Annotated in this window: 43 protein-coding genes; 20 read left to right on the top strand and 23 right to left on the bottom strand. The window is 66.4% G+C overall.

Translation table 11 applies throughout. The features are described 5' to 3' along the window. Positions 1 to 44: 44 nt before the first annotated feature. The 5 genes from CWS39_RS22485 to CWS39_RS29280 are packed head-to-tail and all read right to left on the bottom strand — an operon-like array spanning position 45 to position 3,157. Positions 45 to 701 carry an enoyl-CoA hydratase gene (locus CWS39_RS22485; RefSeq protein ID WP_102145118.1) on the bottom strand — a complete coding sequence of 219 codons (657 nt, stop codon included), beginning with the start codon at positions 699 to 701 and terminating at the stop codon, positions 45 to 47. Beyond that, positions 698 to 1,495, bottom strand: coding sequence for an NUDIX hydrolase (locus CWS39_RS22490; protein WP_102145119.1), 798 nt, complete (start codon positions 1,493 to 1,495; stop codon positions 698 to 700). Before CWS39_RS22490 ends, CWS39_RS22485 begins: the two co-directional genes overlap by 4 nt. Then, a complete protein-coding gene (locus CWS39_RS22495; RefSeq protein ID WP_102145120.1) occupies positions 1,492 to 2,334 on the bottom strand; it encodes an ABC transporter ATP-binding protein in 843 nt (280 codons plus the stop codon). Before CWS39_RS22495 ends, CWS39_RS22490 begins: the two co-directional genes overlap by 4 nt. Next, the gene (gene yczE / locus CWS39_RS22500) at positions 2,292 to 3,005 is read right to left on the bottom strand and encodes a membrane protein YczE (protein WP_102145121.1); all 714 of its coding nucleotides are present in this window, start codon (positions 3,003 to 3,005) and stop codon (positions 2,292 to 2,294) included. The genes CWS39_RS22495 and yczE overlap by 43 nt, the downstream gene beginning before the upstream one ends. Continuing rightward, on the bottom strand, positions 3,002 to 3,157 hold the full coding sequence (locus CWS39_RS29280) for a hypothetical protein (protein ID WP_199178259.1): 156 nt from the start codon (positions 3,155 to 3,157) through the stop codon (positions 3,002 to 3,004). Before CWS39_RS29280 ends, yczE begins: the two co-directional genes overlap by 4 nt. A 64-nt stretch (positions 3,158 to 3,221) precedes the next feature. Here CWS39_RS29280 and yczR point away from each other — a divergent pair, with 64 nt between their 5' ends. Beyond that, positions 3,222 to 4,667 (top strand): MocR-like transcription factor YczR, encoded by a 1,446-nt coding sequence (yczR, locus tag CWS39_RS22505; RefSeq protein ID WP_102145122.1) that lies wholly within the window; start codon positions 3,222 to 3,224, stop codon positions 4,665 to 4,667. 72 nt (positions 4,668 to 4,739) lie between these two features. Here yczR and serB read toward each other — a convergent pair whose 3' ends face one another. Together serB and CWS39_RS30365 are read right to left on the bottom strand one after the other, a co-directional pair. Further along, the gene (serB, locus tag CWS39_RS22510) at positions 4,740 to 5,978 is read right to left on the bottom strand and encodes a phosphoserine phosphatase SerB (RefSeq protein WP_102145123.1); all 1,239 of its coding nucleotides are present in this window, start codon (positions 5,976 to 5,978) and stop codon (positions 4,740 to 4,742) included. 22 nt (positions 5,979 to 6,000) lie between these two features. After that, complete coding sequence (locus CWS39_RS30365) at positions 6,001 to 7,899, bottom strand: cytochrome c oxidase subunit I (protein ID WP_142386909.1); 1,899 nt, start codon at positions 7,897 to 7,899, stop codon at positions 6,001 to 6,003. Positions 7,900 to 8,057: 158 nt separating this feature from the next. Here CWS39_RS30365 and CWS39_RS22520 point away from each other — a divergent pair, with 158 nt between their 5' ends. From CWS39_RS22520 to CWS39_RS22530, 3 genes are all read left to right on the top strand, one after another. Continuing rightward, positions 8,058 to 9,149: an iron-siderophore ABC transporter substrate-binding protein gene (locus tag CWS39_RS22520; protein ID WP_102145125.1), complete on the top strand. Its 1,092-nt coding sequence runs from the start codon at positions 8,058 to 8,060 to the stop codon at positions 9,147 to 9,149. 10 nt (positions 9,150 to 9,159) lie between these two features. Next, positions 9,160 to 9,435, top strand: a complete 276-nt coding sequence (locus tag CWS39_RS22525; RefSeq protein WP_102145126.1) for a YciI family protein — start codon at positions 9,160 to 9,162, stop codon at positions 9,433 to 9,435. 224 nt (positions 9,436 to 9,659) lie between these two features. Beyond that, the gene (locus CWS39_RS22530) at positions 9,660 to 10,709 is read left to right on the top strand and encodes an NAD(P)-dependent alcohol dehydrogenase (protein ID WP_102145127.1); all 1,050 of its coding nucleotides are present in this window, start codon (positions 9,660 to 9,662) and stop codon (positions 10,707 to 10,709) included. On the opposite strand, the gene CWS39_RS22535 is transcribed toward CWS39_RS22530, so the two are convergent. Next, positions 10,706 to 11,035 (bottom strand): DUF3349 domain-containing protein, encoded by a 330-nt coding sequence (locus tag CWS39_RS22535; protein ID WP_431306171.1) that lies wholly within the window; start codon positions 11,033 to 11,035, stop codon positions 10,706 to 10,708. The two genes, CWS39_RS22530 and CWS39_RS22535, sit on opposite strands and share 4 nt — an antisense overlap. A gap of 95 nt (positions 11,036 to 11,130) precedes the next feature. Here CWS39_RS22535 and CWS39_RS22540 point away from each other — a divergent pair, with 95 nt between their 5' ends. Continuing rightward, positions 11,131 to 12,501, top strand: a complete 1,371-nt coding sequence (locus tag CWS39_RS22540; RefSeq protein ID WP_102145129.1) for a cytochrome P450 — start codon at positions 11,131 to 11,133, stop codon at positions 12,499 to 12,501. Here CWS39_RS22540 and nrdF read toward each other — a convergent pair. The 3 genes from nrdF to CWS39_RS22555 all read right to left on the bottom strand — a co-directional run bounded on the left by nrdF (position 12,498) and on the right by CWS39_RS22555 (position 15,899). Then, a complete protein-coding gene (gene nrdF / locus CWS39_RS22545) occupies positions 12,498 to 13,472 on the bottom strand; it encodes a class 1b ribonucleoside-diphosphate reductase subunit beta (protein ID WP_199178261.1) in 975 nt (324 codons plus the stop codon). The two genes, CWS39_RS22540 and nrdF, sit on opposite strands and share 4 nt — an antisense overlap. A 72-nt stretch (positions 13,473 to 13,544) precedes the next feature. Further along, complete coding sequence (locus CWS39_RS22550) at positions 13,545 to 15,095, bottom strand: flavin-containing monooxygenase (protein WP_102145130.1); 1,551 nt, start codon at positions 15,093 to 15,095, stop codon at positions 13,545 to 13,547. A gap of 63 nt (positions 15,096 to 15,158) precedes the next feature. Then, positions 15,159 to 15,899 carry a TetR/AcrR family transcriptional regulator gene (locus CWS39_RS22555; RefSeq protein ID WP_102145131.1) on the bottom strand — a complete coding sequence of 247 codons (741 nt, stop codon included), beginning with the start codon at positions 15,897 to 15,899 and terminating at the stop codon, positions 15,159 to 15,161. A gap of 148 nt (positions 15,900 to 16,047) precedes the next feature. Here CWS39_RS22555 and CWS39_RS22560 point away from each other — a divergent pair, with 148 nt between their 5' ends. Then, positions 16,048 to 17,232, top strand: coding sequence for a geranylgeranyl reductase family protein (locus tag CWS39_RS22560; RefSeq protein WP_102145132.1), 1,185 nt, complete (start codon positions 16,048 to 16,050; stop codon positions 17,230 to 17,232). 176 nt (positions 17,233 to 17,408) lie between these two features. Then, positions 17,409 to 20,426, top strand: a complete 3,018-nt coding sequence (locus tag CWS39_RS22565) for a protein kinase domain-containing protein (protein ID WP_431306170.1) — start codon at positions 17,409 to 17,411, stop codon at positions 20,424 to 20,426. Positions 20,427 to 20,735: 309 nt separating this feature from the next. Here the strand turns inward: CWS39_RS22565 and nrdE are convergent, their stop codons facing one another. The 3 genes from nrdE to CWS39_RS22580 are packed head-to-tail and all read right to left on the bottom strand — an operon-like array spanning position 20,736 to position 24,836. After that, positions 20,736 to 24,140, bottom strand: a complete 3,405-nt coding sequence (gene nrdE / locus CWS39_RS22570) for a class 1b ribonucleoside-diphosphate reductase subunit alpha (RefSeq protein WP_233213634.1) — start codon at positions 24,138 to 24,140, stop codon at positions 20,736 to 20,738. Next, on the bottom strand, positions 24,107 to 24,568 hold the full coding sequence (nrdI, locus tag CWS39_RS22575; RefSeq protein WP_199178262.1) for a class Ib ribonucleoside-diphosphate reductase assembly flavoprotein NrdI: 462 nt from the start codon (positions 24,566 to 24,568) through the stop codon (positions 24,107 to 24,109). The genes nrdE and nrdI overlap by 34 nt, the downstream gene beginning before the upstream one ends. A 25-nt stretch (positions 24,569 to 24,593) precedes the next feature. Further along, positions 24,594 to 24,836: a redoxin NrdH gene (locus tag CWS39_RS22580; RefSeq protein ID WP_102145134.1), complete on the bottom strand. Its 243-nt coding sequence runs from the start codon at positions 24,834 to 24,836 to the stop codon at positions 24,594 to 24,596. A 421-nt stretch (positions 24,837 to 25,257) separates the two neighbouring features. On the opposite strand from CWS39_RS22580, the gene CWS39_RS22585 reads away from it, so the two are divergent. Further along, positions 25,258 to 26,136: an NAD(P)H-binding protein gene (locus CWS39_RS22585; protein WP_102145135.1), complete on the top strand. Its 879-nt coding sequence runs from the start codon at positions 25,258 to 25,260 to the stop codon at positions 26,134 to 26,136. On the opposite strand, the gene CWS39_RS22590 is transcribed toward CWS39_RS22585, so the two are convergent. Then, a complete protein-coding gene (locus CWS39_RS22590) occupies positions 26,133 to 26,699 on the bottom strand; it encodes an NAD(P)H-dependent oxidoreductase (RefSeq protein ID WP_102145136.1) in 567 nt (188 codons plus the stop codon). The genes CWS39_RS22585 and CWS39_RS22590 overlap by 4 nt on opposite strands. Positions 26,700 to 26,792: 93 nt before the next feature. On the opposite strand from CWS39_RS22590, the gene CWS39_RS22595 reads away from it, so the two are divergent. Genes CWS39_RS22595 through CWS39_RS22605 form a run of 3 tightly spaced genes read left to right on the top strand, consistent with a single transcriptional unit; the run spans position 26,793 to position 29,631 of the window. Further along, positions 26,793 to 27,401 (top strand): TetR/AcrR family transcriptional regulator, encoded by a 609-nt coding sequence (locus CWS39_RS22595; protein ID WP_102145137.1) that lies wholly within the window; start codon positions 26,793 to 26,795, stop codon positions 27,399 to 27,401. Next, a complete protein-coding gene (locus CWS39_RS22600) occupies positions 27,398 to 28,438 on the top strand; it encodes a DNA polymerase IV (protein WP_102145138.1) in 1,041 nt (346 codons plus the stop codon). Before CWS39_RS22595 ends, CWS39_RS22600 begins: the two co-directional genes overlap by 4 nt. A gap of 2 nt (positions 28,439 to 28,440) precedes the next feature. Then, complete coding sequence (locus tag CWS39_RS22605; RefSeq protein WP_102145139.1) at positions 28,441 to 29,631, top strand: AAA family ATPase; 1,191 nt, start codon at positions 28,441 to 28,443, stop codon at positions 29,629 to 29,631. Here CWS39_RS22605 and CWS39_RS22610 read toward each other — a convergent pair. Beyond that, the gene (locus tag CWS39_RS22610) at positions 29,628 to 30,482 is read right to left on the bottom strand and encodes an SDR family oxidoreductase (RefSeq protein WP_102145140.1); all 855 of its coding nucleotides are present in this window, start codon (positions 30,480 to 30,482) and stop codon (positions 29,628 to 29,630) included. The genes CWS39_RS22605 and CWS39_RS22610 overlap by 4 nt on opposite strands. A gap of 23 nt (positions 30,483 to 30,505) precedes the next feature. Then, positions 30,506 to 31,141 (bottom strand): TetR/AcrR family transcriptional regulator, encoded by a 636-nt coding sequence (locus CWS39_RS22615; RefSeq protein WP_102145141.1) that lies wholly within the window; start codon positions 31,139 to 31,141, stop codon positions 30,506 to 30,508. Positions 31,142 to 31,273: 132 nt separating this feature from the next. Here CWS39_RS22615 and CWS39_RS22620 point away from each other — a divergent pair, with 132 nt between their 5' ends. Beyond that, positions 31,274 to 32,755 carry a cytochrome P450 gene (locus tag CWS39_RS22620; RefSeq protein WP_102145142.1) on the top strand — a complete coding sequence of 494 codons (1,482 nt, stop codon included), beginning with the start codon at positions 31,274 to 31,276 and terminating at the stop codon, positions 32,753 to 32,755. Positions 32,756 to 32,833: 78 nt separating this feature from the next. Here the strand turns inward: CWS39_RS22620 and CWS39_RS22625 are convergent, their stop codons facing one another. Beyond that, a complete protein-coding gene (locus tag CWS39_RS22625; RefSeq protein ID WP_102145143.1) occupies positions 32,834 to 33,328 on the bottom strand; it encodes a 2-isopropylmalate synthase in 495 nt (164 codons plus the stop codon). A gap of 245 nt (positions 33,329 to 33,573) precedes the next feature. On the opposite strand from CWS39_RS22625, the gene CWS39_RS29765 reads away from it, so the two are divergent. Next, positions 33,574 to 33,927, top strand: coding sequence for an ANTAR domain-containing protein (locus CWS39_RS29765; RefSeq protein WP_233213636.1), 354 nt, complete (start codon positions 33,574 to 33,576; stop codon positions 33,925 to 33,927). 15 nt (positions 33,928 to 33,942) lie between these two features. On the opposite strand, the gene CWS39_RS22635 is transcribed toward CWS39_RS29765, so the two are convergent. Both CWS39_RS22635 and CWS39_RS22640 read right to left on the bottom strand, forming a co-directional pair. Further along, entirely contained in the window at positions 33,943 to 35,001 is a 1,059-nt protein-coding gene (locus tag CWS39_RS22635; RefSeq protein WP_102145144.1) for a phosphotransferase family protein, read from the bottom strand. Between the two features lie 23 nt (positions 35,002 to 35,024). Then, positions 35,025 to 35,843 (bottom strand): methyltransferase domain-containing protein, encoded by an 819-nt coding sequence (locus CWS39_RS22640; protein WP_102145145.1) that lies wholly within the window; start codon positions 35,841 to 35,843, stop codon positions 35,025 to 35,027. Between the two features lie 118 nt (positions 35,844 to 35,961). On the opposite strand from CWS39_RS22640, the gene CWS39_RS22645 reads away from it, so the two are divergent. Then, positions 35,962 to 36,636 carry a winged helix-turn-helix transcriptional regulator gene (locus CWS39_RS22645; protein WP_102145146.1) on the top strand — a complete coding sequence of 225 codons (675 nt, stop codon included), beginning with the start codon at positions 35,962 to 35,964 and terminating at the stop codon, positions 36,634 to 36,636. Positions 36,637 to 36,701: 65 nt separating this feature from the next. On the opposite strand, the gene CWS39_RS22650 is transcribed toward CWS39_RS22645, so the two are convergent. Beyond that, a complete protein-coding gene (locus CWS39_RS22650; RefSeq protein WP_102145147.1) occupies positions 36,702 to 37,460 on the bottom strand; it encodes an SDR family NAD(P)-dependent oxidoreductase in 759 nt (252 codons plus the stop codon). Positions 37,461 to 37,558: 98 nt separating this feature from the next. Here CWS39_RS22650 and CWS39_RS22655 point away from each other — a divergent pair, with 98 nt between their 5' ends. The 4 genes from CWS39_RS22655 to CWS39_RS22670 are packed head-to-tail and all read left to right on the top strand — an operon-like array spanning position 37,559 to position 43,121. Further along, complete coding sequence (locus CWS39_RS22655) at positions 37,559 to 39,082, top strand: molybdopterin-dependent oxidoreductase (RefSeq protein WP_102145148.1); 1,524 nt, start codon at positions 37,559 to 37,561, stop codon at positions 39,080 to 39,082. A gap of 34 nt (positions 39,083 to 39,116) precedes the next feature. Then, a complete protein-coding gene (locus tag CWS39_RS22660; protein WP_102145149.1) occupies positions 39,117 to 40,652 on the top strand; it encodes an ATP-dependent DNA ligase in 1,536 nt (511 codons plus the stop codon). A gap of 46 nt (positions 40,653 to 40,698) precedes the next feature. Then, positions 40,699 to 42,987 (top strand): carbon starvation CstA family protein, encoded by a 2,289-nt coding sequence (locus CWS39_RS22665; protein WP_102145150.1) that lies wholly within the window; start codon positions 40,699 to 40,701, stop codon positions 42,985 to 42,987. After that, complete coding sequence (locus CWS39_RS22670; RefSeq protein WP_102145151.1) at positions 42,933 to 43,121, top strand: YbdD/YjiX family protein; 189 nt, start codon at positions 42,933 to 42,935, stop codon at positions 43,119 to 43,121. The genes CWS39_RS22665 and CWS39_RS22670 overlap by 55 nt, the downstream gene beginning before the upstream one ends. A 14-nt stretch (positions 43,122 to 43,135) precedes the next feature. On the opposite strand, the gene CWS39_RS22675 is transcribed toward CWS39_RS22670, so the two are convergent. Together CWS39_RS22675 and CWS39_RS22680 are read right to left on the bottom strand one after the other, a co-directional pair. Then, the gene (locus tag CWS39_RS22675) at positions 43,136 to 44,356 is read right to left on the bottom strand and encodes a cytochrome P450 (RefSeq protein ID WP_199178263.1); all 1,221 of its coding nucleotides are present in this window, start codon (positions 44,354 to 44,356) and stop codon (positions 43,136 to 43,138) included. An 11-nt stretch (positions 44,357 to 44,367) separates the two neighbouring features. Then, on the bottom strand, positions 44,368 to 45,393 hold the full coding sequence (locus CWS39_RS22680; RefSeq protein WP_102145153.1) for an LLM class F420-dependent oxidoreductase: 1,026 nt from the start codon (positions 45,391 to 45,393) through the stop codon (positions 44,368 to 44,370). Positions 45,394 to 45,557: 164 nt separating this feature from the next. Between CWS39_RS22680 and CWS39_RS22685 the strand changes: the two genes are divergently transcribed. Together CWS39_RS22685 and CWS39_RS22690 are read left to right on the top strand one after the other, a co-directional pair. Next, on the top strand, positions 45,558 to 47,054 hold the full coding sequence (locus CWS39_RS22685; protein WP_102145154.1) for a carboxyl transferase domain-containing protein: 1,497 nt from the start codon (positions 45,558 to 45,560) through the stop codon (positions 47,052 to 47,054). Between the two features lie 17 nt (positions 47,055 to 47,071). Continuing rightward, a complete protein-coding gene (locus tag CWS39_RS22690; protein WP_102145155.1) occupies positions 47,072 to 47,923 on the top strand; it encodes a hypothetical protein in 852 nt (283 codons plus the stop codon). Positions 47,924 to 47,947 lie beyond the last annotated feature (24 nt).

Consider the following 47,947-nt stretch of genomic DNA (forward strand, 5'->3'; position numbering starts at 1 on the left):
CCCGCAAGCCTGATCCAGCTTCCAGGACACACCACGAGGGCAGCCTAACGGTCGGCGTCGATCGCAGCCTTGGCGGCGGCCAGTACCTGCGGCGGATGGTCCACGAAACGGCGCACCCAGGCCAGAGCGGCGTCATAGACGTGGTCCGGTGCGACCATCTCGTCGATCAGCCCGAGCGCCAGCGCTTCCTTGGCGCTCACGAAGCGTCCGCTGAACACCAGGTCCTTGGCCTTGCTCGCGCCGATCGCGCGGGCCAGCCGGGCGGTGCCTCCCCCACCCGGCGTCCGTTCGGCGAGGATTTCCGTGGCGCCGAACTTGACGTTGTCGCCGCTGACCCGCCAGTCCGCGGCCAACGCCAGCGTCATCCCGGCGCCCAGCGCGTAGCCGGTGATGGCGGCGACGGTCGGTTTCGGAATCGCAGCCAACGCGTCGACGGCGCGCCGGCACACCTGCTCGGCCGCGACGGCTTCCTCGGGATTCAAGGTGCGCATTTCCGGCATGTCGTCGCCCGCGGAGAAGATCTCGTGCCCGCCGAACACGATCACCGCGGCGATGTCGTCACGTTGCCCGAGTTCCTCTGCGGCAGCCACGATTTCGCGGTAGAGCTGCCGAGTCATCGCGTTGGTCGGCGGCCGCGAGAGCAGCAGCGTGCCGATGCCGGGCTGCTCATCGCTGCTGACGATGCTGACGAACTCGCTCATGGTGCCCGGTGGTTGCGGGCCGCGTTGTAGCGGTCGCTGTCGAAGAACTCGATCTCCCAGTTGCCGCCCTCGACCGCCAGATGCGGCTGCACCGCGACGATCTGACGGTCCACCGCCAGCACCTCGGCGACCGTGCGGCCGTTGAGCGAGTCCAGCTGGGTCCACGTCGGCGGCAGCAGGAAGGTGCGGCCGGCGGCGAAATCGTCAAGCGCCGCCGCAGGTGTCACCCAGTCGGCCTGGTCGGTCTCGGTGTTGTCGCCGTCGGCGCGCTGACCTTCCGGCAGCGCCCCGACAAAGAAATAGGTGTCGTAGCGACGGGTGCGCTCCTCCTCCGGCGTCACCCAATTGGCCCACGGGCGCAGCAGATCGGCGCGCAGCACCAACTTTTCGGTGCGCAGAAAATCCGCGAAGGACAGCGATTTGTTCGCCAACGCCAGTCGCGCGTCGCGGTAGACGGAGGCGTCGTCGACAAGCACGTCAGGATCGTCGGCTGCCCCGGCGAACAGCACGCCGGACTCTTCGAACGTCTCACGAGCCGCCGCGCACACCAGCGCCTCGGCCAAGCCGGCGTCGACGCCGAAGCGGTCGGCCCACCAGTCGGGACCCGGTCCGGCCCAGGCGATGTCGGCGTTGCGGTCGCGGTCGTCGACCCCGCCGCCGGGAAACACCATCACCCCGGCGACGAACTCCATCGCCGAATGCCGCCGCATGAGAAAGACTTTGATCCCCTCGGCGGTGTCGCGGATCAGCATCACGGTGGCCGCCGGGCGCGGAGTCAGGGGTTGCTCAGTCATTCTCGCCTCCTGTGCGCCGCCCGGCTCCTGGCCCGTCGTGCGAAGTAGCGCCCGTCGGAAACCTCGAGCACGATCGACTGGCCGAACGCCTTCGACAGATTCTCGGCCGTCAGCACATCGGGCAGCAGGCCGGCGTCGACGACCCCGCCCTCGGACAGGATCATGCAGTGGGAGAAGCCGCGCGGTATCTCCTCGACGTGGTGGGTGACCAGCACCAGCGCCGGGGCGTCGGGGTCGAGCGCCAGGTCCTCCAGTCGCGCCAGGAGTTCTTCGCGGCCGCCGAGGTCCAGCCCGGCGGCGGGCTCGTCGAGCAGCAGCAGTTCGGGGTCGGTCATCATCGACCGCGCGATGAGCACGCGCTTGCGCTCGCCTTCGGACAATGTCCCGTAGGTGCGTTCGGCGAGATGCTCGGCGCCGACGCTTTCCAGCATGTCGATGGCCTGGTCGTAGTCGACGTCCTCGTATTCCTCACGCCAGCGCCCGAGCACCGCATAGCTGGCCGACAGCACGAGATCGCGGACCACCTCGTCGTCCGGTACCCGCTGCGACAGCGCCGAACTGCTCAGCCCCACCCGGGAGCGCAGTTCCGACATGTCCACCCGGCCCAGCTTCTCGCCGAGGACGTACGCGGTGCCCGACGACGGGTACTCCAGCGCCGCCGCGATGCGCAGCAGCGACGTCTTACCGGCCCCGTTGGGCCCGATGACGACCCACCGCTCGTCGAGCTCCACCGACCACGTGACGGGTCCGACCAGCAGCTGGTTGCCGCGCCGCAAAGAGACGTTGGCGAAGTCGATCAGCAAGTCGGGGTCGGCAGCGTCTTCTCCGCGCAGGGGCACCCGACCATCGTAGTGTCGCGATTTCGGCGCGCTCGGTTGCGGTGAGCGCGACCATTTACGCCCAAATCGCCCCAGCCGCTGACCGCCAGGATCCGCGTCGGTGTGATGCGCAGAAACATCTGCACCAGCGGGCCGATGCCGAAGGCGTACACCACCGTGCCCACCCCGACCGTCCCACCCAACAGCCAACCGACGACCAGCACGGTCGCCTCGATCGACGTGCGGATCAGCCGCACCGACAACCCGGTGCGCACCACCAGCCCCGTCATCAATCCGTCACGCGGGCCCGGCCCCAGCCCGGCGCCGACGTAGAGCACCGTGCTGAACGCGTTGAGCACGACGGCGGCGACCATCATCGCGATGCGCACCGGCATCGAGGTCGGCGCGTCCAGGATCGCCATGCCCGCGTCGACCGTGATCGCGATGACGATGACGTTGGCGACGGTGCCGATGCCGGGCCTGTTGCGCAGCGGAATCCACGCCACCAGCACCGCCACACCCACGACCGCCGATGCGATGCCGATGGTCATGCCGGTGTGGCGGGCCAGACCCTGGTGAAACACATCCCAGGGGTCGAGGCCGAGCCCGGCGCGCACCATCATCGCCATCGAGAAGCCGTAGCCGCTCAGCCCGACGAGCAGCGCGGTGCCGCGCAGCACTGCGCCGGTCACGAGTGATGCGGGAAGCGCAGCTTGATCAGTTCGAGGTCGCGGGCCATGCGTTCGGCGTCGCGATCGATGTAGTCGCTGCAACCCGCAGGCGCCTGCCAGCTGAACAGCTTGGCGAGTTCGCGACCGAGTCTTGATGTCCAGTTCGTGCTCATGACCCGATAATTACGACCAACTGGCTTGCTTCTCAATAGCCAGTCAGCGCATACTGGCTTGCAAATGACGACAGGAATGGCAGCCAGAGCGCTCGATGTGGACCTTTTGGCTCGCGAGCTCGGGAACTGGCGCACGTCCAGTCGCAGTGGTCCGGCCTATCAGGGCCTGGCCGACGCGATCCGGCTGCTGATCATCGACGGGCGCGTCCCCGTGGGTGCGCGCCTGCCCAGTGAGCGGGCGCTCGCCGATGCGCTGCGGGTTTCACGCACCACCGTCACCGCCGCCTACACGCAGCTGCGCGACGACGGGTATCTGCACGCCCGCCGCGGGGCGCGCAGTACCACCGCCCTGCCGGTCGCGCCGGCGGCCCGCGCGGAGCCGATGCCGCCGACGGTGAGTCTGGCCGCGGCGGCGCTGTCCGCACCCGCTGCCGCGGTGATGGAGGCGTTCACCGATGCCACCCGCGACGTGACGCCGTATCTTCACGAGCCCGGCCATGAGCTCGTCGGGGTGAGCGCGATGCGGGAGGCCGTCGCCGAAAGATATTGCGAGCGTGGCCTTCCCACCGCCCCCGACGAAGTGCTGGTGACGACGGGCGCGCTGCATGCGATCGGCTTGATCCTGACCACGTATGTGCAGCCCGGCGACCGGGTCTTGGTGGAGCAGCCGACATATCACGGCGCGTTGTCGGCCATCACCACTGCGGGGGCCCGGCCCGTCCCGGTGGCGATGACCGAGGACGGCTGGGAACTCGACGCGGTGCAGGCCGCGGTGAATCAGTTGGCACCGAACCTGGCGTACTTCATCCCCGACAACCAGAACCCGACGGGATTGACGATGCCGACGAGCGATCGAAAGCGCTTGGCGCGCATCATCGCCGAGACACGCACCCGCACCGTCATCGACGAGACCATCCTCGACATGTGGCTGGACGAGCCGATGCCGCCGCCGATGGCCGCCGAGATGACCACACGAAAAGACCTTGTGCTGACCGTCGGTTCGATGTCGAAGTCGTTCTGGGGCGGGCTAAGGGTCGGCTGGATTCGCGCCGAGCGCGCGACGATTGCCACCATCGCCGCTCTGCGGCCGTCGATCGACATGGGCACGCCGGTGCTCGAACAATGCGCGGCGGCAAGGCTTCTCGCGCGTCGCCATGAGATCCTGCCCGAGCGCCGCGAGATCCTGCGCGCCCGTCGCGCCGTGCTGCAGTCGCTGCTGCGGCGCCATCTACCCGACTGGCAGCCGGGTTCGGGTGTGGGCGGCATGTCGTTGTGGGTGCGACTGCCCGCGCCGATGAGCACCGCACTGTCGGCGGCCGCGTCCCGGCTCGGGCTCGATCTGCCCGCAGGCCCGCGGTTCGGCGTCGACGGCACCCTGGAGCGGTTCGTGCGGGTGCCGTACGCGCTGCCGGAGGATCAGCTCACCGAGGCGGTGGAACTGCTCGCGCGGGCGTGGCACAGCATCACCGGTTCGGCGGCCGCGCCAGAGCCGACGGCCGTGGTGGTCTAGTTGCCGGCCGAGCAGACGTAAAACTGCCCAATTTCGGCCGAAAAGAGGCAGTTTTACGTCTGCTCGCGCTAGTTAGTCGTCAGGGATTTCGACGCGGCGCAATACTCCGTCGACCGCGTCGGCGGCCTCGATCTCGCCGCGGGTAACGCCGAGGATGAACAGCACGGTGTCCAGATACGGGTGGTTTAGCGACGCGTCGGCGACTTCGCGCAATGCGGGCTTGGCGTTGAACGCCACGCCCAGCCCAGCTGCGGCGAGCATGTCGATGTCGTTGGCGCCGTCGCCGACCGCCACCGTCTGCTCCATCGGCACCCCGGCCTGCTGCGCAAAATCCCGCAGCGCCTTGGCTTTTCCGGGCCTGTCGATGATCGGGCCGATCACCCGCCCGGTCAGCTTGCCATCGACGATTTCCAGCTCGTTGGCGGCGACGAAGTCCATCATCAGTTCATGCGCAAGCGGCTCGATCACCTGGCGGAACCCGCCGGACACGATGCCGCAGTGAAACCCCAAGCGCCGCAGCGTCCGGATCGTCGTACGCGCGCCGGGCGTCAACTCGATCTGGTCGGCCACCTCGTCGAGCACCGACGCAGGCAACCCGGCCAGCGTCGCGACCCGGCGGTGCAGCGACTCGGCGAAGTCGAGTTCACCACGCATCGCCGCCTCGGTGACCTCGGCCACCGCCGCCTGCGCGCCGACGCGCTCGGCCAACATCTCGATGACCTCGCCCTGGATCAGCGTTGAGTCCACGTCAAAGACGATGAGCCGCTTGGTCCGTCGCGACAGGCTGTAATCCTCGAGGGCGATATCGACACCCAAGTCGACGGACACCCGGGCCATCGCGGCCTGCAGCTGCTCGTAGGCGGCGCCGGGTGGCACCGAAACCCGCAGTTCCAGCCCCGTCACCGGATAGTCGGAGACGCCGCGGATGAAGTCGATGTTCACGCCGAGCGTCGCCACTTCACGTGCCACCGCGCCGAATGCCTCGGCCGTGATCGGACGGCCCAACACCACGATGGTGTGCGTCGACGGCTCATGCATCACGGGCAGGTCGTCGCTACGCTCGATCGTCACGTCCAGGCCGACGCCGTGGATGGCGGCTTCCACGTCGTCACGCAGCGCGGACCCGTCGGCCACCTCGGGCGGTGCGGCGACCAGAACGCCCAGCGTCAATCGGCCGCGGATGACGACCTGTTCGACGTTGAGCAGCTCAACCTTGTGCCGGGACAGCACCTCGAACAGCGCTGACGTGACGCCAGGTTGATCGACTCCAGTGACGGTGATGAGTACCGACACCTTCGGCGTGGCGCTCACCCCCGAATGCCGCGACGGGCCATCAGCTGGATTGGTCCGCCGGCTCGAGCTCGTGATGGTGATCGCGGCCGACGTGTGCCTCGGCACGCATTCGCGGCACCATATGCGGATAGTGCAGCTCGAATGCCGGTCGCTCCGAACGGATCCGGGGCAGCTCGGTGAAGTTGTGCCGCGGCGGCGGGCAACTGGTCGCCCACTCCAGCGAGTTGCCGTAACCCCACGGATCGTCGACGGTCACCGGCTCGCCGTAGCGCCAGCTCTTGAACACGTTCCAGGTGAACGGCAGGGTCGACAGGCCGAGGATGAACGCGCCGATCGTCGACACCACGTTCAACGTGGTGAACCCGTCGGTGGGCAGGTAGTCGGCGTAGCGGCGCGGCATACCCTCGTCGCCGAGCCAGTGCTGCACCAGGAACGTGGTGTGGAAGCCGATGAATGTCAGCCAGAAGTGCAGCTTGCCCAACCGCTCGTCGAGCAGCCGGCCCGTCATCTTCGGGAACCAGAAGTAGATACCGGCATAGGTGGCGAACACGATGGTGCCGAACAGCACGTAGTGGAAGTGCGCCACCACGAAATACGAGTCGGTGACGTGGAAGTCCAGCGGCGGACTGGCCAGCAGCACGCCGGACAGACCACCGAGCAGGAAGGTCACCAGGAAGCCCACCGAGAACAGCATGGGTGTCTCAAATGTCAACTGGCCCTTCCACATCGTGCCGATCCAGTTGAAGAACTTGATACCCGTCGGCACCGCGATGAGGAACGTCATGAACGAGAAGAACGGCAGCAGCACCGCACCCGTCGCATACATGTGGTGCGCCCACACAGCGACCGACAGCGCCGCGATGGACAGCGTCGCGTAGATCAGCGTGGTGTAACCGAAGATCGGCTTGCGGGAGAACACCGGGAAGATCTCGGTGACGATGCCGAAGAACGGCAACGCGATGATGTACACCTCGGGGTGGCCGAAGAACCAGAACAGGTGCTGCCACAACAACACACCGCCGTTGGCCGGGTCGTAGATGTGCGCGCCCAGATGGCGGTCAGCCGCGAGGCCGAAGAGCGCGGCGGTCAGCAGCGGGAAGACCAGCAGCACCAGGATCGACGTCACCAGGATGTTCCAGGTGAAGATCGGCATCCGGAACATCGTCATGCCCGGCGCACGCATGCAGACCACCGTGGTGATCATGTTGACGCCACCGAGGATGNGGCGGTCAGCCGCGAGGCCGAAGAGCGCGGCGGTCAGCAGCGGGAAGACCAGCAGCACCAGGATCGACGTCACCAGGATGTTCCAGGTGAAGATCGGCATCCGGAACATCGTCATGCCCGGCGCACGCATGCAGACCACCGTGGTGATCATGTTGACGCCACCGAGGATGGTGCCCAGACCGCCGACGGCCAGGCCCATGATCCACAGATCGCCACCGGCGCCCGGCGAGTGGATGGCGTCGGTCAGCGGCGAGTAGGCCGTCCAGCCGAAGTCGGCGGCACCGCCGGGAGTGATGAAGCCGGCGATCGCGATCATCGCGCCGAACAGGAACAGCCAGAAGCTGAAGGCGTTGAGCCGCGGGAAGGCCACGTCGGGGGCGCCGATCTGCAGCGGCAGCACCAGGTTGGCGAACCCGAACACGATGGGCGTCGCATAGAACAGCAGCATCACCGTGCCGTGCATGGTGAACAGCTGGTTGAACTGCTCGTTGGACAGGAACTGCAGCCCCGGCATCGCCAGCTCGGTGCGCATGAACAGCGCCATCAGCCCGCCGATGAAGAAGAAGATGAAGCAGGCGACGCAGTACATGATCCCGATCAGCTTGTGATCGGTGGTGGTGATCAGCTTGTAGACCAGATTGCCCTTGGGACCGAGCCGCGCCGGAAACGGACGCCGTGCCTCGAGTTCTCCGATTGGGGGCGCTTCGGCTACCAAGAGGTCCTCCAAAGGTTCATCGGGACAAACCCGAACGGTTCGCCCCGAATCCTATCTCCCGACCGGGGCCCAGCAAGCCTGGGTCCTACAAACCGTCGTAAACGATGCACGAGGTTGCTTCACCAGCTGCGAAGTGCCCGGATGTTACCGTCGGCGCCGTGCCGATCAACCGACCGCGGATAGCACAGCTGGCCGGCGCGGCCGCCATAATCACCGCCCTGATCATCACGCTGGCCACCGGCTGCGGGTCAACGGATCCAACCCCGTCGTCGACCGCCGCCGGGCAGTCGGTCATCACCAGCACCACCAAGATCGCGGGCGCCGGCGTGCTGGGCAATCAGCGCAGGCCCGACGAATCCTGCGCGCCGGATCCAGCGCCCGTCGACCGGGGATCGCGCGAGGTGCGCCACGCCGCGGGCACCACGGAGGTACGCGAGGACCCGCAGCGCATCGTGGTGCTGGCGGGCGACCAACTCGACGCGTTGTGTGCCCTGGGGCTGCAGTCGCGCATCGTGGCCGCCGCGCTGCCCGACGGCTCGGATCGCCAGCCGTCCTATCTCGGCACCGTCATCCACGACCTGCCGCCGGCGGGCACGCGCAGCGCTCCGGATCTCGCCGCGATCGAAGCCGCCTCGCCCGACCTGATCCTCGGCTCGCAGGCATTGACGCCGGACGCCTACCCGGCGCTGTCGGCGATTGCACCGACGGTGTTCACCGGCGCGCCCGGTGCGGGCTGGCGGGACAATCTGCGCACCGTCGGGGCGGCCACCGGTCGCCCCGACGCCGCCGACGAATTGATCGAGGGCTTCGAGGCCGCCGCCGACAAGACCGGCGCCGAGAACGACGCGACGCACTTCCAAGCGTCGGTGATCCAGATGACCGAGTCGACGCTGCGGGTGTACGGCGCGGAGAACTTCCCCGGCAGCGTGCTGGCCGCCGTCGGCCTGGATCGTCCTGCGGCACAACGGTTTACCGATCAACCGTTTGTCGAGATCGACACCACCGATTTGGAGAACCCGCCCAACTTCTCGATCGCCGACGGCGACATCGTCTACCTGTCGTTCGCGTCGGCGGCGGCCAAGGACCGCGCCCCCGAGGTGATGAACAGCGACGCGTGGAAGGACCTGTCCGCCAACCGGGACAACCGCGTGTTCGTGGTCAACAACGAGGTCTGGCAGACCGGCCAGGGCATCGTCGCCGCCCGCGGAATATTGGACGACCTGCGCTGGGTCAACGCCCCGATCAATTAGCGTTGCGCGGGTGTTCCACGTCCTCACGCTGACCTACCTGCAGCCGCTCGACGTCATCGACAAGACGCGTCCCGCGCATCTCGACTGGCTGAAGGGCGAGGTCGACGCCGGACGCATTCTGCTGGCCGGCCGGGTGGAAGACCAGTCCGGCGCGGAGCTGATCAGCGGCGATATGAGCGCCGACGACGCCGACGCGCTGATCGAGGCCGACCCGTATCAGCAGGCTGGGCTGGTGCGATACGAACGGGTGTCGTTCAACGGGGCCTTCCGCGCGCCGGGCCTGTAGCGCGTTCGTCGATAGGCCCCCCTCTCCGCGACTGTGCAGTTACATACGCACCGCGCGGCGCGCCGCGTATGAAACCGCACAGTCAGAGCCCCAATAGGGTCGTCGACCGCCCGGCCCGACGTACATCACACCCGAGACGGGACTAATGCCCGTACGTCAGGCCGTTGTGCCTGATGGCCGCATCGTTGCGGCAAAACTTCCGTTAGCTAACCTAAGGTTTTCGCATGAGCAAGACTGTTTCCGCATACGCCGCGACATCGGCGACCGCACCGCTGACCCCCACCACCATCACCCGTCGCGACGTCGGGCCGCATGACGTCGCCTTCGACATCCACTTCGCGGGCATCTGCCACTCCGACATCCACACCGTGCGGGCGGAGTGGGGCCAGCCCACCTATCCGATCGTGCCGGGCCATGAGATCGCCGGCATCGTGACCGAGGTCGGCTCCGAGGTCACCAAGTACAAGGTGGGCGACCGCGTCGGCGTGGGCTGTTTCGTCGACTCCTGCCGCGAGTGCGCCAGTTGCCGGGCCGGTGAAGAGCAGTACTGCGTGCGTGGCATGACGGGCACCTACAACTCGGTGGGCCGTGACGGCGAACCCACGCAGGGCGGCTACAGCGGCGCCATCGTCGTCGACGAGAACTACGTGCTGGCCATCCCGGACAACCTTCCATTGGAGGCGGCCGCTCCCCTGCTGTGTGCGGGCATCACCACGTATTCGCCGCTGCGGCACTGGAATGCGGGACCGGGCACCCGCGTCGCGGTCATCGGCCTCGGCGGGCTGGGCCACCTCGCCGTCAAACTCGCCAAGGCGATGGGCGCCGAGGTGACAGTGCTGAGCCAGTCGTTGAAGAAGATGGAGGACGGCCTGCGGCTGGGCGCTGACGCGTATTACGCGACGTCGGATCCGGATACGTTCAAGACGCTGCAGAACTCATTCGACCTGATCCTCAACACCGTCTCGGCGAACCTGGACCTGAGCGCGTATCTGAGCCTGCTCGACCTCGACGGCACGCTGGTCGAGCTGGGCATGCCCGAGCACCCGATGCAGGTCGCTGCCGGCCCGCTGATCTTCAAGCGGCGCAGCCTGTCCGGGTCGTTGATCGGCGGTATCGCCGAGACGCAGGAGATGCTGAACTTCTGCGCCGAGCACGACGTGCGCCCCGAAATCGAGGTCATCGCACCGGATTACGTCAACGAGGCGTACGAACGAGTGCTGGCCAGCGACGTGCGGTACCGATTCGTCATCGACACGTCGTCCCTGCGCGGCTAGATCGCCGTGTCGTCGACGCCCGCCAGCGGCCAGCCACCGGCAGCCAGCCGGGCAGCCACCCGTTTGATGTTCTCCGGGCCGGCGTCGTGATGCGTCACATCCTTGATGAACTCGGCGATCTCGTCGCGGTCGATCGCGGCCATCGCCGGTGACCCGTCGGCGGTGATGTTGCGCACCACCTCTTTGATCTGATCCTCGGTCAGCGGGGTGGCGCGCAACAGCGCCAGCAACGGCACTCGGTCGGCGCCGGGAACGCCCTCGGGATAGCCGGCGCGCAGCCAGTTCAGCACCGAAGCCAGCAGCGACGTGGCGGTCACGCCGCCCAGTGTCCTTGCTGTGGACCGCCTTCGCCACCTGCGGTTGCACAGTTCGTCGGCCATTTGCCCGTCGTTCACCGCCGCTGCGCTCGTAGGCTGGGCATATGGACGCGAAGCTGCCGCCCGGACCACCACTGCCCAAACCGGTCCAGGCTGTGCTGCTGGCGCGCTACTGGCCGCATTTCATCGCGACCTGCCGCCGCCGGTACGGAAAGGTGTTCACCCTGCGCATGTCGATGGTGCCCCCGATGGTGTATCTGGCCGACCCCGCCGACATCAAAGAGGTGTTCGCCGGCGATCCGGGCATTTTCCATGCGGGCGAAGCCAATTCGATGCTCAAAGGGCTACTCGGCGACAGCTCCGTACTGGTGGTCGACGACGAGGTGCATGCCGATCGGCGCCGCCTGATGCTCGCGCCGTTCAAGCGCAACGCCGTCGCCCGTCAGACCACCACCATGGCCGAGATCGCGGCGGCCAACATCGCGACGTGGCCGGTGGGTAGGGACTTCCCCGTCGCGCCGCGCATGTCGCAGATCACCCTCGAGGTGATCCTGCGGACCGTCATCGGCGCCAGCGACCCGGACCGGCTCGCCGCGCTGCGCGACGTCATGCCGAGGCTGCTGCGCCTCGGGCCGTTCGCGTCACTGGCGATCGCCAGCCCGAATCTCCAGCGTCGCCTGCCCTGGCAACCGATTCGCAAACGCATCGAGGAGGCCGACCGGCTGCTGTTCGCCGAAATCGCCGACCGCCGAAGCGATCCCGGGCTCGCGGAGCGTACCGATGTGCTGGCGATGCTGGTCCGCGCCGCCGACGACGACGGCCGCACGATGACCGATCGGGAACTGCGCGACCAGCTGATGACGCTGCTCGTTGCGGGCCATGACACCACCGCCACCGGGCTGTCGTGGGCGCTGGAGCGGCTCACCCGTCATCCGGCGATCCTCGACAAGGCGGTGCGGGGAGCCGAGGCCAGCGCCGCGGGCGATCCGGCGGGCGACGAGTACCTCGATGCAGTGGCCAAGGAGGCCTTGCGGATTCGTCCCGTGGTCTTCGACGTGGGTCGCGTCCTCACGAAGCCGGTCGACCTCGCCGGCTACCACCTGCCCGCGGGCGTCATGGTGGTGCCGGGCATCGGTCTGGTGCACGCTAGCGCGGAGCAGTACCCCGAGCCGGAGATGTTCGACCCGGACCGCATGGTCGGCGCGACGCTGAGTCCGACGACGTGGCTGCCGTTCGGCGGCGGCAACCGCCGATGCCTGGGTGCCACGTTCGCGATGGTCGAGATGCGGGTGGTGCTACGGGAAATCCTGCGCCGCGTCGAACTGGACACCACCACGGCGCCCGCCGAACGCCAGCGGGTCCGCCACGTCATCCTGGAGCCGCACCGCGGCGCGCGCATCCGCGTGCGGGCCATGCGAGATGTCCCGGTGGCGGCCGGCGTCGGGAAGCCGGCCTGCCCCGCCGACACGGCTTAGAAGTCCCAGTCCTCGTCTTCGGTGTTGACGGCCTTGCCGATGACGTAGCTCGAGCCCGAGCCGGAGAAGAAGTCATGATTCTCATCGGCATTCGGTGACAACGCCGACAGGATCGCCGGGTTCACATCGGTCTCATCGCGCGGGAACAGCGCCTCATAGCCGAGGTTCATCAGCGCCTTGTTGGCGTTATAGCGCAGGAACTTCTTGACGTCCTCGGTGAGGCCGACCTCGTCGTAGAGATCCTGGGTGTACTCGACCTCGTTGTCGTACAGCTCGAACAGCAGCTCGTAGGTGTAGTCCTTGAGCTCCTGCCGCTTGGCGTCGTCCTCCATCGCCAGGCCGCGCTGGTACTTGTAGCCGATGTAGTAGCCGTGCACCGCCTCGTCGCGGATGATCAGCCGGATCATGTCGGCGGTGTTGGTCAGCTTGGCGCGGCTGGACCAGTACATCGGCAGGTAGAACCCGGAGTAGAACAGGAAGCTCTCCAGCAGCGTGGAGGCCACCTTGCGCTTGAGCGGCTCGTCACCCTTGTAGTACTCCATGACGATCTCGGCCTTGCGCTGCAGGTTGGGGTTCTCCTCCGACCAGCGGAAGGCCTCGTCGATCTCGGCCGTCGAGCACAGCGTCGAGAAGATGTTGCTGTAGCTCTTGGCGTGCACCGATTCCATGAACGCGATGTTGGTGTAGACGGCCTCCTCGTGCGGGGTGAGCGCATCGGGGATCAGGCTGACGGCGCCGACGGTGCCCTGGATGGTGTCGAGCAGCGTCAGGCCGGTGAAGACCCGCATCGTCATCTGCTTCTCATGGTCGGTGAGCGTGTTCCACGACTGGATGTCGTTGGACACCGGCACCTTCTCGGGCAGCCAGAAGTTTCCGGTCAGCCGGTGCCAGACCTCGGCGTCTTTCTCATCCTGCAGGCGATTCCAGTTGATGGCCGAGACGCGGTCGATCAGCTTCATTCCTTCGGTCACCAGAACCTCATTTCGCCGCAGAAGTGTGTTTGCCAGGTCGTACTTCAAACACTACCCCTGGGGGCCGACAAGCTAGTGGACCGCAACACCTTGTGTTCGCGTGTCGTCTGCCTTGTCTCCGTTGACCCCGTAGAAGGCGTACTCCTCGGGGTTCAGCTTGCGGGTGGCACGCCAGTACTGCCAGGTCATCCCGCTCCACAACGTCCGGTTGACGCCGTGCTCGTCGAGGTACCAGCTGCGGCATCCGCCGGTGTTCCAGACGCTGCCGGCGAGTTCGTTCTGCAGTTCGGCGTTGCTCTCGTTCTGGGCCGCGCGGGTGGGCGCCAGCGCCTTGGCCCCGCGCTTGTCGACGGCCGCGATCGCCTGGGCGACGTAGCGGATCTGCGATTCGATCATGAACACGACGGACGTGTGCCCGAGACCGGTGTTGGGGCCCAGCAGGAAAAACAGATTCGGCATGTCGGCGACGGCCACGCCCCGATGCGCCACCACGCCTTCGCGATTCCAGCGATCGACCAGGTCCTCACCGCCCGGCCCCTTGACGTCGACGTAGGTGTAGGAGTCGGTGACGTGGAAGCCGGTGGCGTACACGATCACGTCCGCTTTGCGTTCGACCCCGTCAGCGGTTTCGATCCCGTCGGGCGTGATCCGGGAGATGCGATCGGTCACCAGCTCGACGTTCGGCTTCGCGACGGCCTGATAGTAGTTGGGCGAGTAGAGGATTCGCTTGCAGCCGGCCCGGTAGTTCGGAGTGAGCCGACGACGCAGTTGCTTGTCGGGAACGTTGCGGCGGATGTTGGCCCGAGCCACCAGCTCCACCGCCCGCAGCAGCGCGGGCTGTCGGGTCATCGCGAATCCGAGACCCTCCAGCCACCAATAGATTCCGCCCCGCACCGCCAGGCGTAGGCCCGGGATAGACGCAAATGCGCGCTTGAGCCCTTCGGGGAACGGGCCGTTGGGCCGCGGCACCACCCAGGGCGGGGTGCGCTGGTACAGCTGCAGTTCGCTGACCTGCTTGACGATCTCCGGCACGATCTGGATCGCGCTGGCGCCGGTACCGATGACCGCGACCCGCTTGCCGGTGAGGTCGACGCTGTGGTCCCACTCCGCGGAATGGAAAGCGACGCCATGGAATTCGTCGCGGCCTTCGAATTCGGGGACCAACGGGATGTGCAGCGCGCCGGCCCCGGAGATCAGGAACTGGGCGACGTACTCCTGCCCGTCGGCGGTGAAGACGTGCCAGCGGCACTCGTCCTCGTCCCAATGTGCGCGGTCGACAAGCGAATTGAACCTGATGTAGCGGCGCAGCCCGTACTTGTCGGTGACGCCCTTGAGGTAGTCCCAGATCTCGGGCTGAGGCGAGAACAGCTTGCTCCAGGTGGCCTTCGGTTCGAAGGAGAACGAGTACAGGTGCGACGGCACGTCGCAGGCGCAGCCGGGGTAGCTGTTGTCGCGCCAGGTGCCGCCGACGTCGTCGGCCTTCTCCAGGATCAGGAACTCGACACCCTGCTTCTGCAGGGCGATGCCCATGCCCAGGCCCGAGAATCCCGTCCCGATGATTAGCGCACGGGTGTGTACGGGCTTCTGTGTGGTGTTCTGGGCCGCTTCCTGGGCAACGGTCATGGTCTCACCTTCCTGGGAACGCCGGTACTGGATACGTTACCGTGCGCGGCGTCTCGGCCTGGATCAGGCGACGTGTTCGCGGCGGCGCACGCCTTCGTGCAGCGGCAGATCCGGATCGATCTTGATTCCGAGCAGTTCGCAGGTGCCGTTGATGGAGCCGACCATGATCGTCGTCAGATGCGCGACGAACTCCTCGGGCGGCATGCGGCGCGGGCTGTCCTCCTCGGGCCCGAGCCACCAGTCCGTGGCCGAGGCGACCGAGCCGAATGCCGCGTAGGCCGCCAGTTCCAGGGCGGCGGCGTCGAGTTCCATTTCGCGAAGCTCGTTGTCGAACATGTCGGCCATCGCGAGCGTGATCTCGCGGCCCTCGTTGAGCGCGCGCATCGTCGACTCGCTCTGTTCGGCGAACCGACCCTGGATCAGGAACCGGATGACGTTGGGATGCTCGTCGACGAGTTGGACGTACTGTTCGACGCTGCGGCGGATGACCTCGCGGGCAGGGTCTTTCGAGAGGTTGATCGACGGGAAGATCGCCGCCCAGAGCATGTCACGCAGCCGCTCGCCGATCGCCTGGAACAGGTCGGACTTATCGGTGAAATGGCGGTAGATCTTCGGTTTGGCCGTGCCGGCTTCCTCGGCGATCTCGCGCAGGCTCAGCTCCGGCCCGAGCCGGTCGATCGCGCGGAACGCGGCGTCGACGATCTCCGAGCGCACCTTCTTCCGATGCTCGCGCCAGCGTTCGCTGCGGGCGTCCACCTTGCCGCCCTTTTCGCCACTGGCACGTGGCCTTGACCCTCGCCGCACGCGATCACTCTACCGCCCAGACGCCCTGACCTGGTCAGACCCGCCGCAAAGGCGCGATCGTCGGGGGATTCGTCGTCCTCGCCCGCCGCGCTGGCAGCGGCCGCCTTCGGTAGTATCGCTCGGACAGTCAATCGATGAGACGAGGCTCATGACGCAGCGATACGACCTGGTCATCGCAGGTGGCGGGCCATCCGGCTCGGCGGCCGCATGGCAGGCGGCTCAGACCGGCGCCAAGGTGGTCGTCCTGGACAAGGCCGAGTTTCCGCGCGATAAACCGTGCGGCGACGGCCTGACCGCGCGGGCGGTCAGCTATCTGCAGAAGATGGGGTTGACCGACGAGGTCGCGAAGTTCCATCGCGTCAACCGGGTCACCGTGTTCAGTCCCAGCGAGTGGGAGCTGTCGTTCCCCCGTCGTCCCGGGATGCCCGACCACGGCCACACCGTCAGCCGCACCGAGCTCGACACGCTGCTGCTCAAACACGCCGAATCGGCGGGGGCCTCCGTGCGCCAGTCCGCCGAGGTGACCGGGCCCATCGTCGAGAACGACCGCGTCGTGGGTGTGACGCTGAAGAGTGGCGAGAAGGTGTACGGCGACGCGGTGATCGCCGCCGACGGCGCCTACTCCCCGATCAAGCGGGCGCTGAAGATCGATTCGGAGTACAACGGCTACTCGGCGATCGCGATCCGCTCGGAGATGTACGCCAACCGTCCGGACTCCGACTCGCTGGACATCTATCTGAAGCTGGAGTTCCAGGGCGATCAGCTGCCCGGCTACGGCTGGGTGTTCCCGATGGGCGGCGGACGGTTCAACATCGGGCTTGGCTACGTCAACAGCTACAAGAACTGGCAGTCCATCAACGCGACCCAGTTCCTCGGCGAGTTCCTGCGGACACTGCCACCCGAGTGGGAGCTGCCGGCGATCGAGGAGCTCAAGAAGAACAAGAGCGTGCGGGCGTGGCGGTTGCCGATGGGTTTCACCGCGTGGCCGCCGTGGCGCCCGGGCGTCCTGTTCACCGGCGACTCACTCGGTGCGGGTAAGCCGGCGTCGGGCGCGGGCATCTCCAAGGCGTTGGAATCCGGGCTGGCCGCCGGCGAGTGCGCAATCGCGGCGCTGACCAACGGCGGGCCGGACGACTTCACGAATTACGCGCTGCGGATGGAAGAGGCATGGGGCCGCGAGTATCGGCGCGGCCGCTACTTCCACAAGCTGCTCGGCTATCCGCGCGTGGCGAACGCCGGCATCAAGCTGATCGACAACGCCGCCTTCCGCGACCGGATGCTGCGGGCGTTGTACAAGAAGGCACAGGGCCCGCAGCACACGGTCAAGAAGTAGGTTTCGTCGGCCCGGCCGCGCGTGCCGCCGAGTGTGCGGATTCATACGAGACAGGCCGCGGCACGCGTATGAAACCGCACACTCGCCCCTGCGGTCGTGACCGCCAGCCGGCAGCGCGCGACTAGGCCCCCCGCGCTTCGCTGCGGGACTATGCTCGGCCCTATCGCAGGTAGCCGATGATGAAGAGCGATCCGACTCAGACGCAACGCGACGTTGGCCCCGCCATCGTTTCGGAGTTGACTGCGGCCGGATTCGATGACGCCGAGGAGATCGGACGAGGCGGCTTCGGGATCGTATATCGGTGCACTCAGGTCGACCTCGACCGCACGGTGGCGGTCAAGGTGCTCACCGCGGACCTCGAGGAGAACCGCGAGCGGTTCCTGCGGGAGCAGCGCGCGATGGGCCGGCTGACGGGGCATCCCAACATAGTGGGCGTGCTGCAGGTCGGCGAAACAGCCAGTGGCTACCCGTATTTGGTGATGCAGTATCACCGTCGCGGTTCGCTGGAGGCGCGGATCCGCCGGGTCGGGCCGCTGCCGCTCGACGAGGTGCTGCGGCTCGGCGTGAAGATGGCCGGCGCTTTGGCGACTGCGCACGGCGTCGGGATCCTGCATCGCGACATCAAGCCCGCCAACATTCTCTACACCGACTACGGCGAGCCGGCATTGACCGACTTCGGCATCGCCCACATCACCGGCGGCTTCAAGACGGCGACCGGAACCTTCACGGGCTCACCGGCATTCACCGCACCCGAGATCCTCAGTGGCGATCCGCCCACCCAGGCATCCGACGTGTATGGGCTTGGTGCCACCTTGTTCTGCGCGCTCACCGGTCACGCCGCCTACGAGCGCCGCAGCGGCGAGCAGGTGGTCGCACAGTTTCTGCGCATCGCCACCGAGTCCGCACCCGATCTGCGCGAGAGCGGGATCTCCGACGACGTCGCCGCCGCCATCGAAGCGGCGATGTCCCGCGACCCGCAGGACCGCCCGTCGCCGCTGGAGCTCGGTGAACAACTCCGCCGGCTCCAGTCGCGGCACGGCTTCCCCGTCGACGAGATGGCGACGCGTACCGAAACGGAGCCAGAGCACCCGCAGCGGCGGGCAACAGCTTCGGTCCGCGCCCGCCGCACGCTCAGCAACATCCCGCTGGAGCTGACCAGCTTCATCGGTCGCCGTGATGAGCTCGCCGAAGTGAAGAATTTGCTGACGACGTCTCGGCTGGTCACGTTGACGGGGATCGGTGGGGTCGGCAAGACCCGGCTGGCACTGCGGGCAGCGACCGAGGTGGCCGCGGAGTTTCCCGACGGCGTGCGGCTGGTCGAACTGGGTGAACTACGTGATGCGTCGTCGCTGATGGATGTGGTCGCCGCGGGGTTGGATTTGCGCGACGAGCCGGCCAAACCCCTGGAAGAGGTGCTGATCGACTTCCTGTGCACCCGCCACCTGCTTTTGGTGCTCGACAACTGTGAGCATGTGGTCGACGCGGCGGCCAAGCTGGCGGAGACACTCCTGCGGGCCTGCCCGGATCTGCGGATCCTCGCGACCAGCCGCGAGGCCCTCGGCATAGGCGGGGAAACGGTGCTGCGATTGTCCCCGTTGGCATTTCCCGACGTCGACCCGGAACCGACGCTGGGTGGGTTGCCCGGATTCGATGCGGTGGCGTTGTTCGCCGAGCGTGCGGCCGCCGCGGTGCCGGGATTTCACCTCACTGAAGACAACAAGGCGACGGTCGCCCAGATCTGCTCACGCCTGGATGGGTTACCGCTGGCGATTGAACTGGCCGCTGCGCGGTTGCGGGTGATGTCGCCCGCCCAGCTGCTGGATCGGCTGGCCGACCGGTACGCGGTGCTGACCCGCGGCAGCCGCGGCGCGCCGGCACGGCAGCAGACCCTGGCCTGGAGCGTCGGCTGGAGTTATGACCTGTGCACGCCCGCCGAACAGCAACTGTGGGTCCGACTCTCGGTGTTCGCCGGCAGCTTTGAACTCGAAGCCGCCGAAGACATTTGCGGCGGCGACCTTGCCCCAGAAGATGTCGACGATCTGCTGACCGCGCTGGTCGACAAATCCATTCTGATTCGCACGGAGTCGCTCGACGTGGTGCGTTTCCGGCTGCTCGAAACGTTGCGCGATTACGGCCGCGAGAAGCTCAAGACGACTAGTGAATATCCTGAATTGCGCCGCCGACATCTGGATTGGTACCAGCGATTGACGCGCGACGCCGCCGACGAGTGGTTCAGCGCCCGGCAGATCGAGTGGATCGAGCGCCTGGATCAGGAGATGCCGAATCTGCGTGAGGCGGTTGAGTACAGCCTGACCCAATCACCCGAGGTCGCGCCCCGGGTGGCGACGAACCTGAGCCCGTTCTGGATCTCGCATGGACTGGTTGGGGAGGGACGGCGCTGGCTCGACCAGGCGTTGGCGCGCACGCCGCCCGAACCGACATATGAACGGCTGGAGGCGATCTACTACGCCAGCGTGCTGGCCAGCCTCCAGGGCGACGTGCAGGAAGCGGCGGCTCGGGCACGGGAGGCACAGGAGGTCGCCGACCGCATGACGGGCCAGCTGGCCGATCCCCAGGCACACGCGCTCGTTGCCATCGCCGACGGGTTCGCCGCCATGTTGGGTGGCGACGCTGATCGCGCATGCAGGCGCCTTGGTGAGGCCGTCGACGCGTGTGGCGACCTCACCGTTCGTGCTTCCGCACTGCTGTTGCTGGCGCGTGCGCACGAAATGCGGGGGGATGTGACAGAGGCGCTTTCGTGGAACAGAAGGGTGTGCGAGCTGGCGGAGTCGCACGGCGAATCGGTTTATCGCACATGGGCGTTGGTGGGCATCGGCCTCGAAACCTGGCTTGAGGGCGACGGCGAACACGCCGCCAACACCTTCAACGAGGGCCTCCGGCTGGCCCAACGCCTGGACGATAGGCGAACCGCGGCGACGTACTTAGAGGCGCTGGCCTGGCTCGCCGCCGACGAGGGCAGGGCGGAGCGAGCCGTTGTGCTGATGGGCGCCGCGCAAGCGGTCGGTCGCGGCGTAGGCAATTACGTATTCCTGTTCCCGAATCTGCCTGCCTTCCATGAAGAATGCGAGCGCCGGGCCCGTGAGGCGCTCGACGCGCAGGCATACGAGGCTGCCAACGAAGTGGGCCGCTCGCTGGGTCTCCGTGACGCGGTGGCCTACGCGCTCGAGGAGTGACCGGGTCGCGCGCCGGCCGGCCGACCTCTGCGGCCCACGAGCGGCAGCCACACAACTCACTCCGAACCCAGCGGTTCATCACATCCGCGGGCCAATAGCAGGCGCTGTGGAGCCTGGTCGCTACCTCTTCTTGTGGTCGCCCACTTTGGGGCCGGGGGCCGGTTGAGCCTTCGTGGTCGGCTCGAACTTGCCGCCCTTCTTGGGGTCAAAGCCCTGCTTCTTATCAACCATGAGTCAAGCCTAGAAGCGCGCTGGCCCCAATGCACTTAATAAGGAAACTCTCATCGACGAAGGCCCGACGCCCGCCCGCTACAGCATGCAGCTGACGCAGCCCTCCACCTCGGTGCCCTCCAGCGCCATCTGCCGCAGCCGGATGTAATACAGCGTCTTGATCCCCTTGCGCCAGGCGTAGATCTGCGCCTTGTTGACGTCGCGGGTGGTGGCGGTGTCCTTGAAGAACAGCGTCAGGCTCAACCCCTGATCCACGTGCTGGGTGGCCGCGGCGTAGGTATCGATGATCTTCTCGTAGCCGATCTCGTAGGCATCCTCGTAGTACTCGAGGTTGTCGTTGGTCATGTACGGCGCCGGGTAGTACACCCGCCCGATCTTGCCTTCCTTGCGGATCTCGATCTTGCTCACGATCGGGTGGATCGAGCTGGTCGAGTGGTTGATGTAGGAGATCGACCCGGTCGGCGGCACCGCCTGCAGGTTCTGGTTGTAGATGCCGTGCTTCTGCACCGACTCCTTGAGCCGTCGCCAATCCTCTTGCGTCGGAATGTGAATGCCGGCGTTGGCGAACAGCTGCTTCACCTTGTCGGTCTTGGGCTCCCACACCTGCTCGGTGTACTTGTCGAAGAACTCACCGCTCGCATACTTCGACTTCTCGAAACCCTTGAAGTGCGTCCCGCGCTCGATCGCGATCTTGTTCGACGCCCGAATCGCGTGATAGCACACCGTGTAGAAGTAGATGTTGGTGAAGTCGATGCCCTCTTCGGAGCCGTAGAAGATGCGCTCACGAGCCAGGTACCCGTGCAGGTTCATCTGGCCCAAACCGATTGCGTGCGAATCGTTGTTGCCCTGCTCGATCGACGGCACGGAGTAGATGTGCGTCTGGTCGGACACGGCCGTCAACGCGCGAATCGCCACCTCGATGGTCTGCGCGAAGTCCGGTGAATCCATCGCCTTGGCGATGTTCAGTGAGCCCAGGTTGCACGAAATGTCCTTGCCCACTTGGGCGTAGCTCAGATCCTCGTTGAACACCGACGGCGTCGAGACCTGCAGGATCTCCGAGCACAGGTTGCTGTGGGTGATCTTGCCGTCAATCGGGTTGGCCCGGTTCACCGTGTCTTCGAACATGATGTACGGGTAGCCCGACTCGAACTGCAGCTCGGCCAGCGTCTGGAAGAACTCGCGCGCCTTGATCTTTGTCTTGCGGATCCGCGGGTTGTCCAGCATCTCGTAGTACTTCTCGGTCACCGAGATGTCGGCGAACGGCAGCCCGTAAACGCGCTCGACGTCGTACGGCGAGAACAGGTACATGTCCTCGTTCTTCTTCGCCAGCTCGAATGTGATGTCCGGAATGACCACGCCCAGGCTCAGCGTCTTGATGCGGATCTTCTCGTCGGCGTTCTCGCGCTTGGTGTCGAGGAACCGATAGATGTCTGGGTGATGGGCGTGCAGGTACACCGCGCCTGCGCCTTGGCGCGCGCCGAGCTGGTTGGCATAGGAGAACGAATCCTCGAGCAGCTTCATGATCGGGATGACGCCCGAGCTCTGGTTCTCGATGTTCTTGATCGGCGCGCCGTGCTCACGAATGTTACTGAGCAGCAATGCAACTCCGCCGCCGCGCTTGGACAGTTGCAGAGCCGAATTGATGGAGCGGCCGATCGACTCCATGTTGTCCTCGATGCGAAGGAGGAAGCAATTGTGGACGACCGTGCCGCGAATCGTGTAGGTGTGCGTGCCCTCGACGTGAAGGTTGTACACCTTCTCCGGGACGTCCTGCGTACGCTTTAGCCCGCGGATTCCGTACACATGCCGTCCGTGCACGACTTGGTATGTGGTGCGCGACGTTCCTTTCGCACCGACGTAGTTGTGCAGGTTCTTACCGACGTCGAAGATGAAATCCTCGTTGGCGCCGGGCAACCCGGGGACGAACACCTGCCCCGTCACGTTCCGTGCTTGGTTGACGTACTGACGCACCCTGGAGACGATGCCCTGCCTGCGCAGAAGGAGCTGCACCTGATCGACGAGTTCGGGGTTGACCAAGTCGAGCACCATCCCGCCGGTTGTGCTGCAGCCGTCCCCGCGGAACAGGCCGTGCAACAAACCACGCTGGAATTCCTCATCGGCCGTCAAGACGTCGTGAGATAGCCGCTTGTTGTGGTAACCCGTGCCCACCATGGAAAGGAACAGCGACGCAACGACCTTGCTGTTGCAGATCATGCGCACCGATTGGTCCGAGAAGCTTTGGTTGACCGAGAGATCGGCCGCGAAAACTCGCTTGAATGCCGCCGCCAATTCGTGTTGGTACTCGAGTTCGTGTGAGCCGAGCGTGAAGTGGATGCCGTTGGGCGTGGTCGTGTCTGTCGAGCGCTTGGACACATGCCCTTCGGCGATGTACCACCCCAGGATGAGACCGAGGTCGTACGACTCCTCGACATAGCGATTCACCGCGACGAACTTGATGCGGTGACGCTGCTTGCTGCGGTGCTTCTTGTCGGCATTCACTTTGCGGATGAGGCCATCGACCTCTTCGTACTCGCCCGCGCCGACGTACTCCATCAAGTCGTAGACACGTCGCTCGCGTCCCTCCAGCGGCGCCGCCGTCACGATGAAGTCCGAAGGATGAATGTCCTTCGCCGCGAGCCAAACGAATCCGTTGAACGGGTCCGCACCATCGCTGTCGATGAGCGTATCGACCTCGCGACTAGTCCACACCAGGATCGGATGCTCGGGTGTGCACAGGATCGGCTCTTTGTGGCCGAAGTGCGAGATTGACACCAGGGCTTGATCATTGGGATTCTCGACGACGGACTCAACCACGGAGAAGGATCCGTCGTGCGAGAGCACCCGGTCGCCCGCCTGCAAAGTCTCGATCGCCTTTGGCCCATCTGGTGTGTCGACTGGCGTCCCTGCCGGGAAGCAACTCACTGGCTCTCCGCGTTGCTTTTTGCCCGAGTTGAGGAACGTCGGAGTGGCCGGCTGGAACCGGCCGTCCATGATCTCGTCGACGAGTTTCTCGGCCAAACCCGTGTCGCCGGCGGCCAGCGTCAGCGCCACCATCACGACCCGGTCCTCGAACCGCTCCAGATACCGTTTGCCGTCAAAGGTTTTCAGCGTGTAGCTGGTGTAGTACTTGAACGCGCCCAAGAACGTCGGGAAGCGGAACTTCTTGGCGTAGGCGCGGTCGATCAGACTCTTGACGAAGTTGCGTGAGTACTGGTCGAGAACCTCACGCTCGTAATAGTTCTCCTGGATCAGGTAATCCAGCTTCTCGTCGACGTCGTGGAAGAACACCGTGTTCTGGTTGACGTGCTGCCGGAAGTAGGCGTGCGCCGCCTCGCGGTCCTTGTCGAACTGAATCTTGCCGTCGGCGTCATACAGATTCAGCATCGCGTTGAGCGCGTGGTAATCCGCCTCGCCGGCCCCCGGCGCAGAATGCGTGGCGGGCGCAGCGGTTACAGACTCTGAAGCTGTGACGGTTGGTGGCACGTCTGGTCCTTCCAGAAGTTGGCTAGACCCGCGCGGACGGCTTCGACGTCGTCCGGGGTTCCCATCAGTTCGAAGCGATAGAGATACGGAACGCCGCACTTGCGGGATACCACTTCACCCGCATACGCGAATTCGGCGCCGAAGTTGTTGTTGCCCGCGGCGATGACGCCGCGCAGCAGCGACCGGTTGTGCTCGTTGTTCAAGAACGCGATGACCTGTTTGGGGACATAGCCACCGTCGTTGATGTCCGGGGTGGCCCGTCCACCGCCGTACGTGGGCAGCACCAACACGTACGGCAGGTCGACCTCGATGCGGCCGTGCAGCGGAATCCGGATCGCGGGCAACCCCAGCTTCTGCACGAAGCGGTGCGTGTTCTCCGAAACGCTGGAGAAGTACACCAGGGTGTGATCACTCGGGCCCGGATTCACGACGGCCTCCAATTACTGCTTCTGGTTATGCGGTGAGCGCGCCGGCGCCCGCCAGCGCCTTGATGCGATCGGGACGGAAACCCGACCAGTGCTCGTTACCGGCCACCACGACCGGGGCCTGCAGGTAGCCAAGCGCCATGACGTAGTCGCGGGCCTCGCTGTCCAGGCTGATGTCGACCTTCTCGTAGGCGATGCCCTGCTTGTCCAGCGCCTTGTAGGTGGCGTTGCACTGCACGCATGCGGGCTTGGTGTAGACGGTGACGGTCACGTCGTGCTGCTCCTCTGCGAACTAGACATGGACTGGCAACGGGTCAGGTACTGCTCATCGCTGTGGTTCAGCGACCCGAAGGCCCTCGAAATTCCGGCCGTCCGGGACCGCTCACCCGGTGGGTCTTTGAAGCCGACTCCGCCGGATTCTGGGCTCCGGCCGACCCTGGAAGGTACGTGTACCGCCGGGGGTCTGTCGGTGTTCAAAACACTACACCTAGTGGCCGACATTGCGAAGGGATACCAGATGTTCTGAATAACATTTTTGAAATTCCCTGGTCGTAAGCCTAGTGATGGATTTGTGAACGGCGTGTCGCGCGACACAGCCGCAGCCGTGTCGCCGTGATGGCTTCAGGTCTACCACCGGGCACCGACATCCCCGACCCGTCACGGCGAGCAGCAAACCGTGCTACTACTGCCTCATGCTGCTGATCACCGGGCCGACGGGCAATGTCGGTCATGAACTCGTCGACCTGCTCGACCGCCGGGCGGACGGCCCCGCGTGGCGCATCGCGAGTCGCCATCCCGACCAGCTGCCGAGCACCGGCACGGCGGACGTGGCGAGGCTGGACTTCTTCGACCGCTCGACGTGGCAGCCCGCCTTGGCGGGCGTCGACGCGCTGTTCCTGTTGTTTCCGCTGCCGGGAAACCGGGCCGCCCGGCAGGCGATCATCCCGTTCGTCGAGGCCGCCCAGGACGCCGGTTGCCGTCACGTCGTCTACGTGTCGGTGTTCGGCGCCGACCGCGCGTGGTTCATACCTCATTACAAGGTGGAGCGCGCGCTGCGCTCCAGCACGATGAGCTGGACGGTGTTGCGATGCAGCTTCTTCATGCAAAACCTGCATCGCAAGATCTCCACACACGGTGAGAACATCGCCGAGCGCGGTGAGCTGTTCATTCCGGCCGGCAACGGCCGCACCACGTTCATCGACGCCCGCGACGCCGCCGCCGTCGCCGCCCTCGCGCTCACCGATCCCGAGGCGCACCGCAACGCCACGTATCACCTCACCGGCCCCGAGGCGCTGACGATGACCGATGTCGCCGCGGCGCTGACGGCCGAGCTCGGCTATCCGATCGAGTACACCAACCCGAGCCTGATTGCGTTCGCCCGGCGCCTGCGTCGCCGCGGAGTCGGTTGGGACACCATCGGTTTCATGTCGGCGGTCTACACGCTGACCAAACTGGGTCAGAATCAGCAGATCACCGACGACGTCGAACGCCTACTCGGCAGACCGCCTCGCCCACTGACCGAATTCCTCCACGACAACGCATGGCGCTGGCGCGAGCGCGTGTGGACTTAGACCGCGACGGGATTGCCCACTTCGGCGGCCAGCTTGCCGATCACATCGCGCAGATTGGCGACCAGTTCGGCGTTCTCGCGCGGGTGCTTGCCGTCGAGGGTCGCCACCGGCACCGAGAGCTTGACGTCCTCGATCACCCGCGGCCCGGCGATGCCGAACGACTTGCGGGTCTCGTCATGCGCCCACACGCCGCCGTACCGGCCCAGCGCCGCGCCGATCACGGCCAGCGGCTTGTCCTTGAGCGCGCTGTTGCCGAAGGGCCGCGACAGCCAGTCGATGGCGTTCTTGAGCACACCGGGGATGCTGCCGTTGTATTCGGGAGTGACGACGAGCGCGGCGTCGGCTTCGCCGGCCACCTGCCGCAGCGCCCGCCCCGGCTCGGCCACCTGATCGTTGTCGCTGTCCTCGTTGTAGAACGGCCGCTCACCGAGCCGGTCGAACAGCCGCAGCCGCACGCCTTCGGGGGCTTCCTGGATGGCAAGTTCGGCGATCTGCCGATTCACCGAGCCCGCGCGCAGGCTGCCCACCAAGACCAGAACTTCAGTTTCCGAGCTTTCCGGCATCTCCGAGTTTCCCTTTCGATCGCGTGGTGTGGATCTTCGCACGAGCTAACCGGACCATGGTCCGATTTATTCCGGCTGAGTTAAAGTGCAGAGGTGAGCGCCATCGACCGGCTGACCGGGCTGCCGGTGTCCGATGCCGCACCACATGAGCGAGGCGACGCCGCCCGCAATCGCACGCTGCTGCTGGACGCCGCGCGGCGGCTCATCGCCGAGCGGGGCGCCGAGGCGGTCAGCACCGACGATATTGCCGCGGCCGCCGGCGTCGGCAAGGGCACGCTGTTTCGCCGATTCGGCAGCCGGTCGGGCCTGATGATGGTGCTGCTCGATGAGGACGAGCGCGCCCATCAGCAGGCGTTCATGTTCGGCCCGCCACCACTCGGGCCCGGCGCTCCCCCGCTGCGACGGCTCCTGGCCTACGGGCGGGACCGACTGGCATTCGTCCACACCCACCACGCACTGCTGTCCGACGCGAACCGGGACCCGCAGCTGCGGTTCAGCCCGCCGGCCACGCTGCACCACGCCCATGTGCGCATGCTGCTCGAGGCGGCGGGCACCACCGGCGATCTCGACGCGCAGGCCGATGCCCTGCTCGCGCTGTTGGACGCCGACTACATCGAACATCAACTGAGTGATCGTGGGCTGACCCTCGATGCGCTGGGCGACGCGTGGGAGAGCGTGGCCCGCAAGCTGTGCGGGCAATGAGTCGCTGGGTCCTGCACGTCGATCTCGACCAGTTCCAGGCGGCGGTCGAAGTGCGCCGCCATCCCGAACTCGCTGGCCTGCCAATCATTGTCGGCGGTAATGGGGATCCGACCGAGCCCCGCAAGGTCGTCACGTGCGCGTCCTACCCGGCGCGGGAGTTCGGTGTGCACGCGGGCATGGCGCTGCGCACCGCGGCGCGCAAGTGCCCGGATGCGACGTTTCTGCCGCTGGACACCGCCGCCTACGACGAGGCCTCCGAAGAAGTGATGAGCCTGCTTCGCGATTTCGGTCACCCCGTGGAGGTGTGGGGCTGGGACGAGGCGTATCTCGGTGCGGAGGTTGACGATCCGGTCGAGCTGGCCGAGCGAATCCGCACCGTTATCGCGGCCGAAACCGGTCTGTCGTGTTCGGTGGGCATCAGCGACAACAAACAGCGCGCCAAGGTCGCTACCGGATTCGGCAAGCCGGCCGGCGTCTTCATGCTCACCGATGAGAACTGGATGGCCGTGATGGGCGACCGTCCGGTCGACGCGCTGTGGGGTGTCGGCCCCAAGACCGCCAAAAAGCTTGCCGGAATGGGTATCACCACCGTCGCCGATCTCGCCGCCACCGACGCCACCACCCTCACGTCGGCGTTCGGGCCGACGACGGGACTGTGGATCCTGTTGCTGGCCAAGGGCGGCGGTGATACTAACGTCAGCGCCGAACCGTGGGTGCCGCGATCCCGCAGCCACGTCGTCACCTTTCCCCGCGACCTGACCGATCGCGGCGAGATGACGACCGCCGTAACGGAATTGGCGCAGCGGGCGCTCGCCGAGGTGGTGGCACAGGACCGCATCGTGACCCGCGTGGCCGTCACCCTGCGGACCAACACCTTCTACACCCGCACCAAGATCCGCAAACTCGACGAGCCCAGCACCGACCAGGCCGTCATCACCGCTGCGGCACTGCGGGTGTTCGAGCTGTTCGAATTCGACCGGCCTGTCCGGCTTTTGGGTGTCCGGCTCGAGCTCGCACCACCACCGGGCGGCTACTGACGATGCTGCAGACCGTCGCCATCCGTGGATACCGCTCATTGCGCGAGGTGATCCTGCCGTTGCGTCGGCTCACCGTCATCACGGGTGCCAACGGCACCGGCAAGTCGTCGGTGTACCGCGCACTGCGCCTGCTGGCGGACTGCGGACGCGGTGAGGTGATCGGCTCGCTGGCCCGCGAAGGTGGCGTGCAGTCGGTGTTGTGGGCCGGTCCCGAGCAACCCAGCGGTGCCCGTCGCACCGGCAAGGTCGAGGGCACCGTCCGCGGCCGACCGGTTTCGCTCGAACTCGGCTTCGCCTCAGACGATTTCGGTTATCTGGTCGATCTCGGCCTACCGCAGATGGCCGGGCACAACTCGCTGTTCGGGCTGGACCCGGAGATCAAACAGGAAGCGGTGTTCGTCGGACCCGTACAGCGGGCCGGTTCGACGCTGGTGCGCCGCACGCGCGAGTTCGCCGAGGCCAGTTCCGAATCCGGTCGGGGTTTCGACGAGCTCACCCGCTCGCTGCCCGCATATCGCAGCGTCCTCGCCGAATATGCCCATCCGGGAGCACATCCCGAACTCGCCGCCGTTCGGGACCGGCTGCGCGGCTGGCGGTTCTACGACGGCTTCCGCGTCGACGCCGATGCGCCCGCGCGGCGGCCCCAGGTCGGCACCCGCACGCCGGTGTTGTCCGACGACGGCAGCGACCTGGCCGCCGCGATCCAGACGATCATCGAGGCCGGCTTCGACGACCTGCAACGCTCGGTGGCCGACGCCTTCGACGGGGCCACGGTGTCGGTGGCCGTCCACGACGGCCTCTTCGACGTGCAACTCCAACAGCGCGGCATGCTGCGGCCGCTGCGCTCTGCCGAATTGTCGGACGGCACATTGCGATTCCTGCTCTGGGCTGCCGCATTGCTCAGCCCGCAACCGCCGTCGCTGATGGTGTTGAACGAGCCGGAGACGTCGCTGCATCCTGACCTGGTGCGGCCGCTGGCGACGTTGATCCGCACAGCCGCAGCGCAGACCCAGGTCGTGGTGGTCACCCACTCGCGGGCCATGCTGGAGTTCCTCGACACCGCACCCCTCGCCGAAGCAGTCGAAGGCGATGGCGACGCCGTGGAGGTCGGACTGTACAAGGACTTCGGCGAGACGAAGGTCGTCGGACTCGGCCTGCTCACCACCCCGCCGTGGGAGTGGGGCAAACGCTAGCGCGATGGACGCAACGCCCGGGTGAACAGCACGTTGACCTGACGCATCGCCACACTGTAGGGCCACCACGCGACACGCTTGAAGGCGTACAGCGCGCGGATGTCGGCCGACGTGTAGATCAGGAAGCGGTTCTTGCGCACGCCGGCGAGGATCTTGTCGGCGGCCTTCTCCGGTGAGACGGCATGTCCGGCAAAGCGATCCACCCACTTCTGCACCCTGGGGTCCTCACGGTCCACGCCCGCGATCTGAACCGTTTGCACCAGACCGGTTTTCACCGCGCCGGGCACCACGACCGACACACCGATGCGATGGCGGGCCAGGTCGAACCGCAGCACTTCGGAGAGTCCGCGCAACCCGTATTTGCTTGCGCTGTAAGCACTGTGCCACGGCAGCGCCACCAGCCCGGCCGCCGAGGACACATTGACCAGATGCCCACCGCGGCCCGCGGCCACCATCGGCGGCAGGAACTCCTCGATGACGTGGATCGGGCCCATCAGGTTGATGTCGATCATCGAGCGCCAATGCTGATGGGTGAGCTGATCGACTGTGCCCCAGGCCGATACGCCGGCGATGTTCATCACCACGTCCATCGCCGGATGCGCGGTGTGGATGTCGGCGGCGAAGTCGGCGACCGCGTCGAAGTCCGAGATGTCCAGGGCCCGATGCTCGGCGACTGTCGCCCCCAATGCGCGGGCGTCGTCGACCGTCGCCGCCAATCCGTCGGCGTCGCGGTCGGTCAGATACAACTCGGCGCCCTCGGCGGCCAGTTTCAGCGCGGTCGCACGCCCGATGCCGCTGGCGGCCCCGGTGATGAAACAACGTTTACCGGCGAACCCGCCCCTCTGCGCCATGCCGGTAACTTACCGTACCGCTGCTAAGCGTTTCGCAGATGCGATGCGCCCCAGATCGCGGCCACCCACAGCCGCTCCAGGGCGTCGACGGCACGTTTGGGATCGGTGCCGCGGCCGACGAACGCGCTGTCGTGGGTGAGCGTCATCGTCGTCGTGGCCGCCAGTGTGCGCACCAGAGCCGGCAGATCGTCGGAGATCGGCTGCGCGTCGGGATCCTGCTCCAGCAGCGCCACCAGCTTGTCGATGATGGCGTCGTAGAAGTCGTCCATCATCTCCCGGATCTGCGCGTCCGTGTTGCGTGCGGCGGCGCAGGCGCTCAACACCGGATCGTCGTTGGCGTACACCGCGGCGGCGCTGCCGACCATGCGCCTCGCGAAGTCCGCGGGCTTCTCCCCCGGCTCACGCGGGGCGAAGTGGTGGGTCAGGCTGTCGAGCAGATCACTGGCGTCCGCCAGGATCACCGCCAGTACGGCGTACTTCGAATCGAAGTAGAAGTAGAAGCCCGACCGCGCGACACCGGCCCGCTCGCTGATGGTGCTCACGGACAGATCGGCAAACGAGCGCTCGTGCAGTAACTCTCGCACCGCGGTCACGATGGCGTCGCGTTGCCGGTCGCCTCGACTGCGGCGAGCGTCGGGAACAGCGGACTCTGCGGTCATGGCACTAGACCTTCGCATCACGCCACACCAGAACAAAACTTGACATGCGTCAAGTCTGCCATCCAGGATGAAGATAGGAGTGACAACAGCCACAGTCACTCACAGTCATTTATTGGGCTTCAGGGAGCGTCGATGCCGACCATCAGCACCAAGGACTACCTGCTCGATCAGGCCAAGCGACGGTTCACCCCGTCGATCACCAACTTCCCCGGGCTGGGACTGGTCGAGAAGCGCTTACTGCAAACCACGTTTCCGCCGAAGAAGCTCGCTGATCCGCCGGCCGGCAGCGGGCTCAAGCCGGTCATGGGTGATGCCGGGCTGCCGATTCTCGGCCACATGATCGAAATGATGCGCGGCGGGCCGGACTACTTCCTGCACCTGTACAAAACGCAGGGCCCGCTTGTGTACGGCGACTCGCCGTGGCTGCCCGCCGTCGCGGCGCTCGGCCCCGACGCGGCGCAGGCCATCTACTCCAACCGCAACAAGGAGTACTCGCAGGAAGGCTGGATTCCCGTCATCGGGCCGTTCTTCCACCGCGGGCTGATGCTGCTGGACTTCGACGAGCACATGTACCACCGCCGGATCATGCAGGAGGCGTTCACCCGCAGCCGGCTCGTCGGCTACACCGAGCAGGTCGACAAGGTCGTCTCCCAGGTGATCGCCAACGACTGGGTGCCCAACGACGCGCGCTTCCTGCTCTACCCGGCGATGAAGGAGCTGACGCTCGACATCGCGTCGATGGTGTTCATGGGTCACGAACCCGGCACCGACCAAGAGCTGGTCACCAAGGTGAACAAGGCGTTCACCATCACGACCCGCGCCGGCAACGCCATCATCCGCACCGGCGTGCCGCCGTTTACCTGGTGGCGCGGCCTCAAGGCGCGCGAGTACCTGGAGAACTACTTCGAACAGCGCGTCAAGGAGCGTCGCGGCAAGGACGGCTCGGATCTGCTGACCGTGCTGTGCCAGACCGAGGACGAGGATGGCAACTCGTTCTCCGACGAGGACATCGTCAACCACATGATCTTCCTGATGATGGCCGCGCACGACACGTCGACCTCGACGGCGACGACGATGTCGTACTACCTGGCCGAGAACCAACAGTGGCAGGACCGCTGCCGCGACGAGTCCGACCGGCTCGGCGACGGCCCGCTGGACATCGAGGCGCTGGAGAAGCTCGAGACGCTCGATCTGGTGATGAACGAGTCGATCCGGCTGGTCACTCCGGTGCAGTGGGCGATGCGGCGGACCGTGCGCGACACCGAACTGGTTGGCCACTACCTGCCCAAGGGCACCAACGTCATCGCCTACCCCGGCATGAATCACCGGCTGCCCGAGATCTGGACCGACCCCGAGAAGTTCGACCCGGACCGGTTCGCCGAACCGCGCAACGAGCACAAGCGCCACCGCTACGCGTTCACGCCGTTCGGCGGCGGCGCGCACAAGTGCATCGGCATGGTCTTCGGCCAGCTCGAGGTGAAGACGATCATGCACCGGCTACTGCGCAAGTACCGGCTCGAACTGCCCCGCCCCGGCTACAAGGCGAAGTGGGATTACGGCGGTATGCCGGTGCCGATGGACGGCATGCCGATCGTGCTGCGGCCGCTGCGTTAGCGTCGCGGAGGCTGCGCCGAAATGGAATTCCCGGTCGTCAAATCGCGAGATTGACGACCGGGAATTCCATTTCGCGGGTCAGGCCGTCAGCAGGCGGTTCGCGCAGGCAATCACGGCGCGTAGTGCCGATTCCGTCGGGTCATCCGCGAGTCCCATCGCCCATTCGGCGCGGATGCCGTCCGAACCGCGGATGAACGTCGCGGTGTGCTCGCCGGCGCAGATCTGGTGAAACGACGTCGTTTCGACGGCGATGCCGCGCTCGTAGAGCATCTCGGTCAGGGCCGCGATCGGTCCAGTGGCCGCCGCGGTCGAGGTGCTGATGCGATCGCCGATGGCCAGAGTGGCCCGATAAGTGCGGGCCTGCGGACCCAGCCGGGTGCCGCGTCGCCCGTCGATGCACTCCCATTGGCCCAGCCGTAAGGGGCCCGACGTCGGCGCGTACTGGTCGAGGAACGATTCCCAGGACATCGCGTCGGCCTCCTGGCGCAGACCGCGCGGCAGCGGCGCTGCAAACGGGGGCCGACAGCGAGCCGCGGACGGTCTGGTCGATTGTGTTGCCGAAGTGGAGAACATGTGCCGGTCTTCTCGTGATAGAGGAAGTGACCGACGAAGTAGCAACGACCCACAGCGAGGGGTCGGTCGAGATCAGACCCCGCTGCGGGTTGCTACTACGAGTCGCCTTGGCACGTCCGCGATGCTAGACCCTGCCCCGCCGAGGATGCAAACGTTTTGATTTCGCTTTCTGGATAGTCCGGGGTTGCACATTTTCGCTGGCAGGCTGTCATGGCACGACTGCTGGTGACATCGTCATATCTACTGTGAGCAACCGCGGCACAGGGCTCCAAGGGTGCGAACGAGTCGTCGACCTCGACTCCGCCGACGACGCGGCCGTCCACGTGGCCATTGCCGATTTCACCGCGCACCGCGCGATCATCGAGCAGGCCAAGGGCATCTTGATGGTGGTCTACAGCATCTCCTGCGAGCAGGCGTTCGACATCCTGGTCTGGCGCTCACAAGAGACCAACACCAAGCTGCGCCGGCTGGCCGAGCAAATTGTCGAAGACTTCACCTGTCGGCTCGACCTCTCCAGCGGTGTGCGGGCCCGCGCCGACAACCTGCTTCTCACCGCGCATCTGCGTGTCAAGCCGTCGTCTGACAGCAACGCGTGCTGACACACCCGGACGGCATCACTCGAACGGGTTGTCGCCCTTGGCAACCCGCGTGCCCAGCTCGATCAAGTTCTCCGCCGACGCATGCAGCCGCTCCCCGGCTTCGGCGCTGGCCTGCCCGGCCAGGTAGCGCGACCAAGTGCCCTCGATGACGATGCCGAGCTTGAAACAGGCCATCGCCAGATACCAGTCCAGGCTTGAGGTTTCGCGTCCGCCGGCCTCCAGATAGGCGTCGAGCAGCTCCCGCCGGCTGGCCAGGCCGCCCAGCGCCGCCAATTGTGAGCCGGCATTGATCGGGTTGGGATCGAGCGGCCAGCAGATCAGCATCCAGCCCAGGTCCAGCAGCGGGTCACCGACGGTGCACATCTCCCAGTCGATAAAGGCGGCCAATTCCGGTGTGTCCCGGCGCAATAGCACGTTGTTGAGGTGCGCGTCGCCGTGCATGACGCCGGGCTCGCGATCGGGCGGCCGGTTGGCCTCCAGCCACTGCGCCAACTCGGTGACAGCGGGAAACGACTCGGGGGCATAGTTGTCGTGCCGATAGCTTTCGAGCAGCCGCAGAAATTGCGGAACCTGGCGCGCCAGAAACGATCCCGGCCGTTTGAGCGCGGCGAGCGGGCTGCCCTCCCAGACCACGTTGCCGAGCTTTGCGAGGCTGGCGGCATACGACAGCCCCACTTGATGGCGCATGCCGGCATCGCGCACATACGGCTCGGCCATCTCGTTGCCGGGATTGAAACCGTCGACCTCTTCCATCAGGTAGAAGACCACACCGAGCACGTCGAGATCCTCGCAGCCGGCGATGAAACCCGGATGCGGCACCGGGGTTCCGGCGAGTGTGCGCAACACCGCGATCTCGCGCAGCATGGTCTTGTCGCTGGTCGGGCGCGGATGTGCGGGCGGGCGCCGCAGCACCATCGGGCGGCCGTCGACGCGCAACCGCACGACGATGTTCTGTGAGCCGCCGGTCAGTGGTTCGACATCGCTGACCGTCGACCCGAGGCCCTGCTGTTGCACCCAGCGCTGCAGCGCTTCCTGATCCTTATCGCTCAGCGTGGGCAGCACATCGTCGGGCATGCAGACATATTGCCAGCCGATCTTCAGCGCTTGCGCGCCACCAACAACAGGTATTCCCACTCCATCGTCGACCCGCCGTGTAGTGCATCGTCGGCGAGCGCGGCGAGGGCGGCGTCCAGTGCGGCGACCCGCTGCGGGTCCTCGCCGATGGCGCGATACGCCGTGATGGTGGGACCGTAGTTGGCCTTGAAGTAGTCACGGAACGCCGGGCCGTCGCTGAAGCGGCTCACGGTCAGCGTGCGACGCTCGGTGGTGATGTCGGTGACCCGCTCCCCCAGCAGTGCCCGCACGTGATCCTCGCTGCCCCACAACGGCGGCGGGGACACGCCGGGCGGCGGCGCAGGCATATAGGGCTTCATCGTGGCGAACAGCTGCCCGATGAAACCCTCTGGCGTCCAACTGATCAGGCCGATGGTGCCGCCCGGTCGGCACACCCGCACCAGTTCGTCGGCGGACTGCTGGTGATGCGGGGCGAACATCACCCCGATACAGGACAGCACCGCGTCGAACTCGCCGTCGCCGAACGGCAGCGCCTCGGCGTTGGCCTCGTTCCAGTCCAGCGTGACGCCGCGCTCGTCGGCCAGGCGGCGGCCCTGCTCGAGCAGTTCGGGGCACAGGTCGCTGGCGACGACGCTGGCGCCGGCGGCCGCGGCGGGAATCGCGGCGTTGCCGGTGCCGGCGGCCACGTCGAGCACTCGATCGCCGGGTTTGATACCGGCGGCGGCGACCAACTCCGGCCCCAGCGGCGCGACGATTTCGGCGGCGATGGTGCGGTAGTCACCCAGCGCCCACAGCGCGCGATGCTTGGCCTCCAGTTCGCGGTCTTGTACGACAGCGTTCATCGACGGCTCCTTCTTCGCAGGTGAGGCAATCGTCTCGCCGGCGAACAGGCGCCTCTAGTAGCAAATCTGTACCTACACTGGTTCTGGATCTGTACTAGGACGATGCGGAGGTGCGCGCATGTCCGGATATGGCCAATTCTGTCCGGTGGCCAAGGCGATGGAACTGCTCGACGAGCGCTGGACGCTGCTCGTCGTGCGGGAATTGCTGCTGGGCAGTCGGCATTTCAACGATCTGCGCCGTGGCGTGCCGAAGATGTCGCCGGCGCTGCTGTCCAAGCGGCTGAAGTCGCTGGCCCGGGCCGGCGTCATCGAACGCACCGAAATCGACGGCCGCACAACGTATTCGCTGACGCCGTGCGGGCAGGAACTGGCCGAGGTGGTCGACGCCCTGGGCAAATGGGGCGTGCGTTGGATCGGCGAACTCGGCGATGAGGACCTCGACCCGCACTTGTTGATGTGGGACATCCGCCGCTCCATCCCCATCGAGGCGTGGCCCCGAACCCGCACCACGCTGGCGTTCCACCTCGACGGCGTGGCGCCCAAGGCGTCGCGATGGTGGCTCGTGGTGGCCGACGGCGAGGCGGATATCTGCGATTTCGACCCGGGCCACGAAGTGGCGGCCACGGTGAAGACCAGCCTGCGCACGCTGACCCGCATCTGGCGTGGCGACGTGAGCTGGTCGCACGCGCTGCTCGACGGCAGCGTCGCGATATCCGGGCCCGCCGACGTGCGACGCGCCGTGCCCAAGTGGATCGGTCAGGGCGCGCTGGCGGCGGTACCCCGTCCCGCGTGAGCGATTTCGGCGCGCGCGGTCGCGCTGAGCGCGACCCAGCGCGACCCAGCGCGCCGAAATCACCTCTACTTGGGGGCGAATCGCTGGCCGGCGTCCAATCGGATGCACTGGCCGTTGAGCATCGGGTTCTCCACGATCGCGACCGCCAGCTTGGCGTACTCCTCCGGGCGGCCCAGCCGCTTCGGGAATGCCGCATCCTTGGTGAGGATGTTCGCGAACTCGTCGGGGATGCCTTCGGTCAGACCGGTGGCGAACAGGCTCGGCGCGATCGCCAGCACCCGGATGCCCAGGCTGCCCAGATCACGCGCCATGGTCAGGCACATGCCGGCGATCGCGGCCTTGGAGGCGGTGTAGGCGATCTGACCGATCTGGCCTTCGAAGGCGGCGATCGACGACGTGTTGATGATGACGCCGCGCTCTTCATCCTCGGGCTCGTTCTTGCTCATGTGGAACGCCGCCAGCCGGCTGACGTTGAACGTACCGACGGTGTTGAGGTCCTGCACCTGGCGGAAGATGTCCAGATCGTGCGGCCCCTCCTTGGTGAGGGTGCGCATCGCCGACCCGCCGCCCGCAGTGGTCACCGCGATGTGCAGGCCGCCCAAGCCGTCCACGGCCTGCGCCAGCACCTCTTCGGTGCCCGCGAAGTCGGTCACGTCGACCGGATAGAACGAGCCGCCGATCTCGTCGGCCACTTCCTTGCCCTTCGACTGCGGCCGGTCCAGGATGGCGACGCCGGCGCCGCGTTTGGCCAGCGCCTCAGCGGTTGCCCGCCCGAATCCGGATGCACCGCCGACAATGACGGCCTTCTTCCCCTCGATCTCCATCTAGCTCCCTTTCAAGACTGTGGTGGGACCGTCAAGCAACCTATCTGATCGGCATTTCGGTAAGGCTTTCAGGTCCGGTGGACGAGTAGCTTGGCGACATGACGGCGCGTAGCACCCGGGCGTGGGCCGGCGTCGCGGCCGCGGCAGTAGCGCTCGGAGTCACCGGACTGCTCGCCGTGCCGTTCGGCCCACAGGCCGATGCTCGCACGGCGGTCGGGTCGACGGTCATCGACCTCACCCCCGGCCCGGTGAAGGAATGGGCCATCCAGACCTTCGGAATGGCCGACAAACTGGTGCTATCGATTCTCGTGGTCGTGGTGATCGCGGTGATCGCCGCGCTCACCGCGATGTGGGAGACGCGTCGGCGGCCGGTGGGCAGCATCGCCATCGTCGCGGCGGGCATAGCCGGCTCCGCAGCCGTCTTGTCACGCGCCGGCGCGTCGGCGTTGGACATCGTGCCGACGCTGGTGGGAACCGTGTGCGGCGTCGCGGTGTTGCGTCTGCTCGTATCGGGCCGCTTCACCGACGCACCGGAAACCGACCGCGGCCGGCGCCTGTCGTTGGTGACGCTGGGGTTCATCGGCGCTGGTGCGCTGTCCGGGGTGGCCGGTGTGGTGCTGACGCGCCTGCTGTCGTCGGTGGCCGGCGACCGTTCCGCCTTCGCGTTGCCGAGTCCCGACGTCGACGCCGCGCCGGTCCCGCCGACGGTGCAACCGAAAGGCGTTGCGCTGCCGCCCTTCGTCACACCCAACGCCGACTTCTACCGGATCGACACGGCGCTGTCCGTGCCGCAGCTGAGCCGCGCCGACTGGCAGCTCACGATCCACGGCATGACCGACCGCGAGATCACGTATCGCTTCGAGGATCTGCAGCAGTTCGAGGTCGTCGAGAAGATGATCACGCTGACGTGCGTATCCAATCCCATTGGCGGCGAGCTGATTTCGAACGCCACCTGGACCGGCTACCGGGTGCGGGACGTGTTGGCCGACGCCGGTGTTCACCGCGACGCCGACATGGTGTTGTCCACATCGATCGACGGGTTCACCGTCGGCACGCCCGTCGAGGCGCTGACCGACGATCGGGATTCCTTGCTGGCCATCGGGATGAACGGGGAGCCGCTGCCGACCGAACACGGTTACCCGGCGCGGCTGGTGGTTCCCGGCCTGTACGGCTACGTGTCGGCGACCAAGTGGGTCGTCGACCTCGAGCTCACCCGATTCGACCGGGCCCAGGCCTACTGGACGCGGCTGGGCTGGGCGCCGCGCGCGCCCATCAAGACGCAGTCGCGCATCGACGTCCCGCGCAGCGGCCAGCGGGTGGCCCGCGGCGCCGTCGTGTTCGGTGGTGTGGCATGGGCGCAGAACCGCGGCGTGCGCGCGGTCGAGATCCGCGTCGATGGTCCTGGAGGGCAAGGCGACTGGCGGCCCGCCGAACTCGGTGCGAGCTATTCCAACGACACCTGGCGGCTGTGGAGCTTCCCGTGGCGCGCCGCGGCACCTGGCCCGCACACCATCACCGTGCGGGCGACCGACAACACCGGCGCGGTGCAGACCCCCGAACGCGCCGACCCGATTCCCGACGGCGCCACCGGCTGGCACACCGTCTCGTTCACCGTCACCTGACCCAGATGTCAGAGGCCCGTGCGAGGCTGACCCCGTGCTGCTTGTCGACGTTGCCGCCATGTCCGCCGAGGTCGGCGCAACGTCGGCGCGGCTGGCCAAGATCGCCCGCATCGCCGACCTGCTGACCCGCGCCGGCGCCGAGGGGGACCCGCATCTGGTGGCCGTCGTGGTGTCGTGGCTGTCCGGCGAACTGCCGCAGCGCCAGATCGGCGTCGGCTGGGCGTCGCTGCGCTCGTTACCGGCGCCGGCCGACGACCCGTCGCTCACCGTGCGGCAGGTCGACGCCGCGCTCTCCGAGATCGGCGCGGTCACCGGCAAGGGATCCCAGGCGCATCGCGCCGAGCTGGTCGCCGGATTGTTCGCCGTCGCCACCGACCTCGAGCAGACCTTCCTGCGACGCCTGATCACCGGGGAGCTACGTCAGGGCGCGCTGATCGGGGTGATGGCCGACGCGGTCGCCAAGGCCGGCGGTGTGCCCGCCGCCGACGTCCGACGCGCGGCGATGCTGGCCGGCGACCTACCGGCGGTCGCAGCCGCCGCTCTCACCGGCGGCGAGGCGGCGCTGCAGCAGTTCACGTTGACGGTCGGGCGCCCGGTGGGTCCGATGCTCGCCCAGACCGCCACCGGCGTCGCCGATGCGCTCGAACGTCTCGGCGGGACAGGAATTTTCGAAGCCAAGCTGGACGGCGCGCGCGTGCAGATCCACCGCAGCGGCGATGACGTGTCGATCTACACCCGCAGCCTCGACGACGTCACCGCGCGGCTGCCGGAAATCGTGGACGCCGCACTCGCTCTCCCGGTCACCAGCCTGATCGCCGACGCGGAGGCGATTGCGCTGCGACCCGACGGACGGCCGCATCGCTTCCAGGTCACCGCATCACGCTTCGGCAGCAAATCACCCGGTGCCGCCCAACCGCTGTCGGTGTTCTTCTTCGACCTGCTGCACCTCGACGGCACCGATCTGCTGGACCTGCCGACCGTCGAGCGGCTGGCCGCACTCGACAACTCGGTGCCGCAGGCGCATCGCGTAGACCGGCTCGTCACCGCGGATCCCGAAGCCGCACAACGCTTCCTGGAGGCCACGCTGGCCGCCGGCCATGAGGGTGTGATGGCGAAGTCGCCCTCCGCACCGTACGAGGCAGGCCGCCGCGGCGCAGCCTGGTTGAAGGTCAAGCCGGTGCACACCCTCGACCTCGTGGTACTCGCGGTCGAGTGGGGCAGCGGCCGTCGCACCGGCAAACTGTCCAACATTCATCTCGGTGCCCGGGACCCCGCGACAGGCGAATTCATCATGCTGGGCAAGACGTTCAAGGGCATGACCGACGCGATGCTGGAGTGGCAGACCAGCAGGTTCTTGGAGTTAGCCGACGGTCCCACCGATGGCTACGTGGTCAAGCTGCGCCCCGAGCAGGTCGTCGAAATCGCGTTCGACGGCGTGCAGACGTCGTCGCGCTATCCCGGTGGGATGGCGCTACGTTTCGCGCGGGTAATCCGCTACCGCGACGACAAGAGCCCCGCCGATGCCGACAGCATCGACACCGTCCGCGCGCTCTATGAACGCGGCGCATAACACGGTTTCGCGGCGCGCAGATATGGCCGGATGAAAAGATCTCCGCATGGCAACTCCCACCGCCGCAGAACGCATCGAGGAAACCAAAGGCGACGTCACCTACATCCGCACCGACAAGGATTTGCCCCCCGTCGCGATCATCGACCGCTCGCCAATCAGCACCCGGCACAGGATCATCTTCGGGATCATCGCCCTGGTCGGCGCGATTTCGTGGGCCATCGTCGCGTTCGTACGCGGTGAGACGGTCAACGCGGTGTGGTTCGTCCTCGCCGCTATCTGCACCTATGTGATCGCGTTCCGGTTCTACGCCCGGCTGATCGAGATGAAGATCGTCCGCCCGCGCGACGACAACGCCACGCCCGCCGAGGTTTTCGAGAACGACACCGACTACATGCCGACCGACCGGCGGGTGTTGTTCGGCCATCATTTCGCGGCCATTGCCGGTGCGGGGCCGTTGGTCGGTCCGGTGCTGGCCATGCAGATGGGTTATCTGCCCGGCACGATCTGGATCATCATCGGCGCGGTGTTGTCCGGCTGCGTGCAGGACTATCTCGTGCTGTGGATCTCCAGCAGGCGGCGGGGCCGTTCGCTCGGTCAGATGGTGCGCGACGAGTTGGGCGCCGTCGGTGGCGCGGCCGCCATCATCGGAATCATCACGATCATGATGATCCTGCTGGCGGTGCTGGCGCTGGTGGTGGTGCAGGCGCTCGCGCAAAGCCCGTGGGGCGTCTTCTCGCTGGCGATGACCATCCCGATCGCGATCTTCATGGGTGTCTACCTGCGCTACCTGCGCCCCGGACGGGTGTCGGAGGTGTCGGCGATCGGCGTCGCACTGCTGCTGCTCGCCGTCGTCGCCGGCGGCTGGGTCGCCGAAACATCTTGGGGTGCATCGTGGTTCGGTCTGTCCCCGGTCGTGCTCGGCTGGTGCCTGATCATCTACGGGTTCGCCGCGTCGGTGCTGCCGGTGTGGTTGCTGCTCGCGCCGCGCGACTACCTGTCGACGTTCATGAAGGTCGGCACCATCGCCCTGCTGGCGATCGGCGTGCTGATCGCCCGCCCGGTCATGCAGGCACCGGCGATCTCCGAATTCGCCGGCAGCGGTCAGGGCCCGGTATTCGCCGGCTCGCTGTTCCCGTTCCTGTTCATCACGATCGCATGCGGTGCGCTGTCGGGCTTCCATTCGCTGATCTCGTCGGGCACCACGCCGAAGATGCTGGAGAAGGAAAGCCAGATGCGGCTGATCGGCTACGGCGGCATGGCCACCGAATCGTTCGTCGGCATCATGGCGCTGATCACCGCGGCCATTCTCAACCAGCATCTGTACTTCACCATGAACGCCCCGGTTGCCGCGACGGGCGGCACCGCCGAGACGGCCGCCGAGTACGTCAACAATCTGCCGCTCACCGGTGATCCGATCACCCCGGCGCAGATCGAGCAGGCCGCCCGCGATGTCGGTGAGGAGTCGATCATTTCGCGTACCGGCGGGGCGCCGACGTTGGCCGTCGGTATGTCGGAGGTGTTGGCGATGGTGTTCGGCGGTTCGGGCATGAAGGCGTTCTGGTATCACTTCGCGATCATGTTCGAGGCGTTGTTCATCCTGACGACGGTCGACGCCGGTACCCGCGTGGCCCGGTTCATGCTCTCCGACGGGCTGTCCAACCTCGGCGGGCCGATGCGCAAGCTGAAGGACGTCAGCTGGCGACCGGGTGTGTGGGCGTGCAGCCTGGCTGTGGTCGGGCTGTGGGGCAGCATCCTGCTGATGGGCATCACCGATCCGCTCGGTGGCATCAATTCGCTGTTCCCGCTGTTCGGTATCGCCAACCAGCTGTTGGCCGCCATCGCGCTGACCATCGTTTCGGTGGTGGTGGTGAAAAAGGGCTACCTGAAATGGCTGTGGATACCCGGCATTCCGCTGCTGTGGGACCTGGTGGTGACGCTGACGGCATCGTGGCAGAAGATCTTCTCCGGCGACCCGCGGGTCGGCTTCTGGACGTCGCACTTCCAGTACCGCGATGCGCTGGACGCCGGCAAGACGACGTTCGGCTCGGCCAAGAACGTCGATGAGATCGAGGCCGTCATTCGCAACACGTTCATTCAGGGCACGCTGTCGATCGTGTTCGCGTTGATGGTGGTCATCGTGTTCGGCGCCGGGCTGATCATGATTTGGCGGGTGCTGCGCGGCGGAGGCACCGCGCTGACCGAAGACGAGCCCGTGCCGTCGAAGTTGTTCGCTCCGTCGGGCTTGATTCCCACGAAGACAGAACGGGAGGTGCAAAAGGAATGGGACGCGCTGCCACAATCGCACGCCAGATCGGTTGGTACGTCAGCTCATTGATGGGCGATAACCACTACCGCCGCTACGTCGAGCGCCGCCGTCGCACCCATCCCGGCGAGCCGGTGATGTCCGAGCGTGAGTACTGGAGGATGCGCCACGCCGCCGTCGAGGCGAACCCGGCGCGCTGCTGCTAGCTGTTTGCTCGCGGTCAGCGCAGCGAGTAGCGCACCGGCAGGTGCTTGAGCCCGCCGACGAACGTCGTCGCCACATACTCCGGTTGACCCGCGAGTTCGATGGATTTCAGGCGCGGTAGCAGCTCGGCGAAGAAGCTGTTGACCTCCAGCCGAGCCAGCGCCGCACCGAGGCAGAAGTGCACGCCGTAGCCGAATGCGATGTGCTTGTTGGGATCCCGCGCGATGTCGAAGGTGAACGGGTCGTCGAACACGTCCTCGTCGCGGTTAGCCGACACGTAGGACAGCAGCACCGATTCGCCGGCTTTGATGGGGACGCCGCGCACCGTGGTGTCGTCGGTGGCGGTGCGCATGAACTCCTTGACCGGCGTCACCCAGCGGACCATCTCCTCGGTCGCCAACGGCATCAGGCCCAGGTCTGCGCGCAGCTTCGCGTGCTGGTCGGGGTTCTCGATCAGGGCCAGCATGCCACCGGAAATCGTTGCGCTCGTGGTGTCGTGGCCGGCGGCGGCAATGATCGCGTAGTAGGACACGGTGTCGATGTCCGACAGCGGCTCACCGTCGATCTTCGCGTTGGCGATCGCCGAAGCCAGGTCCTCCGTGGGGTTTTCCCGCCGCGACGTGGTCAGCGCGCTGAAGTACTGGAACATCTCCAGCAGCGCCGACATCTGCTCGGCCTGGTCGGCGCCGCGCTTGAACTCGTCGTCGTCGCTGCCGAACAGCTCCTGGGTGAGCCGCAGCATCAGGGGAAAGTCCGATTCGGGCACGCCCAGCAGCGACATGATCATGTACAGCGGGTAGTTCACCGCGACCTGTTGTACGAAGTCGCACTCGGGTCCGATTTCCGCCATCTTGTCGACGTGGACCTTGGCCAGCTCGTCGGCGCGAGTCTTCAACGCGCGCATGGCCTTCGGCCGGAACCAGTCGGCGCCGATCGCCCGCACCACGCGATGCTGCGGATCGTCCATGTGGATCAGCGTCCGCACCCCGGTGCCGGCCTGCAGCTCGTCGGCCTCCGCGGTCACCAGCACCGGCCGCGGGGAGTTTGTGAAAAGCGTGTTCGCCCTTTCGATGTCCATGATGTCGGCGTGTTTGGTGATGGCCCAGAACGGCCGGTACTCTGGCACCTCCACCCACGAGACGGGCGCGTTGGCACGCAGATGCGTAAGCGCGGCATGAAGTTTCGGCTCATCGGTGTACGCCTTCGGGTCGGCGAACACCTTGGCGGCCTCGTCCATCATGCGCGTGCTCATTGACGGATCTCCTTCAGTATGGCTGTCACGGTGGCATCGGAAAGCGTGGACGGAAAGCCCACTAGCACACGGTCGATCACGCCGTCGCATCGCTGGCGGATCTTGCTCGCCACGTCGTCGAGCGGCGCGACGACGGCGAACTCCCGTAGGATCTCGTCGTCGATCAGCGCACCCATCGCATCCCACTCCCCCAGCAGGCTCAGCCGGTGCAGTTCGCTCTGCAGATCGCTCCAACCGTGCAGCTCGAGCACCTTGCGATACGCGGGAGTCGACCCGTAGAAGGCGATCTGCTTGCGGGTGCCGACGGCGGCGGCGGCCAGTTCGTCGTCGTCGCGTCCGGTCACCACGAAAATCGGTGCGGACAGCGCAAAGTCGCTGCGCCGGCGGCCAGATCGCGCCATCCCGCGCAGCAACGCCGGCGTCGTCACCTCCTCGAAATAGCGTTTGGTGGTGAATGCATGCGCGAGCAGACCGTCGGCGACTTCGCCGCACATTTCGGTCATCGCCTCGCCAACCGCCGCCACGAACACCTTCGGGACGGGGTGCTCCAGAGGCGGCGGCGTGAACATCGGCGTCATCAGCTTGTGGGTGTAGAAGTCGCCTTCGAAGGCCAGCTTGGTGCCGTCCTGCCAGCAGGACCAGATCGCCCGCAGCGCCAGCACGAATTCACGCATGCGCGTCACCGGCCGACTCCACGGCATGCTGAATCGCTTCTCGATGTGGGGCTGCACCTGCGAGCCGAGTCCCAGGATGAACCGGCCGTTCGAATACGCCTGCAGATCCCACGCGACATTGGCCACCGTCATCGGATTGCGTGCGAAAGCGACAGCGATGCTGGTGCCCAATTCGATGGTCGTGGTGTGCTCGGCGGCCAACACCAGCGGCAGGAACGGGTCGTGGTTCACCTCGGCCGTCCAGCAGCAGTCGTAGCCGCGTCGCTCGAGCGTGGACGCCGCTTCCGCGACGTCGGCGAGCGCGCTGGAGACAGCCCCGTCGACCTTGAGGCCGGCGCGGTCACTCATGGAAGAGGACGCTACAGTAAGCAATTCAGTATGGTCAACGTGAACATCGGAAACCCACTAGGTGGAGGATTTGAGTCAAATAGTGGCTCGAATCCTCCACCTAAGCGTGCTCGCGCTGTGACCATGCCGGTGCGACGATCGCCTTTCGACGATAGGGATGGCGCATGACGAACGAGCAGGACTGGAAGGAAACGCTCGAAGACCTCGAGCTGCGGCGTCAGCGTGCACGGGCGATGGGCGGGCGGGAACGGCTGGCCAAGCACCGCGGCAGCGGCAAGCTCGACGCGCGCGCCCGGCTCGAGCGTCTGCTCGACCCCGGCACATTATCCGAGTTCGGCACGCTGGTCGGCGGTGAGGTCGCGGCCGACGGCATCGTCACCGGCTCCGGCTACATCAACGGCTCACCCGTGATGGTCGGCGCCGAGGACTTCACCACGTTGGCCGGCAGCATCGGGCCCGGCGGTAACGCCAAGCGCTACCGGCTCGCCGAATTGGCGCTGCGAGACAAAATCCCGCTGGTGATGCTGCTGGAGGGCGCCGGATTCCGGCCCAGCGGTGAGCATTACGGCAGATCTCCCACCGACTTGCTCGCCCAGGCGCAGTGTTCCGGTCGGGTGCCGACGGTGTCGGCGGTGCTCGGCCCGTCGGCGGGTCACGGCGCGCTGGTGGCACCGGTATGCGACTGGACGATCATGAGCCGCCAGGGTGCGATCTTCACCGCAGGCCCGCCAGTGGTGAAAGAGTCTACAGGCGAAGAGATTTCGAAGGAGGACCTCGGCGGACCCGATGTCGCCCTGGCCAGCGGGGTGATCCACAACATCGGCGACGACGACGAAGCCGTACTGGCCGACATCCGGCGCTACCTGTCCTATTTCCCGCCGAGCGCATGGTCGTATCCGTCCTCCCTTCCGCACGACGAGGCGGCCGAACCGCGGCCGACACCCGAACTGCTCGACATCGTGGCCCGCGATCGCCGTCGCGTCTACGACATGCGCGCCGTACTCGACGTGGTGTTCGACCGGCCGGACTGGTTCGAAGTCCAGCCGAAGTTCGGGCAGGCCATCATCTGCGCGCTCGCCCATCTCGGCGGCCACCCCGTCGCGGTCGTCGCCAACCAGCCCAAGGTGCTGGCCGGGTCGATCGACGCCGACGCCGCGGACAAGGCCGCACACTTCATCACGGTGGCCGACTCGTTCCACCTTCCGATCGTGTTCTTGGCCGACAATCCCGGCATGCTGCCCGGCAGCCGATCCGAGCGCAGCGGCGTATTGCGAAGCGGCGCACGGATGTTCGCTGCGCAGACGGCGGCCACGACGATCAAGCTACACGTGACGTTGCGCAAGGCCTACGGCTTCGGGTCGATGGTCATGTCGCTGCTCGGCTTCGACAACCAGAACGCGACGTTCGCCTATCCGGGCGCGACGATGGGCGCGATGAGCGCGGCCGCGCTGAGCCGGGCCTCGCACGCCGGCGAGGACCTGGAGGCCAAGCTGCGAAAGGCGGAGGTGGAGGCGTCGTTCCGGTCCGCGGGCCACCTCGGGTTCGACGACCTCATCGACCCGCGGGAGACCCGTGACGCGCTGTTGCACGCCCTACAGCGCGGGTTGAGCAGCAGGCAGGCCGCAGCAGAGCCGGTGAGCCGCACGGTCATCATGCCGTGACGATCAGGAGAGGCACTGTGCCGCAAGATATTCGAGAACTAGCCAACGACCCGGAAGCCTATGCCGCCGAGTTGCGTCGACGCTGGGGCGGGCTGCTGAGCTACCGCTACATCGGCCGAAGCTACGCATCCATGGACCTCGGACCGGTCGATGACACCGTCACCCTTCGCCACGACATACGCAACGCCACCGGCGGAATACTGCTGGCGGTCTTGGGGATTGCGTCACCCGACAGCGGCGGGGTGTCCGATCTGGAGGCGGTGCCCAACCCCGTCGTCCACTCCTGTCAGATCCTCGATCCGGGCCGCGACGTGCGCCGCATCGAGATCCGCTCCGAGGTGCTCAAGCAGGGCAGGCAGATGGCCTACAGCCGGTCGCGGATCGTCGACGCCGACAATCCGGACCGCGTGCTGGCGCTGAACGAGGGCCAGGGCATCAGCATCGGAGTACCGCCGGAAGGGCTGCAGAAGATGCCGCTCAATCCGATCGAGGTGGTCGACTCGCCGGATCTGCCGCCGCTGTGGCAGGTGTTCGGCGGCAGCCGGCGTGCCGACAATCGCTGGGCCCTACCGGAACTCACAGTCGACGTGGCGTCTCCGGATGCCGCCCTGCACATCGGGCCGCAGTTCGTCATCCTGGAGACGGCGGCGCTGGACGCGGCGTCCGGCGTCGCTGGAACCGATCGCCTGCAGGGCGTGTCCTCGCACGTGATGTTCATGTCCCGCGGCAAGGTCGGCCCGTTCCGGGTGGAGTGCGAGCCGATGACGGGCGCCGACGGGACCGTCGCTGTTCGCGCGGTGCTGCACGACGAGGGCGCCGATGACAAGCCGATCACCGCGGGCTCCTACCTCTTTGCGATTTCGGCGTAGTTGGTCGCGCTGACGGGCTGTTGC

The sequence above is a fragment of the Mycobacterium hubeiense genome, from assembly GCF_002838065.1.
GTDB lineage: Bacteria > Actinomycetota > Actinomycetes > Mycobacteriales > Mycobacteriaceae > Mycobacterium > Mycobacterium hubeiense.

What these genes read in the sequence shown, in the direction of transcription:
- CWS39_RS22485 (WP_102145118.1), bottom strand. Translation starts at nt 701, where the DNA reads ATGAGCGAGTTCGTCAGCATCGTCAGCAGCGATGAGCAGCCCGGCATC.
- CWS39_RS22490 (WP_102145119.1), bottom strand. Translation starts at nt 1,495, where the DNA reads ATGACTGAGCAACCCCTGACTCCGCGCCCGGCGGCCACCGTGATGCTG.
- CWS39_RS29280 (WP_199178259.1), bottom strand. Translation starts at nt 3,157, where the DNA reads ATGAGCACGAACTGGACATCAAGACTCGGTCGCGAACTCGCCAAGCTG.
- yczR (WP_102145122.1), top strand. Translation starts at nt 3,222, where the DNA reads ATGACGACAGGAATGGCAGCCAGAGCGCTCGATGTGGACCTTTTGGCT.
- CWS39_RS22530 (WP_102145127.1), top strand. Translation starts at nt 9,660, where the DNA reads ATGAGCAAGACTGTTTCCGCATACGCCGCGACATCGGCGACCGCACCG.
- CWS39_RS22540 (WP_102145129.1), top strand. Translation starts at nt 11,131, where the DNA reads ATGGACGCGAAGCTGCCGCCCGGACCACCACTGCCCAAACCGGTCCAG.
- CWS39_RS22550 (WP_102145130.1), bottom strand. Translation starts at nt 15,095, where the DNA reads ATGACCGTTGCCCAGGAAGCGGCCCAGAACACCACACAGAAGCCCGTA.
- CWS39_RS22560 (WP_102145132.1), top strand. Translation starts at nt 16,048, where the DNA reads ATGACGCAGCGATACGACCTGGTCATCGCAGGTGGCGGGCCATCCGGC.
- CWS39_RS22565 (WP_431306170.1), top strand. Translation starts at nt 17,409, where the DNA reads ATGATGAAGAGCGATCCGACTCAGACGCAACGCGACGTTGGCCCCGCC.
- CWS39_RS22585 (WP_102145135.1), top strand. Translation starts at nt 25,258, where the DNA reads ATGCTGCTGATCACCGGGCCGACGGGCAATGTCGGTCATGAACTCGTC.
- CWS39_RS22590 (WP_102145136.1), bottom strand. Translation starts at nt 26,699, where the DNA reads ATGCCGGAAAGCTCGGAAACTGAAGTTCTGGTCTTGGTGGGCAGCCTG.
- CWS39_RS22600 (WP_102145138.1), top strand. Translation starts at nt 27,398, where the DNA reads ATGAGTCGCTGGGTCCTGCACGTCGATCTCGACCAGTTCCAGGCGGCG.
- CWS39_RS22605 (WP_102145139.1), top strand. Translation starts at nt 28,441, where the DNA reads ATGCTGCAGACCGTCGCCATCCGTGGATACCGCTCATTGCGCGAGGTG.
- CWS39_RS22610 (WP_102145140.1), bottom strand. Translation starts at nt 30,482, where the DNA reads ATGGCGCAGAGGGGCGGGTTCGCCGGTAAACGTTGTTTCATCACCGGG.
- CWS39_RS22615 (WP_102145141.1), bottom strand. Translation starts at nt 31,141, where the DNA reads ATGACCGCAGAGTCCGCTGTTCCCGACGCTCGCCGCAGTCGAGGCGAC.
- CWS39_RS22620 (WP_102145142.1), top strand. Translation starts at nt 31,274, where the DNA reads ATGCCGACCATCAGCACCAAGGACTACCTGCTCGATCAGGCCAAGCGA.
- CWS39_RS22625 (WP_102145143.1), bottom strand. Translation starts at nt 33,328, where the DNA reads ATGTTCTCCACTTCGGCAACACAATCGACCAGACCGTCCGCGGCTCGC.
- CWS39_RS22635 (WP_102145144.1), bottom strand. Translation starts at nt 35,001, where the DNA reads ATGCCCGACGATGTGCTGCCCACGCTGAGCGATAAGGATCAGGAAGCG.
- CWS39_RS22640 (WP_102145145.1), bottom strand. Translation starts at nt 35,843, where the DNA reads ATGAACGCTGTCGTACAAGACCGCGAACTGGAGGCCAAGCATCGCGCG.
- CWS39_RS22645 (WP_102145146.1), top strand. Translation starts at nt 35,962, where the DNA reads ATGTCCGGATATGGCCAATTCTGTCCGGTGGCCAAGGCGATGGAACTG.
- CWS39_RS22650 (WP_102145147.1), bottom strand. Translation starts at nt 37,460, where the DNA reads ATGGAGATCGAGGGGAAGAAGGCCGTCATTGTCGGCGGTGCATCCGGA.
- CWS39_RS22655 (WP_102145148.1), top strand. Translation starts at nt 37,559, where the DNA reads ATGACGGCGCGTAGCACCCGGGCGTGGGCCGGCGTCGCGGCCGCGGCA.
- CWS39_RS22665 (WP_102145150.1), top strand. Translation starts at nt 40,699, where the DNA reads ATGGCAACTCCCACCGCCGCAGAACGCATCGAGGAAACCAAAGGCGAC.
- CWS39_RS22670 (WP_102145151.1), top strand. Translation starts at nt 42,933, where the DNA reads ATGGGACGCGCTGCCACAATCGCACGCCAGATCGGTTGGTACGTCAGC.
- CWS39_RS22675 (WP_199178263.1), bottom strand. Translation starts at nt 44,356, where the DNA reads ATGGACGAGGCCGCCAAGGTGTTCGCCGACCCGAAGGCGTACACCGAT.
- CWS39_RS22680 (WP_102145153.1), bottom strand. Translation starts at nt 45,393, where the DNA reads ATGAGTGACCGCGCCGGCCTCAAGGTCGACGGGGCTGTCTCCAGCGCG.
- CWS39_RS22685 (WP_102145154.1), top strand. Translation starts at nt 45,558, where the DNA reads ATGACGAACGAGCAGGACTGGAAGGAAACGCTCGAAGACCTCGAGCTG.